This window comes from Pseudomonas citronellolis, assembly GCF_900112375.1.
Lineage (GTDB): Bacteria > Pseudomonadota > Gammaproteobacteria > Pseudomonadales > Pseudomonadaceae > Pseudomonas > Pseudomonas citronellolis.
Map to the genome: position 1 here is coordinate 54,286 of NZ_FOLS01000032.1, position 41,125 is coordinate 95,410.

Sequence of the window (41,125 nt, forward strand, 5' to 3'; positions counted from 1 at the left end):
CCGGCCAAGGACCACCGCCTGCTCGAACGCATCGTCCGCGAAGCCTTCAACCAGCGCCGCAAGACCCTGCGCAACACCCTGCGCAGCCTGATGTCCATCGAAGACATCGAGGCCGCCGGCGTCGACCCCAGCCTGCGTCCGGAACAGCTGGACGTAGCCGACTTCGTGCGCCTGGCCAACCGCCTGGCGGAACTGGCCCCCGAGCAGTGAAACCCTCGACGAGACGCCCGAGCCGAGCATGAGCGATCCCCGATACCAGATTTCCGTCAGCGTCACCACCCGCCACCTGCCCGAGCAATCGCAGCCGGAGCAGCAGCGCTACGTCTTCGCCTACACGGTGACCATCCACAACCAGGGCGAGCAGGCGGCCAAGCTGCTCAGCCGCCACTGGATCATCACCGACGGCGACGGCCACGTGCAGGAAGTGCGCGGCGCCGGCGTGGTGGGCGAGAAGCCGCTGATCGAGCCGGGCGCCAGCCATACCTACACCAGCGGTACCGTGCTGGCCACCAAGGTCGGCAGCATGTCCGGCAGTTACCAGATGGTCGCCGCCGATGGCCACCATTTCGACGCCGAGATCCCGGTGTTCCGCCTCGCCGTTCCCGGAGCGCTGCACTGATGGCCACCTACGCCGTGGGCGACCTGCAGGGTTGCCTGGAGCCACTCAAGCAACTGCTGCAGCGCGTGACCTTCGACCCCGCCCGCGACAAGCTGTGGCTGGTCGGCGACCTGGTCAACCGCGGCCCGCAGTCGCTGGAAACCCTGCGCTTCCTCTACGCCATGCGCGATTCGGTGGTCTGCGTGCTGGGCAACCACGACCTGCACCTGCTGGCCGTGGCCTACAACGCCGAACGCCTGAAGAAGGCCGACACCCTGCGCGAAATCCTCGAGGCGCCGGAGCGCGACGACCTGCTCGACTGGCTGCGCAACATGCCCCTGGTGCACCACGACGCCCAGCGCGACGTCACCCTGGTGCACGCCGGCATCCCGCCGCAGTGGAGCATCGAGAAATCCCTGCAGCGCGCCGCCGAAGTGGAAGAGGCCCTGCGCGACGACCAGCGCCTGCCGCTGTTCCTCGAAGGCATGTACGGCAACGAGCCGGCCAGGTGGGACAAGAAGCTGCACGGCATCGACCGCCTGCGGGTGATCACCAACTACTTCACCCGCATGCGCTTCTGCACCCCCGACGGCAAGCTCGACCTCAAGAGCAAGGAAGGCCTGGGCACCGCGCCGGAAGGCTATGCCCCCTGGTTCAGCTACCCCGCTCGCAAGGCCGCCGGGCGCAAGATCATCTTCGGCCACTGGGCGGCGCTGGAAGGCCAGTGCGACGTGCCCGGCCTCTACGCACTGGACACCGGCTGCGTGTGGGGCGGTAGCATGACCCTGCTGAACGTCGACAGCGGCGAACGCATCACCTGCAATTGCGCCGGCAACGCCGCGTGAGAGAGTAGAGAACATGAGCGAATTCAAGCGCATAGCCCCCGAACAAGCCCAACAGCTGCGCCAGGCCGGCGCCCAGGTGGTGGACATCCGTGACCCGCAGAGCTACGCCCTGGGCCACGTGAGCGGTTCCCGCCACATCGACAACTACTCGGTGGCCGATTTCATCCGCCAGGCCGACCTCGACGCCCCGCTGCTGGTGTTCTGCTACCACGGCAATTCCAGCCAGAGCGCGGCCGCCTACTTCGTCCAGCAGGGCTTCACCGACGTGTATAGCGTCGACGGCGGCTTCGAACTGTGGCGCAGCGTCTATCCCGCGGATACCAGCAGCGGCCAGGCGGACTGAGGGGCCTGGCCGAGGTTCCACAAATAAATCTGTAACTTCTCACCCGATTCCCCTTTACAGGCCGGATAACGAACTATCCTTTTCCTCAGGCCATCCAAAAGGGGAGAGCCGGCCCACCGGCTTCCGGGAATCGGCAGTGACCATTTGGGGCGGTTCAGGGCGCAAGCCAGGTACCGTTGGAGTTCTGGGGGAAATTCGCCGGCCACGCTGGCAGCCCGTCCGCACCCACTCACACCGATCCCGTGCCGGCTCCATGCATCGAGCGAGGAGACGTCATGAGTATTTTCAGTCACTTCCAGGAACGCTTCGAAGCGACCCGCCAGGAGGAATACTCCCTGCAGGAGTACCTGGATATCTGCAAGCAGGACAAGACCGCCTATGCCACCGCGGCCGAGCGCATGCTGATGGCCATCGGCGAGCCGGAACTGCTGGATACCTCCACCGACCCACGGCTGTCGCGAATCTTTTCCAACAAGGTGATCCGCCGCTACCCGGCGTTCGCCGACTTCCACGGCATGGAAGAATGCATCGACCAGATCGTCGCCTTCTTCCGCCACGCGGCCCAGGGCCTGGAAGAAAAGAAACAGATCATCTACCTGCTCGGCCCGGTGGGCGGCGGCAAGTCGTCCCTGGCGGAAAAGCTCAAGCAACTGATGGAGAAGGTGCCCTTCTACGCCATCAAGGGCTCGCCGGTGTTCGAATCGCCCCTGGGGCTGTTCAACCCGGATGAGGACGGCGCCATCCTCGAGGAAGACTACGGCATCCCGCGGCGCTACCTGCGCTCGATCATGTCGCCGTGGGCGACCAAGCGGCTCAACGAGTTCGGCGGCGACATCAGCCAGTTCCGCGTGGTCAAGCTACACCCCTCGATCCTCAACCAGATCGCCATCGCCAAGACCGAGCCGGGGGACGAGAACAACCAGGACATCTCCGCCCTGGTGGGCAAGGTGGACATCCGCAAGCTCGAGGAGTACCCGCAGAACGACGCCGACGCCTACAGCTACTCGGGCGCGCTGTGCCGGGCCAACCAGGGCCTGATGGAATTCGTCGAGATGTTCAAGGCGCCGATCAAGGTCCTGCACCCGCTGCTGACCGCCACCCAGGAGGGCAACTACAACAGCACCGAGGGCCTGGGCGGGCTGCCCTACAGCGGCATCATCCTCGCCCACTCCAACGAATCGGAGTGGCACAGCTTCCGCAACAACAAGAACAACGAGGCCTTCATCGACCGTATCTACATCGTCAAGGTCCCGTACTGCCTGCGCGTCACCGACGAGATCAAGATCTACGACAAGCTTTTGATCAACAGCTCGCTGGCCCACGCACACTGCGCCCCGGACACCCTGAAGATGCTCTCGCAGTTCTCCGTGCTGTCGCGCCTGAAAGAGCCGGACAACTCCAACATCTACTCGAAGATGCGCGTCTACGACGGCGAAAACCTCAAGGACACCGATCCCAAGGCCAAGTCGATCCAGGAATACCGCGATGCCGCGGGAGTCGACGAAGGCATGGCCGGGCTTTCCACCCGCTTCGCCTTCAAGATCCTCTCCAAGGTGTTCAACTTCGACCCGCACGAAGTGGCGGCCAACCCGGTGCACCTGCTCTACGTGCTGGAGCAGCAGATCGAGCAGGAACAGTTCCCGCCGGAAACCCGCGAGCGCTACCTGCGCTTCATCAAGGAATACCTGGCGCCGCGCTACGTGGAATTCATCGGCAAGGAAATCCAGACCGCCTACCTTGAGTCCTACAGCGAGTACGGCCAGAACATCTTCGACCGCTACGTGCTCTACGCCGACTTCTGGATCCAGGACCAGGAATACCGCGACCCGGAAACCGGCGAAATCCTCAACCGCGCCGCCCTCAACGAGGAGCTGGAGAAGATCGAGAAACCGGCCGGCATCAGCAACCCGAAGGATTTCCGCAACGAAATCGTCAACTTCGTGCTGCGCGCCCGCGCCGGCAACAACGGCAAGAACCCCAGCTGGCTGTCCTACGAGAAACTGCGCGTGGTGATCGAGAAGAAAATGTTCTCCAACACCGAGGACCTGCTGCCGGTCATCAGCTTCAACGCCAAGGCCAGCAAGGAGGACCAGCAGAAACACAACGACTTCGTCCGGCGCATGGTCGAGCGCGGCTACACCGAGAAGCAGGTGCGCCTGCTTTCCGAGTGGTACTTGCGGGTACGCAAGTCGCAGTAACCCAAAAGCCGCTCAAGGCTGGAGGCTGAACGCTGGACGACAAGTGGCTCCCGTTCAGCCTCCAGCCTCCGGCCTTCAGCCCGGAGGGCTCGTATGAGCTACGTGATTGATCGCCGTCTGAACGGCAAGAACAAGAGCACGGTGAACCGCCAGCGCTTCCTGCGGCGTTACCGTGAGCACATCAAAAAGGCGGTCGAGGAGGCCGTCAGCCGGCGCTCGATCACCGACATGGAGCACGGCGAACAGATCAGCATCCCCGGCCGCGACATCGACGAACCCATCCTTCACCACGGCCGTGGCGGGCGGCAGACCATCGTCCACCCGGGCAACAAGGAATTCACCACCGGCGAGCACATCGCCCGGCCCCAGGGCGGCGGCGGTGGCCGTGGCGGCGGCAAGGCCAGCAACCAGGGCGAGGGGATGGACGACTTCGTCTTCCAGATCACCCAGGAGGAATTCCTCGACTTCATGTTCGAGGACCTGGAACTGCCCAACCTGGTCAAGCGCCACATCACCGGCAGCGACACCTTCAAGACCGTGCGCGCCGGCATCAGCAACGACGGCAACCCCTCGCGCATCAACATCGTCCGCACCCTGCGCTCGGCCCACGCCCGGCGCATCGCCCTGACCGGCTCCACCCGCGGCAAGCTGCGCGCCGCCGTGGCCGAACTGGAACGGCTCAAGCGCGAGGAACCGGACAACCTCGGCGACATCCAGGCGCTGGAGCAGGAAATCACCCGCATGCGCGCGCGCATAGACCGCGTGCCCTTCCTGGACACCTTCGACCTCAAGTACAACCTGCTGATCAAGCAGCCCAACCCCACCTCCCAGGCGGTGATGTTCTGCCTGATGGACGTCTCCGGCTCCATGACCCAGGCGACCAAGGACATCGCCAAGCGCTTCTTCATCCTCCTGTACCTGTTCCTCAAGCGGAACTACGAGAAGATCGAAGTGGTGTTCATCCGCCACCACACCAGCGCCCGCGAGGTGGACGAGGAAGAATTCTTCTATTCCCGGGAGACCGGCGGCACCATCGTCTCCAGCGCGCTGAAGATGATGCAGGAGATCATGGCCGAGCGTTACCCCACCCACGAGTGGAACATCTACGCGGCCCAGGCCTCCGACGGCGACAACTGGAATGACGATTCGCCCGTCTGCCGCGATATCCTGATGAAACAGATCATGCCGTTCGTGCAGTACTACACCTACGTCGAGATCACCCCGCGCGAGCACCAGGCGCTGTGGTTCGAGTACGAACGGGTGCGCGAAGCCTTCGAAGACAGCTTCGCCCAGCAGCAGATCGTCTCCGCCGCGGACATCTACCCGGTGTTCCGCGAACTGTTCCAGAGGAGGCTAGTCGCATGAGCAAGCGCCAGCCCATCGCCACCGGGTCGGAATGGACCTTCGAGCTGATCCGCCAGTACGACCGGGAGATCAGCCGTATCGCCGAGCGCTACGCGCTGGACACCTACCCGAACCAGATCGAGGTCATCACCGCCGAGCAGATGATGGACGCCTACGCCTCGGTCGGCATGCCCATCGGTTATAACCACTGGTCCTACGGCAAGCATTTCCTCAGCACGGAAAAGAACTACAAGCGCGGGCAGATGGGCCTGGCGTACGAGATCGTCATCAACTCCGACCCCTGCATCGCCTACCTGATGGAGGAAAACACCCAGTGCATGCAGGCGCTGGTGATCGCCCATGCCTGCTACGGGCACAACAGCTTCTTCAAGGGCAACTACCTGTTCCGCACCTGGACCGACGCCAGCTCGATCATCGACTACCTGGTGTTCGCCAAGCAGTACATCATGCAGTGCGAGGAGCGCTACGGCATCGACGCGGTGGAAGACCTGCTGGACTCCTGCCACGCCCTGATGAACTACGGCGTCGACCGCTACAAGCGGCCCTACCCCATCTCCGCCGAGGAAGAGCGGCAGCGCCAGAAGGAACGCGAGGAACTCATCCAGCGCCAGGTCAACGACCTGTGGCGGACCATCCCGCGCGCTGCCGGCAAGGACAAGGAACAGGAACTGGCGCGCTACCCCAGCGAGCCGCAGGAGAACATCCTCTACTTCATCGAGAAGAACGCCCCGCTGCTGGAACCCTGGCAGCGCGAAGTGGTGCGCATCGTGCGCAAGGTGGCGCAGTACTTCTACCCGCAGCGCCAGACCCAGGTGATGAACGAAGGCTGGGCGACCTTCTGGCACTACACCCTGATCAACGACCTCTACGACGAGGGCCTGGTCACCGACGGCTTCATGATGGAGTTCCTCCAGTACCACACCAGCGTGGTCTACCAGCCCGGCTTCGACAGCCCCTACTACAGCGGCATCAACCCCTACGCCCTGGGCTTCGCCATGTACCGCGACATCCGTCGCATCTGCGAGGAGCCCACCGAGGAAGACCGCCGCTGGTTCCCCGACTACGCCGGCAGCGACTGGCTGGCCACCCTCAAGTTCGCCATGAAGAGCTTCAAGGACGAGAGCTTCGTGCTGCAGTTCCTCTCGCCCAAGGTGATCCGCGAGTTCAAGCTGTTCAGCATCCTCGACGACGACCAGAAGGACGACCTGCTGGTCGACGCCATCCACGACGACGACGGCTACCGCAAGATCCGCGAGACCCTCGCCGCGCAGTACAACCTGGGCAACCGCGAGCCCAACGTGCAGATCTGGAACGTCGACCGCCGCGGCGACCGTTCCCTGACCCTGCGCCACCAGCAGCACGACCGCCAGCCGCTGGGCGAATCCACCGAGGACGTGATGAAGCACCTGCACCGCCTGTGGGGCTTCGACATCCACCTGGAAACCCTCAACGGCGAGCAGGTCGTGCAGACCCACCACATGCCCCCAAAGGGTGAACGCGAGAACGAGGACGGCTACCCGCGGCTGGACCTGATCATCCCGCCCATTTGATCGGTTGACCCTCCCCGGGGCAGGACCGAGCATGGCGCCAAGCCCAGCCGAGGTCGCCATGCGTCTTTTCGCCATCCTCCTGCTCTGCCTCGCTCTCGCGACCTGCACCACGCAGATCCCCCAGGCCCGGGTGACCCAGGCGGCGGACAGCCGCCTGGCCGGGCTGCAGGCCTTCCAGCTGATGCCCCCGGAAAACGCCGTCGACGCCCTGCCCTACGCCAGCCGCTACCCGCTGATCAACGCCTGGCTGCGCCAGGGCCTGGAAAGGCGCGGCTACCGCGAAGCCGGCGCCGCGCAACTGCGCGTCTACTACTGGCTGGCCCTGCGCGACGCGCCGCTGGAATTCAAGGTCGACGTGCCGCCGCCACAGGCGCTTGGCCCCTACCTGGCCATCCACCGCCTGCGCGACGAGACCGGCACCCTACGCGTGCGCCTGACCGACCTGCAGGACCAGGTGCTCTGGGAAGGTACCGTCAGCACCGGCTTGAGCCCGGCCCACGCCAGCAGCGAACTGCTGCGCCACGCGGTCGAAGCGCTGGTAAGCCAGATTCCCCAAGCCACCCCGTAGGAGCGGACCTTGTCCGCGATAGCCGGAGGTTCCGGCGCGATTCGCGGATGAGATCCGCTCCACGCCATTCCCCTGTAGGAGCGGGCCCTGCCCGCGATTCGCGCGCAGGGCGCGCTCCTACAGGCTTGCCCCCCACGCCCCGAAGCCCGAAGCTATCCCCCTGACAGGAGAAAGCTTCATGCAGATCTACAAGGTAGGCGGCGCCGTTCGCGACCGTCTGCTCGGCCAAACGGTCAGCGATACCGACTGGGTGGTGGTCGGCGCCAGCGCCGAAGACATGCTCGAGAAGGGCTATCGCCCGGTGGGCGCGGACTTTCCGGTATTCCTCCATCCCAAGACTGGCGAGGAATACGCCCTGGCCCGCACCGAACGCAAGAGCGGCCGCGGCTACGGCGGCTTCACCTTCTACGCCAGCCCCGACGTGAGCCTGGAAGAAGACCTGGTGCGCCGCGACCTCACCATCAACGCCATGGCCGAGGACGGTAACGGCCGGCTGATCGACCCCTACGGCGGCCAGCGCGACCTCGAAGCCCGCCTGCTGCGCCACGTCTCCCCGGCCTTCGTCGAAGACCCGCTGCGCGTGCTGCGCGTGGCCCGCTTCGCCGCACGCTTCGCGCCGCTAGGCTTCAAGGTCGCCGACGAAACCCTGGCGCTGATGCGTGAGCTGTCCGAATCCGGCGAGCTGGAAGCCCTGACGCCCGAACGCAGCTGGAAGGAAATCGCCCGCGCGCTGATGGAAGCCCGCCCCGACGTGTTCGTCCAGGTGCTGCGCGACTGCGGCGCCCTGGCCGTGCTGATGCCCGAGGTAGACGCCCTGTTCGGCGTGCCGCAACCGGCGCAGCACCACCCGGAAATCGACACCGGCGAACACCTGCTGGCCGTGCTGCGCCAGTGTGCCGAGCACCGCCAGCCGCTGACCGTGCGCTGGGCCTGCCTGCTCCACGACCTGGGCAAGGCGCGCACCCGCCGCGAAGACTGGCCCCGGCACATCGCCCATGAACACCTGGGCCTGCCGTTGATCGACGCGGTCAACGCCCGCTTCAAGGCGCCGCGCGACTGCCAGGAACTGGCGCGCCTGGTCGGCGAATACCACACCCACGCCCATCGCGCCCTGGAACTGCGGCCCAGCACCCTGCTGGAGCTGTTGCAGGCCTTCGACGTCTACCGCCGGCCGCAGCGTTTCGAGGAATTCATCGCCGCCAGCGAAATGGACGCCCGCGGCCGCCACGGCCTGGAAAACCGCGCTTATCCACAAGCCGACTACCTGCGCGGCGCCGCCAAGGCGGCCCGCGAAGTGGCGGTACAGCCATTGCTGGAAAAGGGCTTCAAGGGCGCGGAGCTGGGCGAAGCGCTCAAGCGCGAACGCCTGAAGGCACTCAAGGCCTACAAGGCAGCCCACCCGTAGGGCGTATAACCGTTCGGGGTTATACGCCGCCACACCCCAAACCACCGCCAACTCCAAGGCCAAACCCGGAGTAGCCTGGGGCCCAGGTCAAACGGCGGATAACGTCGAACGTTATCCGCCCTACACCCCGCCCTCTTGTAGGAGCGAGCTTGCTCGCGAACGCTTTCCTCCGTGAACGAGGGGGAATGCGGGTTCGCGAGCAAGCTCGCTCCTACGAAAAGCAGACGGGATCAGGCCGCCGGATGCGCCTCGATCAGCGCGGCCGGCGTCAGCTCGGCGCCGCGCCACTGGAAGGGCACCGGCCACAGGCGCTGGTCGATGTCCGCCTCGGCCCAAAGGCTGGCGAAATCACGCTCGGCGCCCGGATGACGCACATCCGGCGCCAGCAGCGCCAGCGGCCAGAGCACGAAGGCGTTCTTCAGCACCTCGGCGCGCGGCAGCACCAGGCCGTCGAACTCGCCGTGCAGGTCGCCGTAGAGCAGCACGTCGATATCCAGCGGCAGGCCCTTGCGCTCCGGCGCGTAGCGGCCGTTGTCGGCCTCGATGTGCTTGAGCCGCAGGCTCAGCTCGGCCAGCGGCAGCTCGGTCTCGCCGGTCACCACCAGATTGATGAAGGGGCCGCTGCGGATGCCCACCGGCTCGCTTTCGAACACCGGCGAGCAGCGCAGGTTGCGGACGAAGCCGGTAAGCGCCTCAAGCCCGGCGTGCAGATGACGCTCGCGCTCGACATTGCTCCCCAGGCCGAGGAAAACGGTGGTCAGCGGCATCCGCGTTCGATCTCCACGCCAACGCCGGCAGCAGCGGCAACCGCACCCGGCTTGGTCACCCGCAGGCGCAGCCAGCGGATGCCGAATTCGCCCATCAGCAGCGCGGCCAGGCGCTCGGCGAAGGTTTCCACCAGTTGGAAGTGCGCGTCACGGGCGAACTCGCCGATGCGCTCGGAGAGCACCGCGTAGTCCAGCGCCTTGGCGATGTCGTCGTCGGCCGCCGCCGGGCGGATGTCCCAGCCCAGGTCCAGGTCCAGACGCAGGCACTGGCGTATCCCCCGCTCCCAGTCGTAGACGCCGATCACGGTGTCCACTTCCAGGCCCTCGATAAAAACTTTGTCCACTTACTGCTGCTCCAAGGCCAGTGCACGACAAGCGTACGCCACCCCGCTAGAATCGGGGACAGTCTCGTCCCCGGTGGAAACCATGGTCTGGCTCTTGGCGATCCTCGCCTACCTGCTCGGCTCGCTGTCCTTCGCGGTACTCCTCAGTCGCCTCTTCGGCACCGCCGACCCGCGCGCCGGCGGCTCCGGCAACCCCGGCGCCACCAACATGCTGCGCCTGGCCGGGAAGAAGGCCGCCATCCTCACCCTCGTCGGCGACCTGGCCAAGGGCCTGGTGCCGGTGCTCGTCGCCCGCCTGTTCGGCCTGGGCGCGATGCAGGAGGCCTGGGTCGGCGTGGCGGCGGTGATCGGCCACCTCTACCCGCTGTACTTCAACTTCCGCGGCGGCAAGGGCGTGGCCACCGCCGCCGGCATGCTCCTGGCGCTCTACCCGCCGGCCGCGCTGCTCGCCGCGGTGGCCTGGCTGCTCACCTTCAAGCTCTCGCGCACCAGTTCGCTCGCCTCGCTGGTCGCCACCCCGCTCACCCTGCCGCTGCTGGCCTGGCAACTGCCGGCGGCACTGCTGCCGATGACCCTGCTCACCGGGCTCATCGTCTGGCGCCACCGCGGCAACCTGCGCGACCTCGTGGCCGGGCGCGAGCGGCATTTCTAGGACAGGGAGCTTCAAGCCACAAGCGACAAGCTGCAAGCGAAAAGTGGCGGCACGCCGCTGGCAGCTTGCCGCCTGTCGCTTGCAGCCATCTTTTTATACCGCTGGCAGCGACTCCATCGGCCAGCGCGCGCGCACGTCGATCGCCGGGCCGTCGTGCTGGCCGGCCAGCAGGCGCTGGCAGCCGGCGTAGGCGATCATCGCGCCGTTGTCGGTGCAGAACCGCGGGCGGGCATAGAACACCTGGCCGCGGAGTTCGCCGAGCATCTTCTGCAGGTGCTCGCGCAGGGCGCGGTTGGCGCTCACCCCGCCGGCGATCACCAGGTTCTTCAGGCCGGTCTGCTTGAGGGCGCGGCGGCACTTGATGGTCAGCGTCTCGACCACCGCCTGCTGGAACGCCAGGGCGATGTCGCAGCGCGTCTGCTCGCCGTCGTCGCCCGCTTCGCGGCAACGCTGCCAGGTGTTCAGGGCGAAGGTCTTCAGGCCGCTGAAACTGAAGTCCAGGCCCGGACGGTCGGTCATCGGCCGCGGGAAGACGAAGCGCCCCGGCGTGCCTTTTTCCGCCAGGCGGGCGATCTCCGGGCCACCGGGGTAGCCCAGGCCGAGCAGCTTGGCGGTCTTGTCGAAAGCCTCGCCGGCGGCGTCGTCCAGGGACTCGCCGAGCAACTGGTAGCGGCCAATGCCATCCACCCGCACCAGCTGGGTGTGGCCGCCGGAGACCAGCAGGGCGACGAACGGGAACTGCGGCGGCTGCTCTTCCAGCATGGGCGCCAGCAGGTGGCCTTCCATGTGGTGCACGCCGACCGCCGGTATGCCCCAGGCGAACGCCAGGGCCTGGGCGCAGGAGGCGCCGACCAGCAGCGCGCCCACCAGGCCGGGGCCGGCGGTGTAGGCGATGGCGTCGATGTCGCCGCTCTGACAGCCGGCCTCGTCGAGCACCTGGCGGATGAGCGGCAGCATGCGCTTGACGTGGTCGCGCGAGGCCAGCTCGGGCACGACCCCGCCGTAGACGCGATGCAGATCGATCTGACTGAACAGCGCATCGGCCAGCAGGCCGCGCTCGCTGTCGTAGAGGGCGACGCCGGTTTCGTCGCAGGAGGTTTCCAACCCCAGCACACGCATGGGTTCGAGCCTTCAACTCTGGGCAAATGGGAAGCGGCGCATGATAATCGCCCGCTGCGGGTACCGACCAGCGTTTTTCGATCGGAGGCTTTGCATTCCTGAGCCCGAACCGTTAATATCCGCAACCCTTGAAAACCGCCGTCTCCAGTGCCTACTGCCAGGAGCGCGATAAATCCCCGGTAATCATTGAAGGTACGACCTGGATGCCCGCCGTCAAAGTTAAAGAGAACGAACCCTTCGACGTAGCCCTGCGTCGTTTCAAGCGCTCCTGCGAAAAAGCCGGTGTACTGGCTGAAGTCCGTAGCCGCGAGTTCTACGAGAAGCCCACCGCCGAGCGCAAGCGCAAGGCCGCTGCCGCTGTCAAGCGTCACGCCAAGAAAGTGCAGCGCGAACAGCGCCGCCGCGAGCGTCTGTACTGAGTTCGACTCAGCCGCACGCTCTGCACATCGCCCGGCCCACTCGCCGGGCGAGTGCCTGAAAAGCTACACCGCACTCCGATTCGCACCTGGCGAAGCTCGGAGTTTTTTGCTTTTCATGCCCCATGAAATGCCATACTCCAAGCCAGCCTTGGGTGTATGCCTGGGTCCATCCTGCGTCCCGACGAGTCTATGGCCGGCCTGATTCCGCAATCCTTCATCGATGACCTGCTCAACCGCACCGACATCCTCGATGTGGTGAGTTCGCGCATTCAGCTGAAGAAGACCGGCAAGAACTACAGCGCCTGCTGCCCGTTCCACAAGGAGAAGACGCCCTCCTTCACCGTCAGCCCCGACAAGCAGTTCTACTACTGCTTCGGCTGCGGCGCCGGTGGCAACGCGCTGGGCTTCATCATGGACCACGACAACCTGGACTTCGTCCAGGCCGTCGAGGACCTGGCCAAACGCGCCGGCATGGACATCCCCCGCGAGGAAGGCCGGCGCGGCAAGCCGCGGCAGCCGACCGACTCGCCGCTGTACCCGCTGCTGAGCGCTGCCGCCGACTACTATCGCCAGGCGCTGAAGAGCCACCCGGCGCGCAAGGCCGCGGTGGAATACCTCAAGGGCCGCGGCCTGACCGGCGAGATCGCCCGTGACTTCGGCCTGGGCTTCGCCCCGCCGGGCTGGGACAACCTGCTCAAGCACCTGGGCGGCGACAACCTGCAGCTCAAGGCCATGCTCGACGCCGGCCTGCTGGTGGAGAACCCCGACAGCGGCAAGCGCTACGACCGCTTCCGCGACCGGGTGATCTTCCCCATCCGCGACAGCCGCGGGCGGGTGATCGCCTTCGGCGGCCGGGTGCTGGGCGACGACAAGCCCAAGTACCTGAACTCCCCGGAAACCCCGGTGTTCCACAAGGGCCAGGAGCTCTACGGGCTGTTCGAGGCGCGCAAGAACAACCGCGACCTCGACGAGATCATGGTGGTGGAAGGCTACATGGACGTGATCGCCCTGGCGCAACAGGGCATCCGCAACGCCGTGGCCACCCTCGGCACCGCCACCAGCGAGGAACACATCAAGCGCCTGTTCCGCCTGGTGCCGAACATCCTGTTCTGCTTCGACGGCGACCAGGCCGGGCGCAAGGCCGCCTGGCGCGCACTGGAATCGGCCCTGTCGAACCTGCAGGACGGCCGCAAGATCCGCTTCCTGTTCCTCCCCGAGGGCGAGGACCCGGACAGCCTGGTCCGCGCCGAAGGCCCCGACGCCTTCCGTGCGCGCCTGGCCCACCAGGCCCAGCCGCTGGCCGACTACTTCTTCCAGCAACTGATGCAGGAAGCCGACCCCAGTACCCTGGAAGGCAAGGCGCACCTGGCGACCCTGGCCGGCCCGCTGCTGGAGAAGATCCCCGGCAACACCCTGCGCCTGCTGATGCGCCAGCGCCTGGGCCAGCTCACCGGGCTGAGCGGCGAGGCGCTGAACCAGCTGAACGCGCCGCGCTCAAGCGGCGGCCAAAGCCATGCCCAAGGGCACGGCCAGGCCACGCAAAGCATCGCCCCGGACAGCCACGCGCATGAATACAGCGACTACGATGTAGGCCACTTCGCCGATCACGGCGAGCCCAGCTACCAGGACAGCGCCAGCTATTTCGAGGCGCCGTCGGATTTCGCTGGCGGCAAAGCGGGCAAGAAGCCCTGGAAAGGCGAGCGCAAATGGGACGGCAAAGGTGGCAAGGGCGGCAAGCGCGGCGATTTCGCCCCGCGCCAGCCGCGCACCGAGATCAGCGTCGAATCGCCCACCCTGACCGCGCTGCGCACCCTGCTGCACCACCCGCAGCTGGCGCAGAAGGTCGAGGACGCCAGCCATTTCGCCAACGAAGGGCAGACCTACTCGCAGCTGCTGGCGGCGCTCGTCGAAGCGCTGCAGAAGAACCCGAAGCAGCGCTCGATGCAACTGATCGCGCGCTGGCACGGCACCCCGCAAGGACGCCTGCTGCAGGCCCTGGCGGAAAAGGAATGGCTGATCGACCAGGGCAATCTTGAAAAGCAGTTCTGCGACACCATTACTACACTTGCACACAGTCAGCTGCACAACAGCCGCGAGGCGCGGCTGCGTAGCGTGATGCAGAAGAGCCCCAGTGAACTGACTGACGAAGAGAAAGCTCTATTGAGGGAACACTTCAGCAATGCCTCTTCACCAGGCCTCCAGAGCTGAACTGGCGCCTGAAGCCTCGAATCTGGTATAATCCTCGGCTTATTTCAGCCCGCCAAGACCTTCAGTGGATAGGGTGTTATGTCCGGAAAAGCGCAACAGCAATCTCGTCTCAAAGAGTTGATCAGCCGTGGTCGTGAGCAGGGCTACCTGACTTACGCGGAGGTCAACGACCACCTGCCGGAGGATATTTCCGATCCGGAACAGGTGGAAGACATCATCCGCATGATCAACGACATGGGGATCAACGTATTCGAGACAGCCCCGGATGCGGATGCCCTGTTGCTGGCCGAAACCGATACCGACGAAGCCGCAGCCGAAGAGGCCGCCGCCGCGCTGGCCGCGGTGGAGAGCGACGTCGGCCGCACCACCGACCCGGTGCGCATGTACATGCGCGAAATGGGCACCGTGGAACTGCTGACCCGCGAAGGCGAGATCGAAATCGCCAAACGCATCGAGGAAGGCATCCGCGAAGTCATGAGCGCCATCGCCCAGTTCCCTGGCGCGGTGGACGGCATCCTCGACGAATACCAGCGGGTGGTCAGCGAAGGCGGCCGCCTGTCCGACATCCTCAGCGGCTACATCGACCCGGACGACGGCTCGGTTCCCGCCGAGGAAGTCGAACTCGACCTCAAGGACAAGGGCGGCGACGCCAAGGCCAAGGATGACGAGGAAGAGGACGAGGAGTCCGACGACGACAGCGAAGACGAAGGCGACGGCGGTCCGGACCCGGAAGAGGCCGCGCGCCGCTTCGGCCTGGTCGCCGACCAGCTGGACAAGACCAAGAAGGCGCTGAAGAAGCACGGCCGCGGCAGCAAGCAGGCCGATGCGGAAATGCTCGCCCTGGCTGAACTGTTCATGCCGATCAAGCTGGTGCCCAAGCAGTTCGACGCCCTGGTCACCCGCGTGCGCGACGCCCTGGACCAGGTGCGCCGCCAGGAACGCGCCATCATGCAACTGTGCGTGCGTGACGCCCGCATGCCGCGCGCCGATTTCCTGCGCCTGTTCCCCGGCCGGGAAACCGACGAAGCCTGGGTCGACAGCGTGCTCAAGGCCAAGCCGAAGTACGCCGAAGCCCTGGAGCGCGTGAAGGACGACGTCGTCCGCAACCAGCAGAAGCTGTCCGCGCTGGAAAGCAACGTCGACCTCAAGGTCTCGGAAATCAAGGACGTCAACCGCGCCATGTCCATCGGCGAGGCCAAGGCCCGCCGCGCCAAGAAGGAAATGGTCGAGGCGAACCTGCGTCTGGTGATCTCCATCGCCAAGAAGTACACCAACCGCGGCCTGCAGTTCCTCGACCTGATCCAGGAAGGCAACATCGGCCTGATGAAGGCGGTGGACAAGTTCGAATACCGCCGCGGCTACAAGTTCTCGACCTACGCCACCTGGTGGATCCGCCAGGCGATCACCCGCTCGATCGCCGACCAGGCGCGCACCATCCGTATCCCGGTGCACATGATCGAGACCATCAACAAGCTCAACCGCATTTCCCGCCAGATGCTGCAGGAAATGGGCCGCGAACCGACCCCGGAAGAGCTGGGCGAACGCATGGACATGCCGGAAGACAAGATCCGCAAGGTCCTGAAGATCGCCAAGGAACCGATCTCCATGGAAACCCCGATCGGTGACGACGAAGACTCGCACCTGGGCGACTTCATCGAGGACTCCACCATGCAGTCGCCCATCGAAGTGGCGACCAGCGAGAGCCTCAAGGAAGCCACCCGCGAAGTCCTCGCCGGCCTCACCGCCCGGGAAGCCAAGGTGCTGCGCATGCGCTTCGGCATCGACATGAACACCGACCACACCCTCGAGGAAGTCGGCAAGCAGTTCGATGTGACCCGCGAGCGTATCCGCCAGATCGAAGCCAAGGCGCTGCGCAAGCTGCGCCACCCGTCGCGAAGCGAGCACCTGCGCTCCTTCCTCGACGAGTGATCGAAGAACCCCCGGCACAGCCCGGGGGTTTTTCTTTCAGGGATACTGGCAGGGGGCTACTGGAGCGGCCGGGGCCCGACTACACTTCGGCATATCCACTCCCCGGGTCCGAGGCTCCCCATGCCGCGTCTGCAGGCTCTTCTGTTGTGCTTGGCATGCTGGGTCCTCCAGGCGCAGGCGCTCACCCTCACGCCGGAAGAACAGGCCTGGCTGCGCCAGCATCCGCAGCTGCGCCTGGGCGTGGACGCCTCCTGGCCGCCCTTCGAGTTCCGCGACGACCAGGGCCGCTACCAGGGGCTCGCCGCCAGCTACGTGCAACTGATCAGCGACCGCCTGCAGGTCGGCATGCAGCCCAGCGAACCGAGCAGCTGGAACGAAGTCCTGCAGCAGGCGCGCAACGGCCAGGTCGACCTGCTGCCAGGTATCATGGCCACGCCCGAACGCAGCGAATACCTGACCTTCACCCGCCCCTACCTGGACTTCCCCATCGTCATCCTTGCCCGCAAGGATGGCCCCAACCCGGAAAACCTGCGGGCGCTGTACGGCCTGAAGGTCGGCGTGGTCGACCACTACGCGCCCCATGAACTGCTGATCGCCAAGCACCCGGACCTCAACCTGCTGCCCCTGCCGAGCGTCGCGGCGGCCCTGCAGGCCCTGGCCACCGGGCAGGTCGACGCCTTCGTCGGCGACTTCGCCTCCAGCGTCTGGAGCCTGCGCCAGCTCAAGCTCGAAGGCATCCAGATCAGCGGCGAGACGCCCTATCGCTACCAGTTGGCCATGGCCGTGCCGCGCAACGATGCAATGCTCGCCGGCATCCTCGACAAACTCTTCGCCGAACTCACCAGCGACGAGGTCGAAGCCCTGCAGACACCCTGGGTCGGAGGCCTGCTGGACAACCGCCCGGCCTGGTCGCACCACCTGCTGACCATCGGCCTGCCGGCCCTGCTGGTGAGCCTGGCGATCGTCGCCACGCTGGTGGCGATGAACCGCCGCCTACGCGGCGAAGTGGCGCGGCGGGTGAGGCTCGAACAAGCCCTGCGCGACAGCGAGCAGCACTTCCGCGGCCTGGTAGAGAGCATGGCCGCCATCGCCTGGGAAATGCGCCTGTCGGAAAACCGCTTCACCTACGTCTCGCCCCACGCCCAGGAACTGCTGGGCTACCCACAGCACGAGTGGCTGCAACCGGGCTTCTGGCAGCGCACCCTGCACCCGGCCGACGCCGAGCAGGCGATGAGCTTCTGCTTCTCGGAAAGCCGCGCCGGGCGCAACCACAGCCTGGATTACCGGATGCTCGCCGCCGACGGCCGCGTGGTGTGGATCCGCGACATCGTCACCCTCATCCGCCACGGCGACGAACTCATCCTGCGCGGCCTGATGATCGACATCACCGAGGCCAAGCGCACCGAGCAGGCGCTGCGCCTGTCCGAGCAGAAGTTCGCCTCGGTGTTCCACCACTGCCCGGACATCATCGTCCTCGCCCGGCGCATCGACGGGCGCCTGCTGGCGGTGAACAGCACCTTCGAGCAGCAGGTCGGCATCCCCGCCAGCGAAGCCCTGGGCAAGACCGCCACCGAGCTGAACATCTGGAGCGAGCCGGGCATGGGCCCGCGCATGCTCGAACGCCTGCAGGGCGAGAACCTCAACAACATCGAGATCAGCCTGCATCGCCGCGACGGCAGCCGCTTCACCGCCCTGCTCTCGGCCCAGCGCGTGGCGCTGGACGACACGCCGGCCCTGGTGGTGGTGGCGCGCAACATCTCCCAGCTCAAGCAGACCCAGGAGCAACTGCGCGCCTCCGAGGAAAAATTCGCCAAGGCCTTCCACGCCTCCCCCGACGGCATGCTCATCACCCGCATCCGCGACGGCCTGCTGCTGGAGGCCAACGAAGGCTTCACCCGCATCACCGGCTACGGCCGCGAGAGCGCCAGCGAGCGCTCGACCCTAGAACTGGGCCTGTGGGCCGACCCGCAGGACCGCGAGCGCCTGCTGCAGATGATCCACGAACGCTCGACGGTGCAGGACTTCACCGCCTTCATCCGCACCCGCGAAGGCGCCGCCCGGCTCTGCGAACTCTCGGCGCACCACATCGTCATCAGCGGCGAAGACTGCCTGCTGACCATCGCCCGCGACATCACCGAGCGCCAGCAGATGCAGGAAAAGCTCACCCTGGCCGCCACCGTGTTCGAAAGCACCGCCGAAGGCGTGATGATCACCGACGCCAGCCAGCGCATGATCGCGGTCAACCGCGCCTTCAGCGAAATCACCGGCTACGGCGAGGACGAAGTGCTGGGCCAATCGCCGCGCCTGCTGGCCTCGGGGCAGCACGACAGCAGCTTCTACGTCGCCATGTGGCACCACCTCAACGCCGAAGGCCACTGGCAGGGCGAGATCTGGAACCGGCGCAAGAGCGGCGAGCTCTACCCGGAGTGGCTGACCATCAGCGCCGTGCGGGGCAACAACGGCGAAACCAGCCACTTCGTCGGCGTCTTCGCCGACATCTCCACGCTCAAGTACGCCCAGGCCCGCCTCGACTACCAAGCCCACCACGACCCGCTCACCGGCCTGCCCAACCGCCTGCTGTTCGAATCGCGCCTGACCTCCGCCCTGAAGGAAAGCCAGGAAGAACAGCAGCTGGGCGCCGTGCTGTTCCTCGACCTGGACCGCTTCAAGCACATCAACGACAGCCTCGGCCACCCGGTCGGCGACCAACTGCTGAAATCCATCGCCCGGCGCCTGCGCGAACAGCTGCGCGACATCGACACCGTGGCCCGCCAGGGCGGCGACGAATTCATCATCCTGCTGCCCGGCCTGCACCAGAGCGCCGATGCCGAGCACGTGGCGAAGAAACTGCTGAACTGCTTCAGCCACGCCTTCGTCGCCGACGACAAGGAATTCTTCGTCAGCGCCAGCATCGGCATCAGCCTGTTCCCGGTGGACGGCAAGGACGTCGCCACCCTGGTGAAGAACGCCGACGCCGCCATGTACCGGGCCAAGGCCCAAGGCCGCAACCGCGTCGAGTTCTACACCCGCGAACTGACCTTCCAGGCCAACGAACGCGTGGCCCTGGAGCACGAACTGCGCCGCGCCCTGGAAACCCACCAGCTACAGCTCTACTACCAGCCCAAGCAGGCCCTGGACACCGGCGCGCTGGTGGGCGCCGAAGCGCTGATCCGCTGGAGCCACCCCAAGTACGGCGCCATCCCACCGGACCGCTTCATCCCCCTGGCCGAAGAGACCGGGCTGATCCTGCCCCTGGGCACCTGGGTGCTGGAAGAAGCCTGTCGGCAGATGAGCCGCTGGCAACAGAGCCACGCCGCCTTCGGCCCGCTGTCGGTGAACCTCGCCGGCGCCCAGCTCTACCAGCACGACGTGGTCGACCAGGTGCGCGAGCTGCTGCAGCGCTACAACCTGCACGCCCCCAGGCTGCAACTGGAGATCACCGAGAACTTCCTGATGCACCAGACCGACGAGGCCCTGACCACCCTGCACGCCCTGAAACGCCTGGGCGTACAACTGGCCATCGACGACTTCGGCACCGGCTACTCCTCGCTCAGCTACCTCAAGCAGCTGCCGCTGGACATCCTCAAGATCGACCAGTCCTTCGTCCACGGCCTGCCGGACGATCCCCACGACGCCGCCATCGCCCGCGCCATCATCGCCCTGGGCCGCAGCATGAACCTGACCATCATCGCCGAAGGCGTGGAACGCGAAGAACAGGAACGCTTCCTCGCCGAAGAAGGCTGCGACCAGGTCCAAGGCTACGCCCTCAGCCCGCCCCTGCCTGCCGAACAATTCGCAGCCCGTTTCCTCACCCCACTGCATCCGATTGGCACCGCGCAAGGGACGCCGGTATAATCCCGCCGGCCTTCTGGGGGCCTATAGCTCAGTCGGTTAGAGCAGAGGACTCATAATCCTTTGGTCCACGGTTCGAGTCCGTGTGGGCCCACCACCTTCAAAGCCGCGCATTGCGCGGCTTTGCGCTTTCTACAGCCGTAGTATCTGGATCAGCGCTTTGGTCCCAAGGTACGAAAACGGTACAGCGCCGTTACGCCAGCGTGCCCGTGAAGTCCTTCGCGCTTACTTTCGGTAAGATCCGCACAATCAAAGGATCGCCGAAGGTCAAGAAATGGACTTCACCCCCATCATCGCTCAGGTCTGGGGCACTGCCGCCTGGTTTATCCCGCTGATACTGCTGATTGGCCTGCTCAAATCGCCGTGGGCCAAGGGCCACATCGGCGAACTCTTGGTGCAGCTGTTTGCCCACTGGCAGTTGGACAAGCAAACCTACCGCCGCCTGCACAATGTCACCCTGAGCACGCCAGACGGCACCACCCAGATCGACCACGTGTTCCTCTCGCCCTACGGCATCTTCGTGCTGGAAACGAAGAACATGAACGGATGGATCTTCGGCAACGAGAAGCAGGCGCAGTGGACGCAGAAGATCTACAAACGCACCTTCAAATTCCAGAACCCGCTGCGGCAGAACTACAAACACCTCAAGGCCCTGGAAGCCACCCTTGGCGTCAACCCCGAGCACCTGCATTCGGTCATCACCTTCGTCGGCGGCAGCACTTTCAAAACCGAACTGCCAGCCAACGTCACCCAGGGCATCGGTTTTATCCGCTACATCAAGTCATTCCGGCAACCGGTGTTCAGTACGACCGAAGTCGAAACCATGCTGAATGCCCTGCAAACAGGGCGCCGCACGCCGACATACGCCACCCACCGCGAGCACGTGCAGAACCTCAAGCGGCGCAGTGACCCAACGGCAGAGCGGCAATGCCCCAAATGCGGCAGCGCCTTGGTGATCCGTACGGTGAAATCAGGCCCGAAAGCAGGGCAGCAGTTCTGGGGCTGCTCGACTTTTCCCAAGTGCCGGACGATGCAGAATCTTTGAGAGATGGGCCAGGAACCTGCGCCATCAGGCCGCAATAACTGTCAGCGCAATCCGCTGGCCCAGTACCGCCAGCGCGTGCTCTACCTGCTCGATCTTCGAGCGGTGCAGCAGATCCACCAAGCGGTCCACCTGAGGACGGTTCACCCCCAGCCGGCGAGCCATTTCGGCCTTGTTCACGCCCTGTGCCTGCATGGCATTCCAGAGGGCAGCCTTGGCTGCAGTAAGCGCAGGCAAGCACACCACTGGCTGGCCTGGCGCAGCTCGCGAGGGAAGCGGAATCGGTACTTTGCGCTCCACATACATCGACAGGGCCGTCTCAAGGCCATCGATGGCATCCAGCAGCGCTTCCTCTTCCGTATCCCCTGCACTGGCCAACTCGGGCACGTCATCACAGCTGACCCACACGCTGCCCGCCTCATGATGCACGGTCACGGGATAGTCAAACATAGCTCGCCACCTCTAGCAGGGCCGGATCTCAATCCTTGAGCCCCAAGTCTTTGATTATTTTCTTCCTCAGCCCTTCGCCCATTTCCTTGGCACCGTGGTCCGGGAAGATCGTCTGGTTGTCGCCGAAGTAAACCACCGTACGGGCAAAACTATCAGCCTCCGACAGCACCGAATGAGGCATGCAGAGCAAGATGAACAACCAGGACGACACCACCTGGCTGGACGCTGAGCCGAATAGCTCGCACAATCGGCTCATTAAATGAGCCGAATAATCCATTTATTCGGCTCACCACCCTTGGAAGACATGCCATGAACGAGCCCCTCTGGATCTGGCAACAGCCTGACTGGCCGGATTTCCGCTGGCAGGCCGAGCGTCTTGCCCCGCTGCTGCGCAGTTGTGCCCAGGCCCAGGGGCGTCTGCTGGGCATGGCTGGGACGATCGATGCCGGCAGTGATGCGGAGAATGCGCTGGATGCGTTGCTGCAGAATATCGTCACCAGTTCCGCCATCGAGGGCGAACAGCTGAATGTCGAGTCGGTGCGCTCCTCCCTGGCGCGGCGGCTGGGCCTGGAGAGTGGCGGGCGCAGTACGCCGCGCTCTGAGGGCCTGGCCGAACTGATGCTGGATGCCACGCGCGGCCATGCTCAGCCACTGACGCTGGAACGCCTGCTGCACTGGCACCGCCTCCTTTTTCCAATGGGTGACACCTCTCCACACGCCCGAATCCACGTCGGCGATCTGCGGGGTGATGAGCCAATGCAGGTGGTCTCTGGCCGGCTCGATCGGCCCACGGTGCATTTCGAGGCACCGCCACGCGCGGGGCTGGAAGTGCAGCTTCAGGCCTTTCTCGACTGGTTCGCCAGCAGCCGTGCCGATGTTGCTTTGGACCCACTGCTGCGAGCCGGCATCGCGCACTTCTGGTTCGTGACCCTGCATCCCTTCGATGATGGTAATGGGCGGCTGACTCGCGCCATCACCGACCTGGCCCTGGCTCAGGGCGAGCAGCAGGCCATCCGCTTCTATGCCATGTCCTCCAGCATTCTCGAGGATCGGCGCGGCTACTACCGGATACTGGAAAGCAGCCAGAAGGCTTCGCTCGATATCACCGCCTGGCTGGAGTGGTTCCTGGCCACCCTGCTGAAAAGCCTGGAGCAGGCGCTGGCACGTATCGACCGGGTTCTGGGCAAGGCGCGTTTCTGGCAGGCGCACCGCGAGCAGGTGCTTTCAGCCGAACAGCTGAAGGTGCTCAACCGCCTGCTCGATGGCGATCTGCTGGGCGAACGCGGCGGGTTCGAGCAAGGTATCAGCGCGGCCCAGTACCAGGCCGTGGCGAAGGTTTCCAAGGCGACCGCAACCCGCCATCTGGGCGACCTGCTCGACAAGGGATGCCTGGTCCGCCTGCCAGGCGGCGGGCGCAGCACTCGCTACCAGATCAATTGGCCTGCCTCGACCTTGCCAGCAGCCAAGCGACAGGACGACCGCGAAGAACCCTGAATCCTACCCCGAGAAAAACCGCGTGATTGCGCATCATCTGGTTCAGTTCGAAGACAACTCACGCAGCGCGGCGGTAGCCAGGAAGCCGGAGCGAGAGGCGTAGCGATGGTCGCGCTTCACGCGTTCGTCGATGCGTTGCAGGAGGTTTTCCGGGAGGCTGGCGTTGAAGCGCACAGCCTTGCCCAGGTAGGGAGTGACGTCGAAGTCGACCACCGCCCAGACACCGCCGGCGTAGTCGGGGTTGCCCATGTGGGTGTCCACCTCCTGGGCTTGAGGGAGCGTCTCGCCGTCGGCCACCAGGCCTTCGAAGTGCAGGGCCAGGGCTTCCTGGACGTTTTCCAGCGCCTGGCTGACGGTGCCGCCGGCGGAGAAGCAGCCAGGCACGTCAGGGATGGTCACGCCGTAATCCGAGTCGGCGTCCTTGTGCAGAACCACGGGGAATTTCATGTTGATGCCCTCCTCCTGGGCTGACGGCCGACTCATCGCAGGCCGGCCTGGCGCAGAATGCTGTTCACGGTCCCGACCGGCAGGTTGCTCCTGGGGTGGGGAACCGTCACCCGCCCCTTCTTGGTGAAATGCCGGAACTGGTGATGACTGCCTTTCACCTCAACCAGGAACCAGCCATCCGCCCGGATCAACTCCATGATTTCTCGACTGCGCATCGTCCCTCCGCCCAGCCTTGGTGTGTATGCTACACACCACGACTGTGATTATCTACACACACTACACACCCGAATTTCGATCTTGCCGCCAGGCGCTCCGCCGCAATTGAAGAGCGCCGAGGCTTTGGGCGGTGCGAGGGGGTTGGCGGGAGCGGAAATCTGGGAAATTGCCTACAGGGCATTGGCGTTGCTGTCTTACGAGGCAGCTGCGTAGCGTTCCACCTGCCACGGATCAGACGTGGCCAGGTGTGGAATCCTGCTAGCAACCATCGCAATACACGCCATAGCGGAGTTCTTCGGCGTTCACCGAACGATCTTCGGCTGTCTATGGCGGGCCGTGCGAGGCGGGCTTTTGCCCGACCGGTTGGTTGCTTCCGGGATTCCACCCTTGCACGGTCCGCCTCCCTTCTCCGGATTGCCTGGGTGGCGGCTTCTTCGATGCAGCAAGGAGCGACAGCATGAGCCTTTCTTCTACTTCCGATTCCGTCCTCGTCCCTTCGGTTTTCCTGCGCCATCGCCGGCCCCTGCGGGCGGTGCTGATCGAGAACCAGGCATGGTTCGTCGGGCGTGACCTGGCGCGGCTGACCAACAGCCATGTGTCCACGCGGGTTATCCACAAACTGGATGCTGATCAACAGCGGTTCGAGTGCCTGCAGGTGGCCGGCGGCGAGATGACGCGTGAGTGGCTGGTCAGCGAGAGCGGCGTGTATGCGTTGCTGATGGTGCATTTCTATCACCCGGAGAACCGGGGCTTGCGGCAGTGGTTGAGCAATGAGGTGGTGCCGGCGTTGCGGGATGCTCGGCAGGGCGATCCGGATTTGCCGCGGCGAAGGGTGAAGCGGGTGCAGGGGCAGCAGTTGAGCGTGCTGGATTGGCAGGGGAAGTTGTGGGTGCGGTTTGGGGATGCGGTGGGGTTGATGGAGCGGGAGGTTCGGCGGGAGTCGTAGGGTGGGTGGTATGCATGGTGATGGGTATCGTTGCGCTCAACGCCATCCTACGGGGGTCAAGGTTGGGTCAGGTGCGGTTTTTGGTTTGGGTTCCCTCTCCCCAGCCCTCTCCCTGAAGGGAGAGGGGGCTTGTTCGTGCCGAGAGGGGGACCGGCTTCAGTCGGTAACTTTCGGTGTTGCCGGCTGACTCCAGAGCACCAGCGCCTGCCCAACGGTCCCCTCTCCCTTCAGGGAGAGGGTTAGGGAGAGGGCTGCCGGGCCTCGCTCTAGCGCCGACAGACTTGACCGGACCCCGCCTCACCGCTTCGCAATGATGTAAACCGCATGCACGATACCCGGGATGTACCCCAGCAACGTCAGCAGGATGTTCAGCCAGAACGCCCCGCCGAAGCCCACCTGGAGGAACACGCCCAAGGGCGGGAGGATGATGGCGATGAGGATGCGGATCAGGTCCATGGCGGGTGCTCCTTGTAACTGTGGCTACTGACACCAGCATCGACCACGGCCGCTTCGCTGGCGTTCAATCCTTTTGCGCGCCTGGACCGAATGCCGCGCACGGGCCATAGTTGTGCGCAGACCCGGGCCGCTATGTATCGAAAAGGTGCAACCCCACCCACGCACCTGAGCGGCGCCTCTCCACTCTCCGGAATGGCCCGCAAGGTCCGCTTCTTGCAGCGATCGCCGGGCATCCGCTGCATCCGTCGGCATGGTCACTTTTCTACACAGTCCGTCGAGTTCGACCAATGGCCGGTTGCACCTGGTTGCACCTTTGTCGTCCGGCGTTTAAATTCTCGCCACATTTCCGCCGTGCCCACTTTCAATAACAGGTACAACCATGGCCACCACCACCCTTGGCGTGAAGCTGGACGACGCCACCCGTGAACGTCTGAAGCAAGCCGCCCAAGCCATCGAGCGCACGCCGCACTGGATCATCAAGCAGGCGATCTTCAACTATCTGGAGCAGATCGAGGGTGGTCTCTCCCCCGCCGCGCAGTCCGGCCTGGCCGCCGCGGCCGGCGAGGAATCGCTGGAGGCGCTGAACGAGCAGGGCCTGCAGGTGTTCCTGGACTTCGCCGAGAGCATCCTGCCGCAGTCGGTGCTGCGCGCCGCCATCACCTCCGCCTACCGCCGCCCGGAAACCGAGGCCCTGCCGATGCTGCTGGAGCAGGCCCGCCTGCCGCAGGACAAGGCCGAGGCCGCCAACAAGATGGCCCTGGGCATCGCCGAGAAGCTGCGCAACCAGAAGAGCGCCGGCGGCCGCCAGGGCCTGGTGCAGGGCCTGCTGCAGGAGTTCTCGCTGTCGTCCCAGGAGGGCGTGGCGCTGATGTGCCTGGCCGAGGCGCTGCTGCGCATTCCGGACAAGGCCACCCGCGACGCGCTGATCCGCGACAAGATCAGCAACGGCAACTGGAGCCAGCACCTGGGCCAGAGCCCGTCGATGTTCGTCAACGCCGCCTCCTGGGGCCTGCTGATCACCGGCAAGCTGGTGTCCACCCACACCGAGGCGGGCATGACCTCCTCGCTCAACCGCATCATCGGCAAGAGCGGCGAGCCGCTGATCCGCAAGGGCGTGGACATGGCCATGCGCCTGATGGGCGAGCAATTCGTCACCGGCGAGACCATCGGCGAAGCCCTGGCCAATGCCGCCGCCATGGAGAGCCGCGGCTTTCGCTATTCCTACGACATGCTCGGCGAAGCCGCTCTGACCGATGAGGACGCCAAGCGCTACCTGGCCTCCTACGAGCAGGCCATCCACGCCATCGGCAAGGCCTCCCACGGCCGCGGCATCTACGAAGGCCCGGGCATCTCGATCAAGCTCTCGGCGCTGCACCCGCGCTACAGCCGCGCGCAGTACGACCGGGTGATGGACGAGCTGTACCCGACCCTGCTGGGCCTGACGCAGATGGCCAAGCAGTATGACATCGGCATCAACATCGACGCCGAGGAAGCCGACCGCCTGGAAATCTCCCTCGACCTGCTGGAGCGCCTGTGCTTCGAGCCGTCGCTGAGCGGCTGGAACGGCATCGGCTTCGTCATCCAGGGCTACCAGAAGCGCTGCCCGTACGTGATCGACTACGTGATCGACCTGGCCAAGCGCAGCCGCCACCGCCTGATGATCCGCCTGGTGAAGGGCGCCTACTGGGACAGCGAGATCAAGCTGGCCCAGGTCAACGGCCTGGAAGGCTACCCGGTCTACACCCGCAAGCCCTACACCGACGTTTCCTACATCGCCTGCGCGCGCAAGCTGCTGGCGGTGCCGGAGGCCATCTACCCGCAGTTCGCCACCCACAACGCCCACTCACTGTCGGCCATCTACCAGATCGCCGGGCAGAACTACTACCCCGGCCAGTACGAGTTCCAGTGCCTGCACGGCATGGGCGAGCCGCTGTACGAGCAGGTGGTGGGCAAGGTCGCCGACGGCAAGTTCAACCGCCCGTGCCGCATCTACGCCCCGGTGGGCAGTCACGAGACGCTGCTGGCCTACCTGGTGCGCCGCCTGCTGGAAAACGGCGCCAACACCAGCTTCGTCAACCGCATCGCCGACCACAGCATCTCGCTGCAGGACCTGGTGACCGACCCGGTGCAGCAGGTCGAGCAGATGGCCGCCCAGGAAGGCACCCTCGGCCTGCCGCACCCGCGCATCCCGCTGCCGCGTGATCTGTATGGCGAAGGCCGGGCCAACTCCGCCGGCCTGGACCTGGCCAACGAACACCGCCTGGGCTCGCTCTCCTCGGCGCTGCTGACCAGCACCAACCAGGCCTACGTCGCCCAGCCGGTGCTCGGCGGCGAAGCCCCGGCGCCCGCCGCGGCCGAGCCGGTGAAGAACCCGGCCGACCACCGCGACGTCGTCGGTCAGGTGCACGAGGCCAGCGAGGCGGACGTGAACAACGCCCTGCTCAGCGCCCAGGCCAGCGGGCCGATCTGGCAGTCCACCCTGCCGGAAGAGCGCGCCGCCGTGCTGGAGCGCGCCGCCGACCAGATGGAAAGCGAGATGCAGCAGCTGATGGGCCTGTTGGTGCGCGAATCCGGCAAGACCTTCGCCAACGCCATCGCCGAAGTGCGCGAGGCGGTGGACTTCCTGCGCTACTACGCGGCCCAGGCCCGCACCTTCTCCAACGACAGCCACCGCCCGCTGGGCCCGGTGGTGTGCATCAGCCCGTGGAACTTCCCGCTGGCGATCTTCAGCGGCCAGGTGGCCGCCGCCCTGGCCGCCGGCAACACGGTGCTGGCCAAGCCGGCCGAGCAGACCCCGCTGATCGCCGCCCAGGCCGTGCGCATCCTGCTCGAAGCCGGCGTGCCGGCCGGCGTGCTGCAGCTGCTGCCGGGCCGCGGCGAGACCGTCGGCGCGCGCCTTGTCGGTGACGAGCGTGTGCGCGGCGTGATGTTCACCGGCTCCACCGAAGTCGCCGGCATCCTCCAGCGCAACATCGCCGGCCGCCTGGACGCCCAGGGCCGCGCCATTCCGCTGATCGCCGAGACCGGCGGGATGAATGCGATGATCGTCGACTCCTCGGCGCTGGCCGAGCAGGTGGTGGTGGACGTGATCAACTCCGCCTTCGACAGCGCCGGCCAGCGCTGCTCGGCCCTGCGCGTGCTGTGCGTGCAGGCCGACGTGGCCGACCGCGTGGTGCAGATGCTCAAGGGCGCCATGGCCGAATACACCCTCGGCTCGCCGGAGCACCTGAACGTGGACATCGGCCCAGTGATCGACGCCGAGGCCAAGGGCAATATCGACCGCCACATCCAGGCCATGCGCGACAAGGGCCGCAAGGTCTTCCAGGCCGCGCGGGTGAACGGCGACGCGCTCAAGCGCGGCACCTTCGTGGTACCGACGCTGATCGAGCTGGACAGCTTCGACGAGCTCAAGCGCGAGATCTTCGGCCCGGTGCTGCACCTGGTGCGCTACGAGCGCTCCGACCTGGACCAGTTGCTGGCGCAGATCAACGCCTCCGGCTACGGCCTGACCCTCGGCGTGCACACGCGCATCGACGAGACCATCAGCCAGGTGGTGGGCAACGCCCATGTCGGCAACCTGTACGTGAACCGCAACATCGTCGGCGCCGTGGTCGGCGTGCAGCCGTTCGGCGGCGAAGGCCTGTCCGGCACCGGCCCGAAGGCCGGCGGCCCGCTGTACCTGTTCCGCCTGCTGTCGACCCGCCCGCGCGACGCGGTGGCCAGGCAGCTGACCGGCGACAACGTCCAGGCCCTGCCGCGCCCGGCCGAGCGCGAGAAGGCCCTGCAAGCCCTGCGCGACTGGGCGGCCAAGCAGGAGCCGGAACTGGCGAAGGTGGCGGACGAGTTCGCCAGCCTGGCGCAGAGCTACGCCTGCCACGTGCTGACCGGCCCGACCGGCGAACGCAACACCTACACCCTGCTGCCGCGCGAGCGTGTGCTGAACCTCGCCGAGGAGCGCGCCGACCTGCTGGTGCAACTGGCCGCCACCCTGGCGGTGGGCAGCCTGGCGGTATGGCCGGCGAGCCAGCGCGAGCTGCGTGACGGCCTGCCGAAGGAAGTGCAGAAGCGTATCGAGCTGGTCAGCGACTGGACCGCCGCCGAAGCCGCCTTCGACGCCATCCTGCACCACGGCGATTCCGACCAGCTGCGCGAGGTGTGCGAACAGGCCGCCAAGCGCAAGGGCGCCATCGTTGGCGTGCACGGCCTGGGCAAGGGTGAAACCGACGTACCGCTGGAGCGCCTGCTGGTGGAGCACGCCCTGAGCGTGAACACTGCGGCCGCCGGCGGTAACGCCAGCCTGATGACCATCGGCTGATGCGACGGCGGCGGCCCTACCCGGCCGCCGCCAGCGACACCCGCGCCCTTGCGGCGCGAACCGCGCTACCGCCCTCGTCGAGGGGGCTACCCGCCCGGTAGCGCGGCTTTCCCTCCAGGCATTCCGTGCCTCGCGTCCACCCACACGGCGGATGCCGCGGCGGGGCTACCCTCCCCGCCGCATTCCTTCCTTACAGGAACCAGCGATATTCGCGAGCGCTGACTTCGTCCATGAACTCCAGGTGATCGTGGCGCTTGTTCTCGCAGTAGACGAAGACGAACTCGCTGCCGAGCCCTTCCTTGACCACCGGGTGGTTCTCCATGGCCGCCACCGCGCCAAGCATGTCGCGGGGGAAATCGATGCCGCTGTCGCGGTCTTCGTTCAGCGGGGCGATGGGTTCCTTGCCCGCTTCCAGGCCGTATTCCATGCCGGTGAGGATGGCCGCCAACACCAGGTACGGGTTGGCGTCGGCGCCGGCCAGACGGTGTTCGATGCGCAGGTTCCTGCCGTCGGACTCAGGGATGCGGATGCACGCGTCGCGGTCTTCGAAGCCCCAGCTGGCCTTGCTCGCCGCGTTCACCCGCGAGCCGTAGCGGCGGTAGGCGTTGTGGTTGGCGGCGAAGATCGGCATGCAGTGCGGCAGCAGCTCCAGGCAGCCGGCCACGGCGTGGCGCAGCGGGCGCTGGCCCTCGCCGTCGAGCAGGTTGCGGCCGTCGCGGTCGTACAGGCTGACGTGGACGTGCATGCCGCTGCCCGGCGCGTGCAGGTAGGGCTTGCTCATGAAGCTGGCGCGGTGCCCGTGCTTGAGCGCCACGCCACGGGTGGAGCGGGTGAACAGCGCGGCCTGGTCGGCGGCGTGCAGGCCGTCCTCGCAGTGGGCGAAGTTGATCTCGAACTGGCCCGGGCCGATCTCGGCGGTGATCACGTTGGCGTCCACGCCCTGCTCGCGCGAGGCTTCGACGATTTCATGCAGCACATCGGAGAAGCGCGACAGGCGCTCGATGTGCATGTTCGGCTGGTCGTCCTCGTCGTCGCACAGCGGGTCGCGCGGGTACTGCGGCAGGCCGTCCTTGAGCTTCCTGTCGAACAGGTAGAACTCCAGCTCGAAGGCCACCACCGGGCGAATACCCTTGCCTTCCAGGCGCTTGAGCACGCGCGCCAGCACTTCCCGCGGTTCGAACTCGATGGGCGCCTCGGTGCCGTCGGAGCTGATGATCATCTGCCCCAGCGGCTGGCTCTCCCAGCGCACCGGCTTGAGCGTGCCGGGGATCAGCCGGCGCGGCGCGTCCGGGTCACCGTCGTTGAAGCAGTAGTCGCCGATCGGGTGCAGGCCGCCCTGCACGCCCAGCAGCACGCAGTTCTGCGGCAGCTTCAGGGGCGAGCCGGCGGCGACTTTCTCCAGCATGTCCACCGGGTAGCGCTTGCCGTAGAAATGCCCGGGGATGTCCAGGCAGATCAGGTCGACGTAGCGCACGTCCGGGTACTGGGCGCGGAAGGCGCGTACTTCGCTGAGCAGGTCGGGGAAGGTTTGGCGGTTCATCTTCTTGGTGCCTGTGTCGGGCGCGGCCGGATGCCTTCAGGTGAAGATCCAGAGCACCCTCGTTGGTTTGTCGGTCAGGTTGCCGTAGCGGAACTTCGCGTGCGGCGGCAGCTGGAAGCTGTCGTTGGGGTAAAGGGTGACGGTCTCGTCCTGGTACCAGAGGGTCAGTTCGCCCTCCAGCACGAAGCCGCCCTGTTCGGAGCTGTCGTTGAGATGGTCTTCGCCGCTGGTGGCGCCGGGGGCGAGGATGCTGTCGAGCATCGAGAAGCCGCCGGACATGTTCGGCGAGGCGAGGATGTCGGTGATGCCGCCGGCGTAGTACAGCGTGCGGCGGTCAGCCGGGCGCGTCACCCAGGCCAGCTCGCGCGCCGGCCCCTCGGCGTAGAAGTAGGTGGTCGGCACGCCGAGGGCTTCGCTGATGGCCGTCAGGTCGGCCACGGTGGGGCGCGACAGACCGCGCTCGACCTGGGAGAGGAAGCCCACCGAGCGGCCGATGCGCTCGGCCAGGGCGCCGAGGGTCAGGTTCTTGTGCTTGCGCAGGTCGCGGATGAGGGTCGCGAGGTGTTCGTTCTGGTGTTCTTGCATAGGCGCTTTCCGGCTCGGATCAGAAGAAGTCCCGCAAGCGATACCAGGCTTTGCCGACGGCTTCCAGTGGCGCGGCGAAGCGCTGGCCGCCGGGGAAGCCGGGATTGCTCAGGCGCTGGTACAGGTCGAGCTCCTCGTTGCGCCCCAGCATCGCCTGGCTGACCGCGCGGGCGGCGGCCAGGCTGGGCAGCACGCCGTGCCCAGAATAGCCCTGCAGCCAGTAGAGGTCGCCGCGGCGGCCGACGTCCGGGGTACGCCGCATGCTGCAGTCGATGTGCCCGCCCCAGGCGTATTCCAGCTCCACCCCGCGCAGTTGCGGGAACACCCGCTCGACGTAGGGCCGGGTGGCGGCGCGGATGTCCGAGGGCATGCCGCCCAGGTAGGTGCAGCCACCGCCGAACAGCAGACGGTGGTCGGGGGTGAGGCGGAAGTAGTCGAGGACGAACTGGTTGTCGGTCACGCAGCAGTTCTTCGGCAGCAGCGAGTGCGCAAGCTCGGCGCCCAACGGCGCGGTGGCGACCTGGTAGGTGCCCACCGGCAGGATGCGCGCCGAGACCTGCTTGTCCAGGCCGTCGATGTAGGCGTTGCAGGCCAGCACCAGGGAGGCGCAACGGATGCTGCCGTGCTCGGTCTCGACGAGGTAGCCGTTGCCCTGCTCGCTATAGCGCAGCGCACGGGTCTGCTCGAAGATGCGCCCGCCGGCCTTCTCCAGCGCGCCGGCAAGGCCGTAGGCCAGTTTCAGCGGGTTGAGGTGCGCGGAATTCGGGTCGTACAGGCCGGCCAGGTAGCGCTCGCTGCTAATCCACTGCGGCAGCTCGGCGCGGGAGACCATCTGCAGGCCTTCATAGCCCCAGCGGCGCGACGCCTCGCCCTGCCACTCCTCGAGCATGCCGACGCGGCGCGGCAGCACGGCAGTCCACAGGTGGCCGACGCGGTAGTCGCAGTCGAAGCCGTGGCGCTGCGGCAGGTCGCGCATTTCCCGCGCGGCCCAGAGCATGCCTTGCCACAGGCGCAGGGCGCCTTCATGGCCGAGGTCGGCCTCGATCGGCCCGAGGTCGCTGGACCAGCCCGGAAGCGCCTGGCCGCCGTTGCGCCCGGAAGCCGCCCAGGCGATGCGGCTGGCCTCGATGACGCAGACCTGGCGGCCGCCTTCGGCCAGCTGCAGCGCAGTGTGCAGGCCGCTGAAGCCGGCGCCGATCACCAGTACCTCGATCTCCAGCGCATCCGTCAGCTGCGCGCGGGGCTGCAGCAATTCCGGGCTGGCGGCGGCGTAGTAGGTGCCGACGGGCTGGCTGGATTGCAGGAACATGGCGACCTCGTGAAATTGTCATGCTTGTTTTTCATGAAAACTAGCACAACTAATTTCACGAAGCCAGCCCGGCGCGAATCCACAGCGACCCGCGGCAGCCCAGCCAGGGGGAAGCCGGGCCGTGCGCGCGGGATGACAGACGCCCATCTGTTGCTATGTTCTTAGGAGATAAAAAGGCCGCCGGACGCGGTTCGGTCGGGCGTACAGGGGATAACCGGATGAATCGGATGCTGAAGCCGCAGCCTTATTGCAAGAATTGCCGACTGGCACCGCCCACCCTCAGCGACGACAAGCTCCAGGAGCTGGAAGCCCTCATCAAGCCCGGCCACCTGCTGCACAAGGGCGACCACCTGTTCCGCCAGGGCGACGCCTTCCACAACGTCTACCTGGTGCGTTCCGGCTCGCTGAAGACGGTGACCACCAACGAGCAGGGCCTGGAGAAGATCACCGGCTTCTATTACGCCAACGAGATCTTCGGCTTCTCCGGCATGGACGAGGGCCGCTACCCGGTGTCGGCCATCGCCCTGGAAAGCACCCTGTGCAGCGAGATTCCCTTCGACCAGCTGGAGCTGCTGTCGCAGCAGATTCCCGGGCTGTCGCACCAGCTGCTGCTGATGATGAGCCGCAAGATCCGCGAGGACCAGCAGATGAAGCTGCTGCTCTCGCGGCTCAACGCCGACTCGCGGATCGCCGCCTTCCTGCTGAACATCTCCGCACACTTCCGCGAGCGCGGCTTCTCCGCCCTGCGCTTCCGCCTGAGCATGTCGCGCCACGAGATCGGCGACTACCTGGGACTGGCGGTGGAAACTGTGTCACGCAGCTTCACCCGCCTGCAGAAGAACGGCCTGCTGCGGGTCAACGGGCGGGAGACGGAGATCGTCGACTTCACCGAGCTGTGCGCGCTGGCGGGTGGCGAGATCGAGCTGTAAGGCCTTTATCGCGGACGGAGTCCGCTCCTACGGGAGCATGCCGATGGCATACGGCCGCGCCAGGTTTCTTTCGTAGGATGGGTTGAGCCTGCGAAACCCATGCGGTCATTGGCGATGGGTATCGCTCCGCTCAACCCATCCTACGGTGCGTGTTCGCCTGAGGGTGTAGGAGCGGGCCCTGCCCGCGATTCGCGCGCAGGGCGCGCTCCTACATGGGCTATGCCATGGCTGATGCAGCGTAGGAGCGGATTCATCCGCGATGCGGCCGGCAGGCCGCCTCCGGCCCCGGGGCGCAAGGCCCCGGCCGGGAATAAAAGCCGCCCCGATGGACCAAAACGACGTCCGGGGGCGGGCGCGAGGCAGGTTGTGGGCAGCCGCCGCGTCAGGCGGGGCCGCTGCCCAGGCATTCAGGGCCCTGCAGGCGGGCCGTCCAGTCTTCCACCACGCCACTGGCCAGGCGTTGCGCGGCGGTCTTGCGCCAGCGCAGCGAGAGCGCGTCGCACGCCATCATCTGGCGCAGGCCGCAACGCTCCAGCGGTTCGCCGAAGTACCAGCGCAGCAGGCTGGCGACGCTCAGCTGCGGGTAGTGCCGCTGCACCAGCTCCAGCGGCGCGGCGGCGCTGACCATGCCGGCGCGGCGCACCCGGTAGAACCAGCCGCAGCGGCCCTGCTGCTGCAACTCCAGCGGCAGTTCCGGGAGGTTCCAGCGGCGCCCCAGGCGGTAGCACGGCGAGCGCGGCTGGCTGACTTCGATCAGCGCATCACCCCAGCGGAACAGGTCGCCGATACACACGTCCGCCTCGCTGATGCCGAAGGTCGAGAGGTTCTCGCCGAAGGCCGGTTGCTGCCAGCGCTGTTGCGGGTGCTGCTTGCGCCAGTGGCGGTAGTGCTCGGCCGGGTAGTGGTGCAGCGCGCGGTCGAGGCCGCCGTGGTGGCGCAGGTCGGCCTGTTCGTCGCCGGGCAGGCCTTCGCTGCCCAGCCAGACTTCCTCGCGGGTTTCCAGCTTGTCGATGGCGCTGACCAGACCGCCCCAGCACTCTTCGACTTTGCCTATGAAAACACCCTGGATGACGATGCCTTCCACCTTTGTCTACCCGTCTGCAGCAGCGGACAGGCACTAGACTAGAGCCTCGGATAGGTTCCTATCCATTTCGATTTTCCAGTTTCGTTGATAAGCCGCGCTTATGGATTTCCGCCAGCTCCGCTATTTCGTCGCGCTCTACGAGGAAGGCCACGTCGGCCGTGCCGCCGAGCGCCTGGCCCTGTCGCAGCCGGCGCTGTCGCAGCAGATCCGCCAGTTGGAGCGGAGCCTCGACGTGGCCCTGTTCCAGCGCATCGGCAAACGCCTGGTGCCGACCGTGGCAGCGCACACGCTGTACAACCATGCCGTGCCGCTGCTCGAAGGCCTGGAGCGCGCCCACGAGGCCCTGCGCGGCTTCCGCGGCCAGGCCGCGTGCAGCCTGGCCATTGGCGTGCTGCAGACGGTCAACGCCAGCCTGGTGCCCTACCTGGTGGAACGCCTGCACGCCGCGCAGCCGCATTTGCAGGTGCGCATCTACGAACTGTCCGGGGTGGAGATCGAGCGCCGGCTGCTGGCCGGGCAGTTGGACATCGGCATCGGCTTCCTGCCGCCGCGCCAGCCGGCGCTGCACGGCGTGGAGCTGTACCCGGACGAGCTGCAACTGGTGATCCCCGCCGACCACCCGTTGCGCGAATTCAAGAAGGTGTCCCTGGCCCAGGCCGCGGAGCTGCCGATGCTGCTGCTCGGCGAGGAATTCCGCGCCCGGCAGATCTGGCAGGAACAACTGGCCGCGATCGGCCGCCGGCCGCGGGTGCAGGCCGAGCTGAACCACATGAGCGGCATCCTCGACAGCCTGCCCCACAGCCGCTTCGCCACGGTGCTGCCGGGCCGCGCGCGGCAACTGCACAGCAACCGCGACCTGCTGTGGAAGCCGTTGAGCGAGCCGCGCATTCCGCTGAGCGTGGGGTTGGTGTATCGCGATGCGCAGCGCCAGCACAGCACCGTGGAGTTGCTGCGCTCGCTGCTGGAATGCGTGGTGCAGAGTTTTTCGTAGGAGCACCGGTCTTGCAGGCCGCGCCGGAGTGCTCTTCGTAGGAGCGGACCTTGTCCGCGATAGCCGGGCGTCCCGGCGCGTTTCGCGGATGAGATCCGCTCCTACGCCGCCCCACCCGCACCATTCCCCCTGTAGGAGCGCGCCCTGCGCGCGAATCGCGGGCAGGGCCCGCTCCTACAGGTTGCCGGGAGGCACGGTATTCCTCCCCCATAGAAGCGGACCTTGTCCGCGATAGCCGGGCGTCCCAGCGCGGATCGCGGATGAGATCCGCTCCTACGCCGGCCCACCCACGCCATTCCCCCTGTAGGAGCGCGCCCTGCGCGCGAATCGCGGGCAGGGCCCGCTCCTACAAAAATCGCAGGCAAAAGAAAACCCCGCCTTGCGAGCGGGGTTTTGCAGACCGATATCCTGACATCCGTGCAGGCCACCGTCCGTGGTGGAATCCCTTTCTTTCCGTTTTGTCGTTGGCGCTTCCTGCGCAATGTCCTGACTGAGGAGAAGATTACCCCTCGCGCCGACGAGCCGATAGACGCCAAATGACACCGCGGCGTGTAAGCCTAGGCTTACAAAACCGTTGCGCCCCTGAAACGACAAGGCCCCGCCGAAGCGGGGCCCTGTCAGGCTGAGCGACTTAGAACTGCGCAGCGTCGAGCAGGTACAGCGACTCGCTGCCGGCTTTCACCGAGGCGGTCAGGGAGTGGATGCGCGGCAGCAGGCGGGCAAAGTAGAAGCGCGCAGTGCCCAGCTTGCTGGCGTAGAAGTCGTCCTGGCCTTCCTTGCCCAGCGCCGCGCGGGCCATCAGCGCCCACATGTAGGCGTAGGCGGTGTAGCCGAACACGTGCAGGTATTCGACCGAGGCCGCGCCGATCTCGTTGGGGTTGGCCTTGGCGCGGTCCAGCAGCCAGGCGGTCAGTTCTTCCAGGTTCTGCACGGCGGCGTTCAGCGGGCCGGTGAACTCGGCCAGCTCGGCGCCGGCCGAGGCGGTGAAGGACTTGACCTCGTCGGTGAAGTGCTTGCTGAAGGCGCCGCCGCTGCCGACGACCTTGCGGCCCATCAGATCCAGCGCCTGGATGCCGTTGGTGCCTTCGTAGATCTGGGTGATGCGGCAGTCGCGCACCAGTTGCTCCTGGCCCCACTCGCGGATGAAGCCGTGGCCGCCGAACACCTGCTGGCCGTGGACAGTGGTTTCCAGGCCCATGTCGGTGAGGAAGGCCTTGGCCACCGGGGTCAGCAGCGCCACCAGGTCCTCGGCGCGCTTGCGGGTGGTCGGCTCCTCGCTGTACTTGGCGGTGTCCAGCTGCATGGCGACGTAGCTGGAGAAGGCGCGGCCGCCCTCGTTCAGCGCCTTCATGGTCAGCAGCATGCGGCGCACGTCCGGGTGGACGATGATCGGGTCGGCCGCCTTGTCCTTGGCCACCGGGCCGGTGGGCGCGCGGCTCTGGATGCGCTCGCGGGCGTATTCCACGGCGCTCTGGTAGGAACGCTCGCCGGTGGCCAGGCCCTGGATGCCGACGCCCAGGCGCTCGTAGTTCATCATGGTGAACATGGCCGCCAGGCCCTTGTTCGGCGCATCGACGATCCAGCCGGTGGCGCCGTCGAAGTTCATCACGCAGGTGGCCGAGGCCTTGATGCCCATCTTGTGCTCGATGGAGCCGCAGGACACGGCGTTGCGCTCGCCGAGGGAGCCGTCTTCGTTGACCAGCACCTTCGGCACCAGGAACAGCGAGATGCCCTTGGAGCCGGCCGGCGCGTCGGGCAGCTTGGCCAGCACCAGGTGGACGATGTTCTCGGTCAGGTCGTGCTCGCCGCCGGTGATGAAGATCTTGGTGCCGCTGACCTTGTAGCTGCCATCGGCCTGGGGCTCAGCCTTGGTGCGGATGATGCCCAGGTCAGTGCCGGCGTGGGGTTCGGTCAGGCACATGGAACCGGCCCAGGTGCCGGCGTACATGTTCGGCAGGTACTTGGCCTTGAGCTCTGCGCTGGCGTGGTTGAGCAGCGACAGGCAGGCGCCGGCGGTCAGCATCGGGTAGAGGCCGAAGGACAGGTTGGCCGCGTTGACCATCTCCTCGACCTGCGCCCCGATGACCTTGGGCATGCCCATGCCGCCGAATTCCGGCGCGCCGCCCACGCCCACCCAGCCGCCTTCGGCGTAGGTGCGGTAGGCCTCGGGGAAGCCGGCCGGGGTCTTCACGCCCGCGGCGCTCCAGCTGCAGCCCTCTTCGTCGCCGCTGCGGTTCAGCGGGGCGATCACGCCCGCGGTGACCTTGCCGGCTTCCTCGAGGATGGCGTTGGCGGTGTCGACGTCCACCGTCTCGGCCAGGCCCGGCAGCTCGGCCCAGAGCTTGCCGACCTCGAAGACTTCGTGGAGGACGAATTGCATGTCGCGCAGCGGTGCTTTGTAGTCAGCCATGTAGGAATCCTCGAGCGAAACAACGGCTGAACAAGCAGCCAGCGGTATTCAGGATAGGACGTACTCAAGGGTACGCCGGCGGAGTTTACCCCGACAACTCCCTAGAGCCATAGCGTCATATTGTGAACGAATTGTTAATCATCGGTCACATAATATGTCGCCACCGGACAGCCGGCGGCCCCGGCCGCCGCAAGGGCAACCGGGGCCGCGGCCGGTTCGTCAGAGGGCGAACTGCTCGGCGGACAGGCGCATCAGCGTCTCGCCACCGGCTTCCACCGCCGCCAGGTGCGCCGCGGCGCGCGGCAGCAGGCGGGCGAAGTAGAAGTCCGCGGTGGCCAGCTTGGCCTGGTAGAAGCCCGCCTCGGCGGCGCCCTCCTCCAGCTTCTGCCCGGCCACCAGGGCCATGCGCAGCCAGAAGTAGCCGAGGGTGACGTAGCCGGAGAACATCAGGTAGTCCACCGCCGCCGCGCCGACTTCGTCGGGGTTCTTCATGGCCGCCATGCCGACCTTCTGGGTCAGTTCGCCCCACTGCTTGTTCAGAGCCGCCAGTTGCGCCACCTGGGCCTTGAGCTGCGGGTGCTCGGCGTTGGCCTGGCACAGCTGGTGGACCAGCTTGGTGAAGCCCAGCAGCAGCTTGCCCTGGCTGCCCAGCACCTTGCGGCCCAGCAGGTCCAGGGCCTGGATGCCGTTGGTGCCTTCGTAGATCGGTGCGATGCGGCAGTCGCGCACCAGTTGCTCCATGCCCCATTCGCGGATGAAGCCGTGACCGCCGAACACCTGCATGCCGTGGTTGGTCACCTCCAGCCCGGTGTCGGTCATGAAGGCCTTGCAGATCGGGGTGAGGAAGGCCAGCAGGTTGGCTGCCCGCTCGCGCTCCTCGGCGCTGTCGGACAGGTGCTCGATGTCCAGCAGTTGCGCGGTGAAGTAGGCCAGGGCGCGGTTGCCCTCGTTGAACGCACGCATGGTCAGCAACATGCGCCGCACGTCGGGGTGGACGATGATCGGGTCGGCCGGCTTGTCCGGCGCCTTGGGCCCGGTCAGGGCGCGCATCTGCAGGCGCTCCTGGGCGTACTTCACGGCGCCCTGGTAGCTCACCTCGCCGAGGCACAGGCCCTGCATGCCGGTGCCCAGGCGCGCGTGGTTCATCATGGTGAACATGCAGGCCAGGCCCTTGTTGGCCTCGCCGATCAGGTAGCCGGTGGCGCCGTCGAAGTTCATCACGCAGGTGGCCGAGGCCTTGATGCCCATCTTGTGCTCGATGGAGCCGCAGGCCACGGCGTTGCGCGCGCCGGCCTCGCCGCTGGCGTCGAGCAGGAACTTGGGCACGATGAACAGCGAGATGCCCTTGGTGCCGGCCGGCGCGTCGGGCAGCTTGGCCAGCACCAGGTGGATGATGTTGCCGCTCAGGTCGTGCTCGCCGGCGGAGATGAAGATCTTGGTGCCGCTGATGGCGTAGCTGCCGTCGGCATTGGGCACGGCGCGGGTCTTGATGATGCCCAGGTCGGTGCCGCAGTGCGGTTCGGTCAGGCACATGGTGCCGGTCCAGGTGCCGGCGGTCATGCGCGGCAGATAGGCCTGCTTCTGTTCGGCGCTGCCGTGGGCGTGGATGGCGGCCATGGCGCCCTTGGTCAGCCCGGGGTACATGGCCCAGGAGCAGTTGGCCGCGCCGATCATCTCGCTGACCAGCAGGCCGAGGGAATGCGGCAGGCCCTGGCCACCGTAGGCCGGGTCGGAGGACACACCGTTCCAGCCGCCCTCGACGTATTGCGCGAAGGCCTCCTTGAAGCCCTTGGGCGTGGTTACCACGCCGTTGTCGAAGTGGCAGCCTTCCTCGTCGCCGGAGCGGTTCAGCGGGGCCAGCACCTGCTCGCAGAACTTGGCGCCCTCCTCGAGGATGGCGGAAACCATGTCCGGGCTGGCGTCGGTCGCTCCCAGGGCCTGGTAGCGGCCGGCAAAGTCGAAGACTTCGTCGATCAGGAAGCGCATGTCGCGCAGGGGAGCCTTGTACTCGGGCATGGCGGTTCTCCAGTCGGTTCGGCGCCAAAGCGGCGCGGATCAACCCCGAACCTACTGTGCGCCGGAAAGCCCCGGCAATCACTCTGCGCGCGATGAATGCGCGGCCATAACCGGCGCCGTCCCAGGCGCTGCGCAGCGCGTCGGGATAGTTCTGGTTGTAGGGCGCCGAGCGCCTGCGCCAGCACAGAAAAGCCCGCCTTATGGCGCAATGCTGTTCATTCAAGCGGTGCGTTGGTTCAGCGGAGGTGTTCTAGCCTGGCTCCGCTCCCTCACCCCAGCCCTCTCCCGGAGGGAGAGGGGGCCGTTTGGAGTGGGTGGGGAGTTCGGAGTCATCCTGATACTCCTAACCCCAGCCCGTCATTCCCGCGAACGCGGGAACCCAGTGACGGGCGGGTTCGCGAGCAAGCTCGCTCCTACGAAGAGCAAAGCGGCTCAGCTCTGGCTTTTGGACTTCCAGAGAAGCATCCACACGCACCGGAACGCCCCTTCAGAAGGCCGAGCGAAACCGGCGCTCAGGAGGTCATGCGACATGGATGTCGCGAGAGCCCCGCGGGCTACAGGGACGTACCCTCGGGGCGGGCCTCCGTGGCGGGGGAGTTCGCGAGGGTAGCCCGACTCTGTCGGGCCCGTATGTCGGGGCAAGCCTTTTTGGTTCCTTTTTGCGGGGGTGGCCTTCCACCGTTTGACAAAAGGGACTCGCCCGAGGGGGCGAAACAAGAAGGTTGGGCAAACT

Annotated in this window: 34 protein-coding genes and 1 tRNA gene (1 of these 35 cut by a window edge); 21 read left to right on the plus strand and 14 right to left on the minus strand. The window is 66.2% G+C overall.

Features of this window, described 5'->3' with window-relative positions:
* From rsmA to BM060_RS25640, 9 genes are all read left to right on the plus strand, one after another.
* A protein-coding gene (rsmA, locus tag BM060_RS25600) for a 16S rRNA (adenine(1518)-N(6)/adenine(1519)-N(6))-dimethyltransferase RsmA (RefSeq protein ID WP_074984338.1) crosses the window boundary here: on the plus strand, nucleotides 1-210 show its 3' portion. The gene continues 597 nt to the left of window position 1, outside the view; 210 of the gene's 807 nt are visible here — the last part of the coding sequence; its start codon lies beyond the left edge, outside the window; its stop codon occupies nucleotides 208-210.
* Nucleotides 211-238: 28 nt separating this feature from the next.
* Nucleotides 239-619 carry a Co2+/Mg2+ efflux facilitator ApaG/CorD gene (apaG, locus tag BM060_RS25605; protein ID WP_043319225.1) on the plus strand — a complete coding sequence of 127 codons (381 nt, stop codon included), beginning with the start codon at nucleotides 239-241 and terminating at the stop codon, nucleotides 617-619.
* Nucleotides 619-1,443, plus strand: a complete 825-nt coding sequence (locus BM060_RS25610; RefSeq protein WP_074984339.1) for a symmetrical bis(5'-nucleosyl)-tetraphosphatase — start codon at nucleotides 619-621, stop codon at nucleotides 1,441-1,443. Before apaG ends, BM060_RS25610 begins: the two co-directional genes overlap by 1 nt.
* Nucleotides 1,444-1,456: 13 nt before the next feature.
* A complete protein-coding gene (glpE, locus tag BM060_RS25615) occupies nucleotides 1,457-1,786 on the plus strand; it encodes a thiosulfate sulfurtransferase GlpE (protein ID WP_074984340.1) in 330 nt (109 codons plus the stop codon).
* A 275-nt stretch (nucleotides 1,787-2,061) separates the two neighbouring features.
* Nucleotides 2,062-3,984, plus strand: a complete 1,923-nt coding sequence (locus BM060_RS25620) for a PrkA family serine protein kinase (protein WP_009615576.1) — start codon at nucleotides 2,062-2,064, stop codon at nucleotides 3,982-3,984.
* A 93-nt stretch (nucleotides 3,985-4,077) separates the two neighbouring features.
* Nucleotides 4,078-5,349, plus strand: coding sequence for a YeaH/YhbH family protein (locus BM060_RS25625; RefSeq protein ID WP_058487628.1), 1,272 nt, complete (start codon nucleotides 4,078-4,080; stop codon nucleotides 5,347-5,349).
* On the plus strand, nucleotides 5,346-6,899 hold the full coding sequence (locus tag BM060_RS25630; protein WP_074984341.1) for a SpoVR family protein: 1,554 nt from the start codon (nucleotides 5,346-5,348) through the stop codon (nucleotides 6,897-6,899). Before BM060_RS25625 ends, BM060_RS25630 begins: the two co-directional genes overlap by 4 nt.
* A 58-nt stretch (nucleotides 6,900-6,957) precedes the next feature.
* Nucleotides 6,958-7,467 carry a DUF4136 domain-containing protein gene (locus BM060_RS25635; protein ID WP_074984342.1) on the plus strand — a complete coding sequence of 170 codons (510 nt, stop codon included), beginning with the start codon at nucleotides 6,958-6,960 and terminating at the stop codon, nucleotides 7,465-7,467.
* A gap of 178 nt (nucleotides 7,468-7,645) precedes the next feature.
* Nucleotides 7,646-8,872 (plus strand): multifunctional CCA addition/repair protein, encoded by a 1,227-nt coding sequence (locus tag BM060_RS25640; protein WP_074984344.1) that lies wholly within the window; start codon nucleotides 7,646-7,648, stop codon nucleotides 8,870-8,872.
* A gap of 230 nt (nucleotides 8,873-9,102) precedes the next feature.
* Here the strand turns inward: BM060_RS25640 and folK are convergent, their stop codons facing one another.
* Nucleotides 9,103-9,639, minus strand: coding sequence for a 2-amino-4-hydroxy-6-hydroxymethyldihydropteridine diphosphokinase (gene folK / locus BM060_RS25645; RefSeq protein WP_074984347.1), 537 nt, complete (start codon nucleotides 9,637-9,639; stop codon nucleotides 9,103-9,105).
* Entirely contained in the window at nucleotides 9,630-9,983 is a 354-nt protein-coding gene (gene folB / locus BM060_RS25650; RefSeq protein ID WP_043269307.1) for a dihydroneopterin aldolase, read from the minus strand. The genes folK and folB overlap by 10 nt, the downstream gene beginning before the upstream one ends.
* Before the next feature lie 82 nt (nucleotides 9,984-10,065).
* Between folB and plsY the strand changes: the two genes are divergently transcribed.
* A complete protein-coding gene (gene plsY / locus BM060_RS25655) occupies nucleotides 10,066-10,635 on the plus strand; it encodes a glycerol-3-phosphate 1-O-acyltransferase PlsY (protein ID WP_074984348.1) in 570 nt (189 codons plus the stop codon).
* 93 nt (nucleotides 10,636-10,728) lie between these two features.
* Here plsY and tsaD read toward each other — a convergent pair whose 3' ends face one another.
* Complete coding sequence (tsaD, locus tag BM060_RS25660) at nucleotides 10,729-11,754, minus strand: tRNA (adenosine(37)-N6)-threonylcarbamoyltransferase complex transferase subunit TsaD (RefSeq protein WP_074984350.1); 1,026 nt, start codon at nucleotides 11,752-11,754, stop codon at nucleotides 10,729-10,731.
* Between the two features lie 203 nt (nucleotides 11,755-11,957).
* Here tsaD and rpsU point away from each other — a divergent pair, with 203 nt between their 5' ends.
* From rpsU to BM060_RS25690, 6 genes are all read left to right on the plus strand, one after another.
* On the plus strand, nucleotides 11,958-12,173 hold the full coding sequence (rpsU, locus tag BM060_RS25665; RefSeq protein ID WP_003085057.1) for a 30S ribosomal protein S21: 216 nt from the start codon (nucleotides 11,958-11,960) through the stop codon (nucleotides 12,171-12,173).
* Nucleotides 12,174-12,362: 189 nt separating this feature from the next.
* Nucleotides 12,363-14,381, plus strand: coding sequence for a DNA primase (gene dnaG / locus BM060_RS25670; RefSeq protein ID WP_074984354.1), 2,019 nt, complete (start codon nucleotides 12,363-12,365; stop codon nucleotides 14,379-14,381).
* 78 nt (nucleotides 14,382-14,459) lie between these two features.
* Nucleotides 14,460-16,310 (plus strand): RNA polymerase sigma factor RpoD, encoded by a 1,851-nt coding sequence (gene rpoD / locus BM060_RS25675; protein ID WP_074984357.1) that lies wholly within the window; start codon nucleotides 14,460-14,462, stop codon nucleotides 16,308-16,310.
* A gap of 120 nt (nucleotides 16,311-16,430) precedes the next feature.
* Complete coding sequence (locus BM060_RS25680) at nucleotides 16,431-20,165, plus strand: bifunctional diguanylate cyclase/phosphodiesterase (RefSeq protein ID WP_074984359.1); 3,735 nt, start codon at nucleotides 16,431-16,433, stop codon at nucleotides 20,163-20,165.
* A gap of 17 nt (nucleotides 20,166-20,182) precedes the next feature.
* Nucleotides 20,183-20,259: transfer RNA gene (locus tag BM060_RS25685), tRNA-Ile, on the plus strand.
* A 177-nt stretch (nucleotides 20,260-20,436) separates the two neighbouring features.
* Entirely contained in the window at nucleotides 20,437-21,207 is a 771-nt protein-coding gene (locus BM060_RS25690) for a nuclease-related domain-containing protein (protein WP_074984361.1), read from the plus strand.
* Between the two features lie 24 nt (nucleotides 21,208-21,231).
* Here the strand turns inward: BM060_RS25690 and BM060_RS25695 are convergent, their stop codons facing one another.
* Together BM060_RS25695 and BM060_RS33785 are read right to left on the minus strand one after the other, a co-directional pair.
* Complete coding sequence (locus BM060_RS25695; RefSeq protein WP_058073289.1) at nucleotides 21,232-21,654, minus strand: helix-turn-helix domain-containing protein; 423 nt, start codon at nucleotides 21,652-21,654, stop codon at nucleotides 21,232-21,234.
* A gap of 28 nt (nucleotides 21,655-21,682) precedes the next feature.
* Nucleotides 21,683-21,931 carry a type II toxin-antitoxin system HicA family toxin gene (locus BM060_RS33785; RefSeq protein WP_245322973.1) on the minus strand — a complete coding sequence of 83 codons (249 nt, stop codon included), beginning with the start codon at nucleotides 21,929-21,931 and terminating at the stop codon, nucleotides 21,683-21,685.
* A 32-nt stretch (nucleotides 21,932-21,963) separates the two neighbouring features.
* On the opposite strand from BM060_RS33785, the gene BM060_RS25705 reads away from it, so the two are divergent.
* Complete coding sequence (locus tag BM060_RS25705; RefSeq protein WP_074984367.1) at nucleotides 21,964-23,148, plus strand: Fic family protein; 1,185 nt, start codon at nucleotides 21,964-21,966, stop codon at nucleotides 23,146-23,148.
* 42 nt (nucleotides 23,149-23,190) lie between these two features.
* Here BM060_RS25705 and BM060_RS25710 read toward each other — a convergent pair whose 3' ends face one another.
* Both BM060_RS25710 and BM060_RS25715 read right to left on the minus strand, forming a co-directional pair.
* Complete coding sequence (locus BM060_RS25710; RefSeq protein ID WP_009615524.1) at nucleotides 23,191-23,595, minus strand: type II toxin-antitoxin system HicB family antitoxin; 405 nt, start codon at nucleotides 23,593-23,595, stop codon at nucleotides 23,191-23,193.
* A 32-nt stretch (nucleotides 23,596-23,627) separates the two neighbouring features.
* Nucleotides 23,628-23,810 carry a type II toxin-antitoxin system HicA family toxin gene (locus BM060_RS25715; protein ID WP_074984370.1) on the minus strand — a complete coding sequence of 61 codons (183 nt, stop codon included), beginning with the start codon at nucleotides 23,808-23,810 and terminating at the stop codon, nucleotides 23,628-23,630.
* 458 nt (nucleotides 23,811-24,268) lie between these two features.
* Between BM060_RS25715 and BM060_RS25720 the strand changes: the two genes are divergently transcribed.
* Entirely contained in the window at nucleotides 24,269-24,757 is a 489-nt protein-coding gene (locus tag BM060_RS25720) for a BRO-N domain-containing protein (RefSeq protein WP_074984372.1), read from the plus strand.
* Between the two features lie 297 nt (nucleotides 24,758-25,054).
* On the opposite strand, the gene BM060_RS25725 is transcribed toward BM060_RS25720, so the two are convergent.
* Complete coding sequence (locus BM060_RS25725) at nucleotides 25,055-25,213, minus strand: YqaE/Pmp3 family membrane protein (protein ID WP_009615518.1); 159 nt, start codon at nucleotides 25,211-25,213, stop codon at nucleotides 25,055-25,057.
* Between the two features lie 379 nt (nucleotides 25,214-25,592).
* Between BM060_RS25725 and putA the strand changes: the two genes are divergently transcribed.
* Nucleotides 25,593-29,528 (plus strand): trifunctional transcriptional regulator/proline dehydrogenase/L-glutamate gamma-semialdehyde dehydrogenase, encoded by a 3,936-nt coding sequence (gene putA, locus BM060_RS25730; protein WP_074984375.1) that lies wholly within the window; start codon nucleotides 25,593-25,595, stop codon nucleotides 29,526-29,528.
* A 190-nt stretch (nucleotides 29,529-29,718) separates the two neighbouring features.
* Here putA and BM060_RS25735 read toward each other — a convergent pair whose 3' ends face one another.
* The 3 genes from BM060_RS25735 to BM060_RS25745 are packed head-to-tail and all read right to left on the minus strand — an operon-like array spanning nucleotide 29,719 to nucleotide 32,962.
* On the minus strand, nucleotides 29,719-31,068 hold the full coding sequence (locus BM060_RS25735; RefSeq protein WP_074984377.1) for a glutamine synthetase family protein: 1,350 nt from the start codon (nucleotides 31,066-31,068) through the stop codon (nucleotides 29,719-29,721).
* A 36-nt stretch (nucleotides 31,069-31,104) separates the two neighbouring features.
* Nucleotides 31,105-31,653: a helix-turn-helix domain-containing protein gene (locus tag BM060_RS25740; protein ID WP_043319201.1), complete on the minus strand. Its 549-nt coding sequence runs from the start codon at nucleotides 31,651-31,653 to the stop codon at nucleotides 31,105-31,107.
* A gap of 19 nt (nucleotides 31,654-31,672) precedes the next feature.
* On the minus strand, nucleotides 31,673-32,962 hold the full coding sequence (locus BM060_RS25745; RefSeq protein ID WP_074984380.1) for an NAD(P)/FAD-dependent oxidoreductase: 1,290 nt from the start codon (nucleotides 32,960-32,962) through the stop codon (nucleotides 31,673-31,675).
* A gap of 227 nt (nucleotides 32,963-33,189) precedes the next feature.
* On the opposite strand from BM060_RS25745, the gene BM060_RS25750 reads away from it, so the two are divergent.
* Nucleotides 33,190-33,891: a transcriptional regulator FNR gene (locus BM060_RS25750; protein ID WP_009615508.1), complete on the plus strand. Its 702-nt coding sequence runs from the start codon at nucleotides 33,190-33,192 to the stop codon at nucleotides 33,889-33,891.
* A gap of 382 nt (nucleotides 33,892-34,273) precedes the next feature.
* Here the strand turns inward: BM060_RS25750 and BM060_RS25755 are convergent, their stop codons facing one another.
* On the minus strand, nucleotides 34,274-34,975 hold the full coding sequence (locus BM060_RS25755; RefSeq protein WP_074984382.1) for an MOSC domain-containing protein: 702 nt from the start codon (nucleotides 34,973-34,975) through the stop codon (nucleotides 34,274-34,276).
* A 100-nt stretch (nucleotides 34,976-35,075) separates the two neighbouring features.
* Between BM060_RS25755 and BM060_RS25760 the strand changes: the two genes are divergently transcribed.
* Nucleotides 35,076-35,966: a LysR family transcriptional regulator gene (locus BM060_RS25760; RefSeq protein ID WP_074984385.1), complete on the plus strand. Its 891-nt coding sequence runs from the start codon at nucleotides 35,076-35,078 to the stop codon at nucleotides 35,964-35,966.
* A 631-nt stretch (nucleotides 35,967-36,597) separates the two neighbouring features.
* Here the strand turns inward: BM060_RS25760 and BM060_RS25765 are convergent.
* Both BM060_RS25765 and BM060_RS25770 read right to left on the minus strand, forming a co-directional pair.
* The gene (locus tag BM060_RS25765; RefSeq protein WP_074984387.1) at nucleotides 36,598-38,376 is read right to left on the minus strand and encodes an acyl-CoA dehydrogenase C-terminal domain-containing protein; all 1,779 of its coding nucleotides are present in this window, start codon (nucleotides 38,374-38,376) and stop codon (nucleotides 36,598-36,600) included.
* Nucleotides 38,377-38,595: 219 nt separating this feature from the next.
* A complete protein-coding gene (locus tag BM060_RS25770) occupies nucleotides 38,596-40,392 on the minus strand; it encodes an acyl-CoA dehydrogenase C-terminal domain-containing protein (RefSeq protein ID WP_074984390.1) in 1,797 nt (598 codons plus the stop codon).
* Nucleotides 40,393-41,125: the final 733 nt, after the last annotated feature.

Coding starts and splice junctions, on each gene's coding strand:
- dnaG (WP_074984354.1), top strand. CDS start 12,363: ATGGCCGGCCTGATTCCGCAATCCTTCATCGATGACCTGCTCAACCGC.
- BM060_RS25770 (WP_074984390.1), bottom strand. CDS start 40,392: ATGCCCGAGTACAAGGCTCCCCTGCGCGACATGCGCTTCCTGATCGAC.
- tsaD (WP_074984350.1), bottom strand. CDS start 11,754: ATGCGTGTGCTGGGGTTGGAAACCTCCTGCGACGAAACCGGCGTCGCC.
- folK (WP_074984347.1), bottom strand. CDS start 9,639: ATGCCGCTGACCACCGTTTTCCTCGGCCTGGGGAGCAATGTCGAGCGC.
- BM060_RS25765 (WP_074984387.1), bottom strand. CDS start 38,376: ATGGCTGACTACAAAGCACCGCTGCGCGACATGCAATTCGTCCTCCAC.
- rpsU (WP_003085057.1), top strand. CDS start 11,958: ATGCCCGCCGTCAAAGTTAAAGAGAACGAACCCTTCGACGTAGCCCTG.
- BM060_RS25635 (WP_074984342.1), top strand. CDS start 6,958: ATGCGTCTTTTCGCCATCCTCCTGCTCTGCCTCGCTCTCGCGACCTGC.
- BM060_RS25740 (WP_043319201.1), bottom strand. CDS start 31,653: ATGCAAGAACACCAGAACGAACACCTCGCGACCCTCATCCGCGACCTG.
- BM060_RS25760 (WP_074984385.1), top strand. CDS start 35,076: ATGGATTTCCGCCAGCTCCGCTATTTCGTCGCGCTCTACGAGGAAGGC.
- rpoD (WP_074984357.1), top strand. CDS start 14,460: ATGTCCGGAAAAGCGCAACAGCAATCTCGTCTCAAAGAGTTGATCAGC.
- putA (WP_074984375.1), top strand. CDS start 25,593: ATGGCCACCACCACCCTTGGCGTGAAGCTGGACGACGCCACCCGTGAA.
- BM060_RS25745 (WP_074984380.1), bottom strand. CDS start 32,962: ATGTTCCTGCAATCCAGCCAGCCCGTCGGCACCTACTACGCCGCCGCC.
- BM060_RS25630 (WP_074984341.1), top strand. CDS start 5,346: ATGAGCAAGCGCCAGCCCATCGCCACCGGGTCGGAATGGACCTTCGAG.
- BM060_RS25625 (WP_058487628.1), top strand. CDS start 4,078: ATGAGCTACGTGATTGATCGCCGTCTGAACGGCAAGAACAAGAGCACG.
- BM060_RS25735 (WP_074984377.1), bottom strand. CDS start 31,068: ATGAACCGCCAAACCTTCCCCGACCTGCTCAGCGAAGTACGCGCCTTC.
- BM060_RS25715 (WP_074984370.1), bottom strand. CDS start 23,810: ATGCGCAGTCGAGAAATCATGGAGTTGATCCGGGCGGATGGCTGGTTC.
- BM060_RS25610 (WP_074984339.1), top strand. CDS start 619: ATGGCCACCTACGCCGTGGGCGACCTGCAGGGTTGCCTGGAGCCACTC.
- BM060_RS25710 (WP_009615524.1), bottom strand. CDS start 23,595: ATGAAATTCCCCGTGGTTCTGCACAAGGACGCCGACTCGGATTACGGC.
- apaG (WP_043319225.1), top strand. CDS start 239: ATGAGCGATCCCCGATACCAGATTTCCGTCAGCGTCACCACCCGCCAC.
- plsY (WP_074984348.1), top strand. CDS start 10,066: ATGGTCTGGCTCTTGGCGATCCTCGCCTACCTGCTCGGCTCGCTGTCC.
- BM060_RS25690 (WP_074984361.1), top strand. CDS start 20,437: ATGGACTTCACCCCCATCATCGCTCAGGTCTGGGGCACTGCCGCCTGG.
- BM060_RS25680 (WP_074984359.1), top strand. CDS start 16,431: ATGCCGCGTCTGCAGGCTCTTCTGTTGTGCTTGGCATGCTGGGTCCTC.
- BM060_RS25750 (WP_009615508.1), top strand. CDS start 33,190: ATGCTGAAGCCGCAGCCTTATTGCAAGAATTGCCGACTGGCACCGCCC.
- BM060_RS25620 (WP_009615576.1), top strand. CDS start 2,062: ATGAGTATTTTCAGTCACTTCCAGGAACGCTTCGAAGCGACCCGCCAG.
- BM060_RS25725 (WP_009615518.1), bottom strand. CDS start 25,213: ATGGACCTGATCCGCATCCTCATCGCCATCATCCTCCCGCCCTTGGGC.
- BM060_RS25705 (WP_074984367.1), top strand. CDS start 21,964: ATGAACGAGCCCCTCTGGATCTGGCAACAGCCTGACTGGCCGGATTTC.
- BM060_RS25695 (WP_058073289.1), bottom strand. CDS start 21,654: ATGTTTGACTATCCCGTGACCGTGCATCATGAGGCGGGCAGCGTGTGG.
- BM060_RS25720 (WP_074984372.1), top strand. CDS start 24,269: ATGAGCCTTTCTTCTACTTCCGATTCCGTCCTCGTCCCTTCGGTTTTC.
- BM060_RS25640 (WP_074984344.1), top strand. CDS start 7,646: ATGCAGATCTACAAGGTAGGCGGCGCCGTTCGCGACCGTCTGCTCGGC.
- glpE (WP_074984340.1), top strand. CDS start 1,457: ATGAGCGAATTCAAGCGCATAGCCCCCGAACAAGCCCAACAGCTGCGC.
- BM060_RS33785 (WP_245322973.1), bottom strand. CDS start 21,931: ATGGATTATTCGGCTCATTTAATGAGCCGATTGTGCGAGCTATTCGGC.